General features: G+C 40.1%; 32 protein-coding genes (1 of these 32 only partly in view). 14 read left to right on the top strand and 18 right to left on the bottom strand.

Features of this window, described 5'->3' with window-relative positions:
- Nucleotides 1-425: 425 nt before the first annotated feature.
- Nucleotides 426-1,457 (top strand): adenosine deaminase, encoded by a 1,032-nt coding sequence (locus PL9631_RS24410; protein WP_083624480.1) that lies wholly within the window; start codon nt 426-428, stop codon nt 1,455-1,457.
- Nucleotides 1,458-1,524: 67 nt separating this feature from the next.
- Here the strand turns inward: PL9631_RS24410 and PL9631_RS24405 are convergent, their stop codons facing one another.
- Entirely contained in the window at nt 1,525-1,944 is a 420-nt protein-coding gene (locus PL9631_RS24405) for an ATP-binding protein (RefSeq protein ID WP_083624466.1), read from the bottom strand.
- Nucleotides 1,945-2,073: 129 nt separating this feature from the next.
- Entirely contained in the window at nt 2,074-2,235 is a 162-nt protein-coding gene (locus PL9631_RS24400) for a hypothetical protein (RefSeq protein ID WP_156090694.1), read from the bottom strand.
- A gap of 269 nt (nt 2,236-2,504) precedes the next feature.
- Here PL9631_RS24400 and PL9631_RS24395 point away from each other — a divergent pair, with 269 nt between their 5' ends.
- Nucleotides 2,505-3,641, top strand: coding sequence for a PP2C family protein-serine/threonine phosphatase (locus tag PL9631_RS24395; RefSeq protein WP_083624464.1), 1,137 nt, complete (start codon nt 2,505-2,507; stop codon nt 3,639-3,641).
- 139 nt (nt 3,642-3,780) lie between these two features.
- Here PL9631_RS24395 and PL9631_RS24390 read toward each other — a convergent pair whose 3' ends face one another.
- From PL9631_RS24390 to PL9631_RS24375, 4 genes are all read right to left on the bottom strand, one after another.
- Complete coding sequence (locus tag PL9631_RS24390) at nt 3,781-4,101, bottom strand: STAS domain-containing protein (RefSeq protein WP_083624462.1); 321 nt, start codon at nt 4,099-4,101, stop codon at nt 3,781-3,783.
- 101 nt (nt 4,102-4,202) lie between these two features.
- A complete protein-coding gene (locus PL9631_RS24385; RefSeq protein ID WP_083624461.1) occupies nt 4,203-4,841 on the bottom strand; it encodes a helix-turn-helix domain-containing protein in 639 nt (212 codons plus the stop codon).
- Nucleotides 4,842-4,882: 41 nt separating this feature from the next.
- A complete protein-coding gene (dps, locus tag PL9631_RS24380) occupies nt 4,883-5,389 on the bottom strand; it encodes a DNA starvation/stationary phase protection protein Dps (protein WP_083624459.1) in 507 nt (168 codons plus the stop codon).
- Nucleotides 5,390-5,494: 105 nt separating this feature from the next.
- Nucleotides 5,495-5,755 (bottom strand): ParB N-terminal domain-containing protein, encoded by a 261-nt coding sequence (locus PL9631_RS24375; protein WP_083624458.1) that lies wholly within the window; start codon nt 5,753-5,755, stop codon nt 5,495-5,497.
- Between the two features lie 234 nt (nt 5,756-5,989).
- On the opposite strand from PL9631_RS24375, the gene murI reads away from it, so the two are divergent.
- Together murI and sds are read left to right on the top strand one after the other, a co-directional pair.
- Nucleotides 5,990-6,820, top strand: a complete 831-nt coding sequence (gene murI / locus PL9631_RS24370) for a glutamate racemase (RefSeq protein WP_083624456.1) — start codon at nt 5,990-5,992, stop codon at nt 6,818-6,820.
- Between the two features lie 991 nt (nt 6,821-7,811).
- Nucleotides 7,812-8,783 (top strand): solanesyl diphosphate synthase, encoded by a 972-nt coding sequence (gene sds / locus PL9631_RS24365; RefSeq protein ID WP_083624454.1) that lies wholly within the window; start codon nt 7,812-7,814, stop codon nt 8,781-8,783.
- A gap of 69 nt (nt 8,784-8,852) precedes the next feature.
- Here sds and PL9631_RS24360 read toward each other — a convergent pair whose 3' ends face one another.
- Nucleotides 8,853-9,614, bottom strand: a complete 762-nt coding sequence (locus tag PL9631_RS24360; RefSeq protein WP_083624453.1) for a metal ABC transporter ATP-binding protein — start codon at nt 9,612-9,614, stop codon at nt 8,853-8,855.
- A gap of 90 nt (nt 9,615-9,704) precedes the next feature.
- On the opposite strand from PL9631_RS24360, the gene PL9631_RS24355 reads away from it, so the two are divergent.
- The gene (locus PL9631_RS24355; protein ID WP_231516848.1) at nt 9,705-10,676 is read left to right on the top strand and encodes a metal ABC transporter solute-binding protein, Zn/Mn family; all 972 of its coding nucleotides are present in this window, start codon (nt 9,705-9,707) and stop codon (nt 10,674-10,676) included.
- Nucleotides 10,677-10,756: 80 nt separating this feature from the next.
- Here the strand turns inward: PL9631_RS24355 and PL9631_RS24350 are convergent, their stop codons facing one another.
- The 3 genes from PL9631_RS24350 to PL9631_RS24340 all read right to left on the bottom strand — a co-directional run bounded on the left by PL9631_RS24350 (nt 10,757) and on the right by PL9631_RS24340 (nt 16,254).
- Complete coding sequence (locus tag PL9631_RS24350) at nt 10,757-12,715, bottom strand: CHASE2 domain-containing protein (RefSeq protein ID WP_083624449.1); 1,959 nt, start codon at nt 12,713-12,715, stop codon at nt 10,757-10,759.
- A gap of 16 nt (nt 12,716-12,731) precedes the next feature.
- The gene (locus tag PL9631_RS24345; protein WP_083624478.1) at nt 12,732-13,526 is read right to left on the bottom strand and encodes a DUF928 domain-containing protein; all 795 of its coding nucleotides are present in this window, start codon (nt 13,524-13,526) and stop codon (nt 12,732-12,734) included.
- 178 nt (nt 13,527-13,704) lie between these two features.
- The gene (locus PL9631_RS24340) at nt 13,705-16,254 is read right to left on the bottom strand and encodes a CHAT domain-containing protein (protein WP_231516847.1); all 2,550 of its coding nucleotides are present in this window, start codon (nt 16,252-16,254) and stop codon (nt 13,705-13,707) included.
- 108 nt (nt 16,255-16,362) lie between these two features.
- Here PL9631_RS24340 and PL9631_RS24335 point away from each other — a divergent pair, with 108 nt between their 5' ends.
- Nucleotides 16,363-17,349 (top strand): NAD-dependent epimerase, encoded by a 987-nt coding sequence (locus PL9631_RS24335; RefSeq protein WP_083624445.1) that lies wholly within the window; start codon nt 16,363-16,365, stop codon nt 17,347-17,349.
- A 197-nt stretch (nt 17,350-17,546) separates the two neighbouring features.
- Nucleotides 17,547-18,668, top strand: a complete 1,122-nt coding sequence (locus tag PL9631_RS24330) for a site-2 protease family protein (protein ID WP_083624443.1) — start codon at nt 17,547-17,549, stop codon at nt 18,666-18,668.
- Between the two features lie 377 nt (nt 18,669-19,045).
- On the opposite strand, the gene pyrR is transcribed toward PL9631_RS24330, so the two are convergent.
- From pyrR to PL9631_RS24315, 3 genes are all read right to left on the bottom strand, one after another.
- Complete coding sequence (gene pyrR, locus PL9631_RS24325; RefSeq protein WP_083624442.1) at nt 19,046-19,585, bottom strand: bifunctional pyr operon transcriptional regulator/uracil phosphoribosyltransferase PyrR; 540 nt, start codon at nt 19,583-19,585, stop codon at nt 19,046-19,048.
- 46 nt (nt 19,586-19,631) lie between these two features.
- Entirely contained in the window at nt 19,632-20,630 is a 999-nt protein-coding gene (gene cbiB / locus PL9631_RS24320; RefSeq protein WP_083624440.1) for an adenosylcobinamide-phosphate synthase CbiB, read from the bottom strand.
- 63 nt (nt 20,631-20,693) lie between these two features.
- The gene (locus tag PL9631_RS24315; RefSeq protein WP_083624439.1) at nt 20,694-21,137 is read right to left on the bottom strand and encodes an Rrf2 family transcriptional regulator; all 444 of its coding nucleotides are present in this window, start codon (nt 21,135-21,137) and stop codon (nt 20,694-20,696) included.
- Between the two features lie 467 nt (nt 21,138-21,604).
- On the opposite strand from PL9631_RS24315, the gene PL9631_RS24310 reads away from it, so the two are divergent.
- Nucleotides 21,605-22,006 (top strand): AbrB family transcriptional regulator, encoded by a 402-nt coding sequence (locus tag PL9631_RS24310; RefSeq protein WP_083624437.1) that lies wholly within the window; start codon nt 21,605-21,607, stop codon nt 22,004-22,006.
- 215 nt (nt 22,007-22,221) lie between these two features.
- On the top strand, nt 22,222-23,361 hold the full coding sequence (locus tag PL9631_RS24305; RefSeq protein WP_083624436.1) for a serine/threonine-protein kinase: 1,140 nt from the start codon (nt 22,222-22,224) through the stop codon (nt 23,359-23,361).
- Between the two features lie 27 nt (nt 23,362-23,388).
- Here the strand turns inward: PL9631_RS24305 and PL9631_RS24300 are convergent, their stop codons facing one another.
- From PL9631_RS24300 to PL9631_RS24290, 3 genes are all read right to left on the bottom strand, one after another.
- Complete coding sequence (locus PL9631_RS24300; RefSeq protein WP_083616166.1) at nt 23,389-24,471, bottom strand: IS630 family transposase; 1,083 nt, start codon at nt 24,469-24,471, stop codon at nt 23,389-23,391.
- Nucleotides 24,472-24,988: 517 nt separating this feature from the next.
- Nucleotides 24,989-25,861: a diguanylate cyclase domain-containing protein gene (locus PL9631_RS24295; RefSeq protein WP_197046495.1), complete on the bottom strand. Its 873-nt coding sequence runs from the start codon at nt 25,859-25,861 to the stop codon at nt 24,989-24,991.
- Nucleotides 25,862-25,950: 89 nt separating this feature from the next.
- Nucleotides 25,951-27,204, bottom strand: coding sequence for a bifunctional sterol desaturase/short chain dehydrogenase (locus tag PL9631_RS24290; protein WP_083624433.1), 1,254 nt, complete (start codon nt 27,202-27,204; stop codon nt 25,951-25,953).
- A 546-nt stretch (nt 27,205-27,750) separates the two neighbouring features.
- Here PL9631_RS24290 and PL9631_RS24285 point away from each other — a divergent pair.
- From PL9631_RS24285 to PL9631_RS24275, 3 genes are all read left to right on the top strand, one after another.
- The gene (locus tag PL9631_RS24285; RefSeq protein WP_083624476.1) at nt 27,751-28,419 is read left to right on the top strand and encodes a response regulator transcription factor; all 669 of its coding nucleotides are present in this window, start codon (nt 27,751-27,753) and stop codon (nt 28,417-28,419) included.
- 655 nt (nt 28,420-29,074) lie between these two features.
- Nucleotides 29,075-36,055, top strand: coding sequence for a hypothetical protein (locus PL9631_RS27560; RefSeq protein ID WP_156090693.1), 6,981 nt, complete (start codon nt 29,075-29,077; stop codon nt 36,053-36,055).
- 149 nt (nt 36,056-36,204) lie between these two features.
- Nucleotides 36,205-38,142: a sensor histidine kinase gene (locus PL9631_RS24275; protein WP_083624427.1), complete on the top strand. Its 1,938-nt coding sequence runs from the start codon at nt 36,205-36,207 to the stop codon at nt 38,140-38,142.
- Here the strand turns inward: PL9631_RS24275 and PL9631_RS24270 are convergent.
- The gene (locus PL9631_RS24270) at nt 38,139-38,663 is read right to left on the bottom strand and encodes an opioid growth factor receptor-related protein (RefSeq protein WP_083624425.1); all 525 of its coding nucleotides are present in this window, start codon (nt 38,661-38,663) and stop codon (nt 38,139-38,141) included. The two genes, PL9631_RS24275 and PL9631_RS24270, sit on opposite strands and share 4 nt — an antisense overlap.
- A 74-nt stretch (nt 38,664-38,737) precedes the next feature.
- A complete protein-coding gene (locus PL9631_RS24265) occupies nt 38,738-40,042 on the bottom strand; it encodes a glutamate-5-semialdehyde dehydrogenase (protein ID WP_083624423.1) in 1,305 nt (434 codons plus the stop codon).
- 263 nt (nt 40,043-40,305) lie between these two features.
- Between PL9631_RS24265 and PL9631_RS24260 the strand changes: the two genes are divergently transcribed.
- Together PL9631_RS24260 and PL9631_RS24255 are read left to right on the top strand one after the other, a co-directional pair.
- Nucleotides 40,306-41,439 (top strand): glycosyltransferase family 4 protein, encoded by a 1,134-nt coding sequence (locus PL9631_RS24260; RefSeq protein ID WP_083624421.1) that lies wholly within the window; start codon nt 40,306-40,308, stop codon nt 41,437-41,439.
- Between the two features lie 184 nt (nt 41,440-41,623).
- Nucleotides 41,624-41,720: the start of an adenylate/guanylate cyclase domain-containing protein gene (locus PL9631_RS24255; RefSeq protein ID WP_083624420.1), read on the top strand. Its footprint extends 2,468 nt past the window's final position; only the first 97 of its 2,565 coding nucleotides appear in the window; the start codon lies at nt 41,624-41,626; the stop codon falls past the right edge of the window.

The following is a 41,720-nucleotide window of genomic DNA, read 5'->3' as shown; positions in this document are numbered from 1 at the left end:
AATTTTCGAGGCTATCCAAGCCAGTAAGGGGTTTCAGCCTCTAAAATATGCAGTTTAAATGCACAACAGCTTAATGGGTAATGGGTAATAGGAGTAATACTTCTGGCTGTTTCATGTCAGTATTAAAATATTACAACCTATTTAGGAGTGCTATAGATGGTTTAAATTCTCAAAGGATTACAACCTGTTTAGAAGACTCGCTACATTTTTATCCAACGTTTTATTATAACAAAAAAAATAGGTTTTGGTTGATTATCCTAAAAAACAATAATCTTCATAAAAATACTAGCTTTGACCCCATATTTTTTTATGTCTGTGCTATCGTTGTTAGTCAATATCAGGATCGGTTTATATTGTTAGCCAAGAAACATTCAAACTGATCTGCGATAGTCCCGGTGTTAACCTTAATTTTAAGAGCCACTATTATGCCGTTACACGCCGAGTTACATCGCCATTTAGGGGGTTCAGTTGTACCGCGTATTCTGTGGCGGTATTTCCAACGTCATAACCCTCAGTTCACCCAAGGTTTTGCAGAATATGAACGGTTTGAAGATTTTTATACCAAACCCCGCAATACCTTAGATGAATATTTAGAACTGCATACCCTGGTTGAAAGTGTGCAGACCGTTGAAACCCTCCCCTATTTTATTTATCGGTTGATGCGGGGTGCTTATACTTTTGAAAATTTAGCCTATTTAGAATTACGTTATACCCCCTATTTACGAACTCCAGAACATCTAAGTCAGTCCCAAAGAATTGACTGTATGGCTGAAATTGTGGAAGTCGTCGGAAAAGCCAGTCAACTTAGTAATACTCCAATTATCACCAGCCAAATTTTATGTATGCACACCCGACTTCCCTTGGAAGTCAATCGAGCTATTATTGATTTAGCAGCCCAAATGCCCCAATATGTTTGTGCCATTGATATCGCCGGAGGGGATAATCATTATGGTCAACGGTTGGATGAATTTATCAATTTATACAAATATGCCCTATCCTTGGGCTTAAAAACCACCGGACATTTATATGAAACCCCGGAAGGTTGTTATCCTGAATTATTGCCCTATTTGATGCGAATTGGTCACGGAATTCAAATTCCCTTATTATATCCTGAATTATTACCGGAATTAGCCAGAAATAACCAATGTTTAGAAGTTTGTCCGACGACTTATATCAAAACCGGAACTCTCAAGGATATTCAGCAATTAAAAATTGTTTTTGAACGCTGTTTTGATGCCGGGGTTGATATTGCAATTTGTACCGATAACGCCGGATTACATAATGTTCGTTTACCCTTTGAATACGAAAATTTATTAACCCTCGATATTATAGAATTTGAACAATTAGAAGATTGTCAACAAGCGGCCTTCCGTCATGCCTTTGCCTGGCCCCATCAAAACCCGCCCACCCAAATTCTTCATGGATTATTGAAGCCTGAACCTATCAGTTATCAGTAGAGACGTGCCAATAGCCTTCGGCATCTCGCACGCCCGGGCGCGTCTGTACCCGTGATCAGTTATCAGTTTAAAATTGCTTAATAATTAATAGACAATTTCGTCCATCTTCACCGTGATCATAACTTAAATAGTCCGCAATATCGCGCATTAATTTTAAACCCCTTCCTCCTCCTGAATGGTGATCAATATCCATGGGAATATCCTTGATGTGTTTCATTAAATCAAAAGGACTTCCTAAATCCCAGATCCGAATTTCAACTTGTTCATCTAAAATTGTGACTTCTAAATCAATTTGCAAATCGGAAGAACATCCCTTGTGAGCATGACGAACAGCATTGGTAAATCCCTCGGCTAAAGCTAACTGACAGCGTAGCCAAACGGATTTAGGAATAAAGGACTGATACAGTTGATCAAACCAAGACAAAACCTTAGCTAGACTATCTAGGCTAGAGGGAACTTGAAGTGGAGTAGTTTGGGGTAATGGCAATGGTTTTAAACCCTCTTATTCAATCACAATAAGTTTGACTGACTCCCTAAATCTTCAAGAGTATTAGGGATGAAGAATCATTAGACTTCCACGGACTTTATGATCATACAACGGAAGTTAAAACCCAAGTTATCTAGGTTGAACCTGTACTTCAGCCTGGGATTGACGACCTATCTGGTTTAACTGAGCGATCGCCCGTTGAGTCTTCCTATACCTTACTGCATTTTTAGAAAGTTTTGTAGTTCGGTGGAACCGCAATTGTGCTAAATCAAGTAAAATGATTGTTTGCACACAGAGTACCCGCAATTGTGAAGTTGAAGCAAAATCAACCTATTCAGGAGTTAAAACGCCTTCCTTGGAAATTAAACTGACCTTCTATGGATCAAAACTAATATCAGCTTAAATTACTGCTCTAACATCACAGCGAATTAACTGAACATTATTATAAATTCCTTCAGTCTCAAATTCAGTCAAGCTTTCCATTAGACTATACTCAAAGAGCAAAGTCTTAACTTGGCCTTGATTACCCTCATCTGGTGTACCGACGTACCTCAACACTCATGTTTAAAATTCTGGTTATCGATGATGATGTTGCCATTTTAGAACTTCTTAAAAGAACGCTGAAGAAACAGGGTTATGATGTCAGCGTGGCTACCAATGGTGAAGAAGGCGTACAACAGGCTAAAGAACTATGTCCAGCATTAATTATTTGTGATTGGATCATGCCCAGACTCACGGGAATTGAGGTCTGTCGTCAAATTAAAGCTACCCCCGAATTATCAACAACACAGTTTTTTTTATTAACTTCTTTGGGTTCGGTTTCTGATCGGGTTACGGGGTTGGATGCGGGGGCTGATGATTTTATTTCTAAACCCATTGAAATGAATGAACTCTATGCTAGAGTTCGGGCAGGATTGAGATTACATCAATTGAGTCAAGATCTACAAACTCAAAAACAACGCATTGAAGCTGAACTCGCAGAAGCCGCGGAATATGTGCGATCGCTCCTGCCTGAACCCTTGACCGAACCAATCAGAATTGATACTAAATTTATTCCTTCTCGTCAATTAGGCGGTGACTCCTTTGATTATTATTGGCTGGATTCTGACCATTTATCCATTTATTTATTAGATACATCAGGACATGGATTAAAGGCGGCACTCCCTTCGGTTTCCGTGCTGAATTTACTCCGATCTAGGGCAATTCCTAATATTAATTATTATCAACCCAGTAACGTTTTAAAAGCCTTAAATACTACCTTTCAAATGACCTACCAAAATGATAAATACTTTACAATTTGGTATGGAGTTTATGATTTTTCAACTCGACAATTATTGTATTCTAGTGCCGGTCATCCCCCCGCTATTTTGTTGACTGGAAAAGATCCCAAAAATCTTAAAATTGAAATGTTAAAAACCCGGGGAATGCCCGTGGGAATGTTTTTAGAAGCTGAATATATAGATGCGACCCATAATATTGAAGAATTCAGTAATCTTTATATTTTTAGTGACGGAGTTTATGAAATCCAGCAACCGGAAAATACAATGTTAGGTTTAGATGGATTTGCTCAAATTTTAACCGAATACAATCATTTAGAATCCAACACTTTAGAAGCAGTATTAAACACGGTTAAAAAGTACAATGCCAATAATCCCTTTGATGATGATTTTTCCTTACTAAAAGTAAGTTTTGATTGATACTTGGTCAAGAATGATTACCCATGGGTTCTAACTAAAATGGATAATCGACTTGAGGGTGAAATTGGGAAACACCAATCTGCATCAATTCAGATCAACCCCCGTTTTCACCCCGCATTATTTAATCAATCGCATCAGGTTAGCTTTCAATCACTTCCAAAAATTTCTCTTGGTTTTCAAAAATCTCGAACACCCGATCCATGCTGGTCAGTTCAAATAAAATCCTAATTTGTTCATTAATAGAACAAACAAATAATCGACTTCCAGCCGATCTGACTGCTTTCAAAGCCAAGACCAATGCACCCAAGCCAGAACTATCCATAAATGTGACATCTTGGAAGTCAATTAATATGGTCTTGGCACCTTTTTCAACTAAAGCAACAATATCCTGCCGAAATTGACTCGCTTTAGTGCCATCTAAAATCCCGTTCGGTTTAAGAATTTTAACATCAGAACTCATAGTTTTTTAAGGGTTGAACCCTCCATAAGACTCGCTCGACTCCGTTAGTATAGCTTTGAGTTGAACTCCGTGCCAAATCCGTCCGTTTAACTTGAACACGCCTATACTCGACTAACCTTAGCCCGATAGAGAAGTTTGCTTCCTTGTCGGTATCCCGTATATCGCACCATCACCTGTTGTCCGGGGTGAGCCGTTCCCTCCAAAAGTTGATGAAGATGGGGATCATAGGCAACTTCTGCCCCGACGGGTGCGATCGCTTCTACTCCCCATTCTGCCATCAGTTGCTCGACCGGACTTACAAAACGTAATAATTTGACCGCCGGGAGTTGGGGATTTTCTTGAACCCGATGCACCACCGTTGGCCATTGCAACAGCCAGGACTCCAGGGTGTGCAGACTTTCTCGTCTCCATTCCTCCAGCAATACAGATCGTTGTTCTTCTATCTGGGTTTGTAAACGTTGATATTCCTGTTCTAAATTCCCTCCAGAGGCTTTTTCCTGATCAGGGACAGCACCCGGAGCAAACACGGATAGAAGTTCGGTCAGGGAAATCTTTAAACCTTGGCTAATTTTCAGCAAAATACCCACAGGGGTTTGCAGTGCAAGTCCCCGTCGCAGTCGAATAATCTGCAACGGGGAAACCCTGGCTTTTTGACTGAGTTCTTCTAGGCTAGAAACCCCTGCCCGTTGCATTAATTCCTGCAACTGGGGAGTATAATCGGGCAACGCAGATTCACTCATTTTAAGTTTGATTGAACGAGTTATCTACCATTGACGGCTCTTTAATTGCCTTGTAAATGGGATTCTAAGAACCACAAGCGCTGATCAATGGCGCGGGAAATTCCAGTATACAAATCGACTGTATCCGCGTCTCCTAATCCGCTTGTTTTATCAATGGCTTCTCGAACCATTTTGCCATAAGGAGCATAGCGATCGGCTAAAGCCACCACATAATCTTTATCATTAGCCAGATCCAAGGGAAATTCCGGTAAAATTGTATCGGCAACTGCCATCCGAGCCGTTCCCATGGCTGTCCCCCCCAAAGCCGTTGCCCGTTCGGCAATTAAATCCACATATCCTTCTAATTCCGTTGCCATTTCATCAAATAGTAAATGCAATTGATAGAAATTAATCCCTTTGACATTCCAGTGGGCTTGTTTGACTTGGGTTTTTAAGTCTAAGGTTGTGGCTAAACTGTGATTGAGAATATTGATTACTTCGGCGCGAGTTGTTTCGGGTAAATCAATCCGAGTTGCATAAATACGTTGTTTGCGGTTGGTTGTTACCATGATTGAAAAAGCTCCTTTAAGGGTTTTATTAGACGAATAAAAAATTGCAAAATACACAGGAAATTACTTGAACTATATCAGATTTTTTATCTCTCTAAATCTATCTCAAGCCAGATGTTTTTGCAGAATAGAACGGGGTGCTTGGCGCACATTACAACGAATGGTTTCTAACCCTAATTTTGTACAGGCTTCATATCGATGACACCCAGAAAACCCGTAATATTTCCCCTCTACTTCTAAAACATCAATCGGTTCTTGCAACCCAATTTCTCGAATCGATTGCATTAATAGTTCTACTTTAGCTTGATCAGTCTGCCGGGGCAGGGGACGACGAATCTGCCGGAGAGGAATTTCTTTAACCTGCATGGAGTCTATTCTCCTTGTTCTTGTCTTTTTATATCATACTCGTAATGACTTTGACTTGCAACAAATTGAGCTAACAAATTTAGCTGTTGGGTTTCCGGCATCGGTTATTGAATTGTGAGAAGTAATGCAGTAGGGTAGGTCGGGGCAAGGATACTTGGCTTCAAACCATCAATAGACTTGACAACTGAGCTATCCACCATCGATAACAGACAATCAAAGACAGATTTTTAACCCATGACAACGGACAATCGACAAAAAAGAATCGCAATATTTGATAGTGGTGTGGGGGGATTAACGGTTTTAAGGGAACTGTACCGCCAACTTCCGAATGAATCCGTTCTGTACTTTGGAGATACGGCGCACTTGCCCTATGGAACCCGTTCACAAGAGGAAATCTTACAGTTTGTCCGTCCGATTATTCTTTGGGCGATGCAACAGGACGCCAAAATGATTCTCATGGCCTGTAACACCAGTTCCGCCCTAGCCCTAGAAACAGTTCAAGATGAATTTGATATTCCTATCCTGGGACTCATTCTCCCGGGCGCGCAAGCAGCGGTGCGACAAGGAAAACGGATTGGAGTGATTGCCACCCCCGCCACGGCTGCCAGTAATGCCTACCGCCATGCGATTCAAGAAACCGATCCGTCGGTTCAAGTCTGGCAAGTGGGCTGTCCAGAATTTGTTCCCCTCATTGAACAAAACCGGATTCATGATCCTTATACCTATCAAGTGGCACGGGAATATTTAACCCCGTTAATTCAGCAGCAGATTGATACTCTAATTTATGGCTGTACCCATTATCCCCATTTAGCCCCGGTGTTGCGCTCAATTCTTCCGACTCAGGTTCAGTTAGTTGACCCGGCGGTTTCCTTAGTTAAAGCTGCCGCTAAGGAATTGGAACTGTTAGGAATGCGGAATACCCAGCCCCCCAAACCCACAAGGTTTTGTGTGAGTGGCTGCCCTCAACAGTTTGCAGATCTTTCGGTGCAGTGGTTGGGATTCACTCCCGCAGTAGAAGCCACCACCCTGCCCGCGATCGAACCCCTGATCGTCAGCAATCAGTAATCAGTGTAGAGGCGCGCTACTGGCACGTCTCTACCACTAATCTGATCCTCAAACCTAGGGGGTGAAGTCTTTTTTTCGACGGTTTTGTTGCGGTGTTGCGGTGTTCTCTGCTACAATCAGCGATTAGATAAATTTTGGGCTAAAAACTAGAGCCAAAAAACTGATTACTGTTTACCGATCACCGATTTAAGAGAGATATTTGTTGTATACTTAGCCAGGGCTAAAAGCAAATAAATCATTAAAACATAACCCGCGGCTAGAACCGGGATAATCAAAGGCATATCGTTATAAAGCATGATGATTCGGCCCGAAGATATAGGAGGAGGAGCACTAACAGAAGTTTAAAACCCGCTACATTAGGCCAACAGACGATCGCAACCGCCAACGCTCTTGTTACCCATAAACTAAAGATTTCTACGGGAAATTCTCATTCCCTGGGAATATTGCCCACACTGAAACCCAGCAAAAGACTCCCCAAACGAAGACCTAGGATTTTCTGATCAAACCCTAAATAGGGACTCCCTCACCGATGTCACGGACAGCCCATTGACTAGAACAAAGTCAGAAACTCGTCAAGAATCACCAACAGCTATCCTGAAGCCAATAGATTAATTAGGTGGCGATAGATTTTCTTGAACCCAGTCGCTAGACCCGTCGTCCTAATGTATAGAATCATTTAAACTCTTGTCCTTAAGATAGCATAAAAATTAGAGAATGGGGAGTATTCACAGAAATTTTTTTCAGGATCGGAGTGACTGACTTAGCTCGAAAAAGATAGCCGGGGCAAGCGGGGGTAAAAGGACTGAAAACGACGTTAATCAAGGGTTAACGGTGAGGACTTAAACCCTTAAATTTCGGAGGATTGCCCAGGGTAACGCCGGATTTTCGGCGGGAGATTTTCACCAAAATCCGATCCCCCGATCCGAAACAGATTAAAATTAGACTATAATATGTAAAATTTTGTTAACTCAACGCCTGAGTTGGCTAATCCATGACATCGCAAACTCTTCTATTTTCGCCAGTTGAAGCAGACCTGCGGCAGTTGACCGATAACTTAAAACAGCTTGTCGGTGCGCGACATCCAATTTTGTATGCTGCCGCAGAACACCTGTTTAGTGTCAAAGGGAAACGGGTACGTCCTGCGATTGTCCTGTTAATTTCCCGAATGACAACGCCCGATCAAAATATTAGCCTGAAGCACCGGAGGTTAGCAGAAATCACAGAAATGATCCATACCGCCAGTCTTGTCCATGATGATGTTGTGGACGATTCTGAAATGCGTCGGGGAGTTCCCACGGTTCATAGTTTATTTAATAACCGAGTTGCGGTATTAGCTGGAGACTTTCTCTTTGCCCAATCTTCTTGGTATTTAGCCAATTTGGATAACCTGGAAGTCGTGAAATTGTTGTCCCAGGTGATTATGAATTTAGCAGAAGGAGAAATTCAACAGGGTCTAAATCGGTTTGATACAGGGTTATCCATTGAAGCCTACCTAGAAAAAAGTTATTATAAAACGGCTTCTTTGATTGCGAATAGTTCCAAAGCGGCAGGTGTTTTGAGTGAAGTTTCTCAGCAACAGACCGAAGATTTATACAACTATGGTCGCCATCTAGGTTTAGCTTTTCAAATTGTCGATGATATTCTGGATTTTACGGGTTCAACCGAGGAATTAGGTAAACCCGCAGCATCCGATCTCAAAAGTGGAAATTTAACTGCACCCACTCTTTATGCTTTAGAAGAAAAACCCTACCTGGAAACTTTAATTGAGGGAGAATTTACCGATCAAGAAGATTTAGAACAGGCTTTGACCTTAATTAAAGATAGCTCAGGGATTCAACGCTCTCGGGAATTGGCTGCCCATCATGCCCAACAAGCGGTCAAGTATTTGGAATCTTTTCAAACTTGTGAATCTCGGTCGTGCTTAATCGGTTTAGCAGATTATGTTTTAAGTCGGTTGTATTAAGAGAAGTTGACAGTTAACTGATGATGGTTGACTGTTAACTGTAAAGCAGTTCTGGCATCCTAGAATCAATTAAGCTACATTTTCCGAAAAGAAAAATACCTTTCCGCCATAGGCTTGTTGTAGATAATCTTCTTTCAAAACCTGTTGACGATTTCCCATGGCAATTACTTCTTGATTGAGGAGAACCAAATCATCAAAATTAATAATGGATTCCCCCAAATCATGGTTAATCACAATTACAATTTTACCCGATTGGGCTAACTCTCGAAATAAACTAAAAATCACCGCTTCGGTTTTTTGATCAATCCCCACAAAAGGTTCATCAAAACAGAAAATTTCCGCTTCCTGGGCTAAAGATCGGGCTAAAAATACACGCTGTTGTTGACCGCCAGACAGTTGACCAATGGGACGATGTTTATATTCAACCATTCCCACCCTTTCTAACGCTTGGGTAGCGATGCGACGACTCACCCCCGAAAAAGGACGCAACCACCCGGTTTTCCGAACTCTCCCCATCATCACAATATCCCAAACCGTTGCCGGATAGTCCCAGTCAATTTGCGATCGCTGGGGAACATAGGCGACCCGTTGACGTTGCTGAGTCAGGGGTTTTCCCTCATAAACCACCGCACCTGTTTCCATCGGAATTAACCCTAACATTGCCTTCATCAAGGTACTTTTTCCCGCACCATTCGGCCCAATAATTCCCGTCAGTCGTCCGGGTTGGAGCGTTAAACAGACATCTCGCAATGCTTCTACCCCGCGATAGTTGACGCTAAGGTGCTCAAGGGTTAAGGCTGGGTTAAAATGGGGGAATTCGATAATGTTCATCGGCGTTCCTGTGTGTTTTTTAGGCGCGAGTTGGGGAGGATGATTTTTTATAGTCTATCATAAAAATGAAAATATTATGAAAACCCTATAATGATCTCACCAACCATGACTCAAAAAGCCTTTCCTATTCAGTTTTGGGGGATTTTTTTCGGGATTCTGTTAACCGGATTAAGCAGTTGTACTCAAGGAAAAACAGATGATTCTGTTGAGAGTAATCAACCGAAAGTTGTATCTACGAGTACCATTATTGCGGACTTAACCGAACAGATTGCTGGGGATGAAATTGAACATCTTGGAATTTTAAAACCGGGTACAGATCCCCATGTTTATGAACCTGTTCCTCAAAATAGTATTGCTTTGGAAAAAGCGGATTTAATTTTTTATAATGGTTATGATTTGGAACCGGGATTAATTAAGTTAATTAGGGCGGCGGGAACTCAGGGAAAAAAAGTAGCGGTGGGGGAAGTGGTTAAACCTTTGGATTTTGAATATAAAGGACAAAAACAACCCGATCCTCATGTTTGGGGAACGGCTAAAAATGCTATTTTAATGGCGAATAAAATTAGGGATGAGTTAATTATTTTGTCTCCTGAAGATCGGGATATTTTTACTAATAATGCTGCGAAATTAACCCAGGAGTTAACTAAATTAGATATTTGGATTCAAGAACAAATTGCCACAATTCCCCCTGAAAACCGAAAGTTAGTCACAACTCATGATGCGTTTCAATATTATGCCCATGGCTACGGATTAGAGATTATTGGGACATTAATTGGGATTAGTACGGAGGAACAACCGAGTGCGAAAACTGTTAAAACCTTAGCTAATTCGATTCAAAAAGCGGGAGTTCCAGCTATTTTTGCAGAAACTACTATTAACCCTCAATTAATTACAACGGTTGCCGAAGAATCGGGGGTTAAATTAGCTCCAGAGCAGTTATATTCTGATTCTATTGGCGCTCCGGGGAGTGAAGGCGAAACCTATATTAAAATGTTGGTTAAGAATACTAAAACGATTGTGGAAGCGTTGGGGGGGAAATCTACTCCTTTTAATCCCAATTAAAAGTTGGTTGTTGGGATGAGCACTTTTATAAAGATTGCGCTGAAGCGCAACAACGGGCAACAACGGGCAACAACAAAATTTTAATCATTTAGGACTTGATAAATATTAATTAACTGTTGACGTCCGTGTAATTGAACCCGACCGACATAACAAGTCGGAAACTTACCATCAATTTGTTGATGGGTTTCTTCGTTAATTAATATTCGACAGATTCCTTGATTATCAAACGATTTATCATAACTTTCTAAACGAGCGGCAATATTAACACTATCGCCTAAAGTTGTGTATTCCATTCTTTGAGAACTGCCCAAACTTCCGGTTACAACAATTCCGGTCGCAATGCCAATTCTCATAGAAATTATGGGTTGATTTTGTTGTTTCCATTGTTGATTAAGCGATCGCAATTTTTCCCCCATCGCTAAAGCACAGGATACCGCCGCCGTTGCATCTTGAGCAATTTCTTGATCAGAATTTCTAGGAATAGGAACCCCAAAAACGGCCATAACAGCATCTCCCATAAATTTATCCACAACTCCATCATGTTCAAACACAATATTAGCCATAGCATTCATATATTCATTTAACCAACCCATTAACAGGGCAGGTTCCATCTGTTCCGCAATGGTACTAAATCCTCTAATATCAGTAAATAGGACAGTAGCAGTCATTTTCTGTCCCATAATTTGACCTTTTTCTAATAAATCCTCTCGATTTTGCCAAATAGTTTCGGCAATTTTGGGATTCACATAACGTTGAAATAAAGTCATCACCATTTTCCGATCTTGACGTTCAACATTAGCAATATAAGCTGTTACTACCATTCCCGAACTCACTAATGCTAATAGAGGAGAAATTAAAGGAAGCCACCATCCACTTAAAAACGCTCCGTAGGAAATCAGAATTAAACCCCCAGTTGCCAAAATCAAACAATATACTGTCCAACGGGTTCCCCCATAAACCCAGCCTAAACTACTGCCTAAAGTTGACCAAACAAAGACCCAAAACCATTCCATTCGATCCGACCAAACATAAATTAAAGGTCGTCCATCTAAAGCACTACTAATAATTTTACTGGCAATATTGGCATGAATAATTACTCCGGGAGTGCGATCGCTAATACTAAATAAATTACTGGTATAGGGAGTAAAAAATAAATCATTTAAACTTTGAGCAAAGGGGCCAATTAATACAATTTTATCTCTAAAAAGATCTGGGGGAATTTGATTATTTAAAACCTCAGTTATCGAAATTTTATTAAAATTATCCTGCGATCCGCGATAATTTAATAGGATTTGATACCCCTTATCATCGGCGCGAACATAACCCCCATCATTTTCAGTAAATCGAATAAATTCGGCTTTTCCTAATTTTACCTGATGATTTTCCGTCATTTCTGGGGTCACTCCTTGAGCTTCTAAATACATTAGAGCAAGTCTCGCGCCCAAATTAAGAATAGTAGGACTGTCCGGTGGTTTTATTGATAATAATGCTCGGCGAATTTTGCCATCGGCATCTAAAATTAAATCCGCCGCCCCCACTTGATCTTTTTCTTTTAATGTAGGTGGAGGTTCAATAGATGCTCGATTTTGATCTTCAACAACCTTTTCTACACCGATTAAATTTGGAGTAGTTTTAAAAATATTAACTAAATCTTTATTCCCGGGTTCAACGGGTAAATTTCTATAGATATCTAAGCCAATGGAAACGGGGTTTTGTTGCTTGATTTTTTTAATTAATTTTGCTAAAATAGCATCAGGAATCGGCCATTGTCCGAGCTTTTTTAAATCCGGTTCGTCAATCGTAACAATCACAATTCGAGGGTCGGGAGCTTCCAGGGGTCGCCAACGGACAAATTGATCAAAAGTTGCCCAATCTAAAAGTTGTAAAAAACCCGTACTTTGCAAGGCAATGACTGAAGCGGTTATCACTGGACTTAACCATAAATAACGGAATAACTTCAGTCCTTGCCAAGAAACTCGTAGTCTTAAAGTATGAAGTCTGAAGGCGGTTTTTTTGGGTTTCATAACTTCATACTGCATGGGAGTTTAACCTTAATTAATTATCAAGGGCATTCACAAAGGGTTGATTAGCGATCGCTTCTAAACCCACGGATTCCAAAAGTTGTTTCCATTCCTGAGTTAAATTGGTATCAGTAGGTTGGGTTTGACGCAATTTTGCTAAGGTGGCTAAACTCTCAAACCAAATCCCATTTTCAGCATAAATTTTAGCCTGTTCTAAGGGTTTGGCTTGTTGTAGTTTTGCCGTTAAGCTGGCATCCGGTTCGGTTCTTTTGATTTCCCCCGTCACAAACACAACTTTAGGTTCGGTGTTTTTTTCCGCATTACAAATCAGCCCAAATGACCAACGATAGGTTTGACCCACTTTTAATCCGGGGGTGTCTTGGGGAAGTTGAATACTGACGATTCCCTGTTGATCAGAAATTGCTATATTGGTTTGGTAAATATCGTTGTTGTCTTGATCTTTGAGGCTAAAAGCCGCTTCAGTGGTGGGAATTTGAGGAACATAGAAAAAGAAGGTCGGAGTTGCCGCCATAGTCAACCCTTTAACATTCGTTTCCTTGCTATTCGCCGGGGTGGAAAAAGCCGGAACTAAAGCCATTAAGGGGGGGTTGACTCCCTGAGCAACGTTAGGACATTGACCGCGAGACCCTCCTCCGGCGGTGCGGGTAGGCATTCCTTCCCCGGCTGGGGGTTCAAAGGCCATGCTGATTTGGATGCCCTCAGAACTGTCTGGCTGGGCGATAACAGACAGTTGGGGAAGAAAAGCTCCTCCGACCAGGGTGAGGAGAGACAGGCTAATCCATTGTTGGTGCAAATGTTTCCGTGGCATAAAAGTATAAGTCTCCAAAGAATACCAATAAATGATGGAATTGGATTTAACGAGACGGGTCTGACATGAATCTGTCCCGGGTAACGCACCTAGTATTTTAATTTTATCAAAACCCCATCTGAAAATCAGGGTAGCAACCGCCCTGAAATCTTGAATCATTTAAGGTTAGAGTTATAATCTATTGCCAATTTCCCACCAAAACAAAGGGCGCCCAATAATAAGGATCTTGATATTGAGGCTGTTGTAACAGCTTTAACTGAGCTTGACGCAGGGCTTGGGCTTTAGTAACTTGGGGTTGTATTAATTCTTGATAGAATTGTGCCATCAAGGAGGCGGTGGATGTGTCGTTAACTTGCCATAGGGTCGCCAGGGTACTTCGCGCCCCCGAACGCACGGCTACCCCCGCTAAACCTAAAGCAGCCCGTTGATCTCCGGTGGCGGTTTCGCAAGCACTCAAAACCAATAATTCCACGGGGTTTTGTTCCCCGGGTTGGCGAGTGCGAAGCAGATTATCTAAATCTTTAACATTAATTCGACTTTCCCAAGTTAATAAAAATGTATCTTCGGCTTTAGAACTAAATTGTCCATGGGTCGCTAAATGTACGATCGGAAAGGCGGTTTTTTGAATTTGTTGTTGCACCGCGTCCCGGGTAAATTGTTGATTCAATAAAACTTTTGTGGGAATATTTTCTTGAATTTTTTGGATTTCTGAAGCCACCGCAGGGAGGGCGGAAAATCCTTGGCGGGCTTCACTGAGTCCGACGGTTAAGGTTTGTAGTTGATTCGGTTTGAGGGAGCGAGAAGCTAGAAGTTGTAAGCCCGGAGTTAGGGCTAAATTATAGGTTTCAACGAGATATTTTTTCCCATCATATAGGGCTGCCATGGGGATATTCCGCAGGGAACCATCTAATACAAAAACTAAGGTTTTAATCGAATTATTTTTGAGATCAGGTTCGGCTGCACGAATCAGCAAATCATAAACCTGTTGGGATAATTGTAAACGCTCTTTGGTGGAAAAAATGGGTTGAAATGAGAGCCGTAATTTACGCACTGTATTTTCCACTTGTGCTTGAGGAATGGGGGTAGAATAGTATTTTAAAGGTTGATCAGGGATTGAGATAATTACTTCTAAACGATTGGCTAAAATAATTGGATATATTACGGCGGCTTGCGAATCTATTTGATCAATTTGTTGGGGTTTAATTTCTTGATCTAAACAGGCTTCTTGGAAGAAGTTATCTAGTTCTGCAAGTTGTAAGGATTCTATCAGTTCTCTGGCGGTTTTTAAGTTTTCTTGAGTGGGAGATTGTAAGATTAAATCCACTAATTCCCGATAGACGGGTTCCACACTTTCTCGAAAGGAAAACTGCACATTTTGGTCAATGGCTACTAGGTCTTTTCTCAGGGATTTTAGGCTATTAACGGCTTCTGTATAGGCAGCGATCGCTCGTTCTTTTTGATTTTGTTGTTTGAGGAGTCTTCCTAACTGCCATTGCCATTGATAGGCGATATCGGAGGCATTAATTGATTGGGCAATTAATAAGGCTTTTTCGGTTAATTTTTGGGCTTCTAGGGGTTGTTGATTTTGTTCATAAAATTTTCCTAAACTTCCTAATGCGTAGGATTCTGCTCGCAAATCTTGTAAATTTTTAGCATCTTGAATAGCATTATTTAACAAGGTGATAACTTCCGAAAAATTAGCATCTGATTTTGTTTCGGCTTTAAGTAAATAATTGGTAAAATTAACCTGAGCATAAATTAAACTACGACTTACAGGAACTTGAGGAAGAAAAGATTTAATTTGATCAGATAAACTTTCTGCTTCTGTTTGTTTATTTAAGTCAATTAGCAAACTATATTGATTAATTAAGGCTGAGATTTTTCCCAAATCATCCGGGGCGGTTTTCGCGGAATTTTGATAATATTCTAAAGCCAAATCTAAATTATTCTGAATTCGATTAATATTAGCCAAACTCAAATAAATTTTACTTAATAATTGAGAATCATTTAAGGTTTTAGCCAATTCCAAACTTTGTTGTAAAACTATTTGAGAATTTGTTAAATCTCCGACCTGTTTTAAGGTATTTCCTAAACTTAATAAAGCCGTTGCTTTAATTAAAGAATCCGGTTGAGATTTTAGATTTTCGTTGACTTCTGTTAAGGTTTTTAAAGATTGTCGATAAAGTCCTAAAGTCTGTAAAGCAATGGATTGATTAATTTGATTCGTAATTTTCCCTAACCAATTTCCTGCTTGATCATAGAGTTTAAAAGATTGTTTCCAGGTTTTAATTGCCTGTTCGGGCTGTCCTTTTGTCAGTTGTAATTGTCCTTGAATCTCTAAAATTTGAGCCAGAATCAAAGGTTTTTTAGGAAAAGATGAATCATTAATTAATTCCAAACTTGACCCTAGGGTATTTTCGGCTTTTTCCCATTGTCCTAATTGTTGAAAGACCAAAGAGAGATTACTTAAAGCGATCGCTTGATTTACCCAATCTCCGGCTTGAGAAAAACCTAAAATTGCCCGTTCTAAAATTTCAGCGGCTTGAGCATATTGTCCTTGAGTATAATATTGTTTGCCTTGTTGAAATAAAGCCGTTGCATCAATGGTATTATTTTGAACAATAGTCTGATATGCCAGAGGTTGATAATTGCCAAAAGTTAGGGTAAAATTATTAAATAATAAAACGGGAAAAATCCCCAAACCCATTAAATATTGATTTAACATCATTATCCTCTGTCTATATTCTTGATTCTCTGCTATACTACAATAATTCATTAGTTTTAACAGGATCGGTTGTAGTTTTCCTTGTCACTATTAGAATTTATAGGGGGAAAAATGGCTAATTTATTAGTAACCGGTGTAGCGGGATTCATTGGATTTCACCTGTGTCAACGTTTGTTAGATCGAGGAGACACCATCATCGGAATTGATAATCTGAATGATTATTATGATGTTTCTCTCAAACAAGCCCGTTTAGAACAATTAACCCCCCGAGAAGGATTTTCCTTTCAACAACTCGATTTAGCCGACCGCGAAGGCATGAATCAGTTATTTTCCCAGGGAAATTTTGAACGAGTTGCCCATCTTGCCGCCCAAGCTGGGGTGCGATATTCCTTAAAAAATCCCTACGCCTATCTTGATAGTAACCTAGTGGGTTTTCTCAATATTTTAGAAGGCTGTCGCCACTCCCAAATCCAACATTTAGTATATGCGTCTTCGAGTTCGGTTTATGGCGCCAATAAGAAAATCCCCTTTTCAGTAGAAGATAATGTAGATTACCCGGTTAGTTTATATGCGGTAACCAAAAAAGCTAATGAATTAATCGCCCATAGCTATAGCCATTTATACAATATTCCCACAACAGGATTGCGATTTTTTACCGTTTATGGGCCTTGGGGTCGTCCTGATATGGCGATGTTTATTTTTACAAAAGCCATTCTCGAAGAAAAACCCATTGATGTTTTTAATTATGGCAAAATGCAACGGGATTTTACCTATATTGATGATATCGTAGAAGGAGTCATTAGAACCTTAGATAGAATTCCCCAATCCGGTGAAAACCCTAATACAACTGCACCCTATAAAGTGTATAATATTGGTAATAATCAACCGATTGAATTGTTACATTTGATTGAAGTCTTAGAAACAACATTGGGTAAAACTGCCATTAAAAACTTTATGCCAATTCAACCCGGAGATGTCCCGAGAACTTATGCGGATGTCGATGCTTTAATTCAAGATGTAGACTTTCAGCCCAATACTTCTATTGAAGTTGGAGTCCAACGCTTTGTAGAATGGTATCGCTCCTATTATCAAGTTTAGAAACGGTGTTTTTATGGTAAAATAGGCAACCATCAAAACTATTTTTTTTGATTGCTAACAGAGGAAAACCGTACTTAATAGGTTGGTATATACGACCTAGATTGGATTGCCGAGTTTATTTACAATTCGTTACAATAGGTTTATGAAATACCAGAGGTTGAATCTACTTCTGGATAATTAATTAAGAGGTAGCCAACATGAATGGCTCTATTCGCGTCGGTAATTTATTCGGTATCCCATTTTATATTAACCTTTCTTGGTTTCTGATTCTGGGATTAATGACCCTCAGTTATGGGGGAAATTTGGGCTCTCAATTTCCACAATTAGGTTTAGGACTGTCATTATTTCTCGGATTAATAGCCGCATTACTCCTATTTGCTTCGGTTTTAGCCCATGAATTAGGACATAGTTTCGTTGCGATTAAACAAGGAATTCAAGTTAAATCTATTACGTTATTTTTGTTTGGTGGATTAGCGGGTTTAGACCAAGAAGCGAAAACACCCGCCGGGGCTTTTTGGATTGCCATTGCCGGGCCGCTAGTGAGTTTATTGTTATTTTTGGGGTTGCATTTTATCGGCTCCTATATCCTAGTAACAGGGGCATTATCGGCTTTAGTAGATCTCTTAGCCTATGTTAATTTAGCCTTAGCAATCTTTAATTTAATTCCTGGTTTACCCCTTGATGGCGGGAATATTCTCAAGGCTTTGGTTTGGAAAATTACCGGGAATCAATATCAGGGCACTGTCTTTGCCAGTCGGGCGGGTCAAGGATTAGGTTTAATGGGAATTGGATTAGGATTTTTACCCCTATTCCTATCTGGGGGCTCTCCTAATTTCTGGACAATTTTAATTGGGTGGTTTGTATTTAGTAATGCTGGGGTTTTAGCTAAGGATGCAACTCTGCGGAATAAATTATCGGGTTTGACCGCCGAAGATGCCTTAGTAACTCAAAATTCCGTGGTTTCTCAAGACATTTCATTAAGAACTTTTGTCAATGATTATATTATTGGCAAACCCGCAATTCCACAATTTTTAGTTACCAATGAAGCCGGAAAATTAGTCGGTCAAATTAGCGGAGATGACCTCAAACCTATTCCGACCGCCCAATGGCCGTTAACTCAGATTCAAACCGTAATGAAACCCGTAGAGTTTACAACCATCATTGATGCTAAACAATCCCTCTTAGAAGTGGTAAATTTGTTAGAACAACAACAGTTAAATGAAGTTCCTGTTATTCGGAATGGGGTGTTAGTGGGATTCATTGAAAAAGCATCAATTCGCCGTTTACTAGATAAACCGTTGCAAGCTACTCCCGCTTAAAATCCGTGGGTTCTCCCTAATTATATAGCAATCCTATTTGAGTTGTGTTCAAAATTCTTGATCAAAAGGGAACAGGGAACAGGGAACAGGGAATAGGGAATAGGGAATAGGGAATAGGGAATAGGGAATAGGGAACACCGGATAATACTTTTGACTGTTTTATATCAGTATTAAAATGTTACAGCCTCGGCACGGATTGCTATAATTTTAAAAAATAAAAAAAAGTGATTTATTTTTGATTAAACCAAAAAAAGATCACTTTTTTTATCTTTTTTACCCCCAACTTTGAAAACACCCTGGGGGGTTTAGGGGGTCGAATATTGGATATGATCAGAACTTATCAACGATAATCAACTTTGTTATAAAACAAATTATATCTAAGAAATAGGAGACAGTAATTCCACCGCATCCCGTCCATCGAGATCTTCTAAATAGACCTTCACCTGTTCTTCCTTAGCGGTGGGGAGTTTTTTGCCCGTAAAATCAGGATGAATCGGCAGTTGGCGATGGCCGCGATCAACCAGAACCGCTAACCCAATGGTTTCAGGACGTCCATAATCGATCACAGCGTTGAGAGCCGCCCGAATTGTTCTGCCTTTATAAATCACATCATCAACTAAAACCACGGTTTTCCCGCTCAAGTCAAAGGGAATCTTAGTTTTTTCCGGGGTTCGCATTCCTACCTGATCTAAATCATCTCGATAAAACGTAATATCTAAGGCCCCCACCGGAACCCGCACCTGTTCTAAAACTTCAATTTGGTGAGCCAAAAGTTCTGCTAACAGAACCCCACGGGTATAAATTCCGAGTAAAACTAAATGATCTAAATTCCCATATTTTTCCACAATTTGGGAAGCAATCCGGGTAACGGTTCGCCGGATTTCAGCCGCAGATAGAATTTCAACAACTTTTGTCATTTTAGATGAAAAATTAACAATCTTGAGTTTTTCCAGCGCTCGGGGATTAGTTCGCCCAGTTGAAAAGGATAAATCCCCCCGTAAATAATCCTAACGTGATTAAAAAACTGTATCGAGTTAGTTGTAATGCTTTTTTAATGGTAGTAGATGTAATCGGTTGTTGGGGATCTCCCAAGAAAGGTTTGTGTTTAATCACCCCCCGATAGGAATTTTCTCCCCCCAGTTGTACCCCCAAGGCGGCTGCATAAGCGCATTCACTCCATCCCGCATTGGGACTCGGATCAAAAATTGCATCCCGTTGACAAATGGTTAAAACATAACCAGGTTTTCCTGATAATATGGCGATCGTGATCACCGTTAATCGACAGGGAAGCCAGGTTAAAACATCCTCTAATTTGGCACTAAACCATCCGATATCCCCATAGGGAGCTTCTCGATAACCCACCATAGAATCAAGGGTACTAGCGGCTTTGTAGGCAAAAGTAAGAGGGACACTACCAACCCCCGGCAGTACCGCACCAATTAGGGCATAAAACAAGGGGGCCATCACACCATCGGTAGCATTTTCTGTGACGGTTTCTAAAACTGCTCTAAGGATTTCTGACTCCGATAGGGTTTCCGTATCTCGACCTACATAACGACTTAATCGTTGACGAGCGGTGACTAAATCTCCTTGATCAATCCAATAAAGAACATCCTCGGCAGAATCCCTTAAACTTCTACCCGCAAAGCAACTAGCCAAGAGAATACTTTCTACGGCAAGGCTCAAAATTTCAGGCCCGGAAAATCTCATAACTAGCCCCTGTATCCCATCTCTAATTAACGCCACGGTCAAGGCGCTCCCCCATACCACAATTAGGGTCAGAAATACCCCGGCCACCCGCAGAATTCTTGGTTGATTAAAGTATTTAAAGAAAATTTGAGTATAGTAAGTGATTACCCACCCCATCACCTGCACGGGATGTAACCAATTTTGGGGATCTCCAATCAGATAATCAGCTACGGCCGCAATCAATAAAATGATCAGGGAATTAAAATCGGTCATGGACAATAGATAAATAGAAAAGGACAATCAATCTTGAACTCAACTTCTGGGGTTCAAAATGACCTAAACCACAAAACTTGTTTCTTCCCCCTGGGCAGCTTGCAAACTGCGAGCATCATAATAGAGATCTTCGAGGGAAATCCCATAGAGTGCCTCTTTCAGCTTTTGGTGTAACCGATTCCACAGGGTAAAAGTTACCCAGTCTTCTGCTTGTTCAATATCCGCTTGATGGCGGGGTAAAGGTTCAATAGTTTCTCCCACTGCTTCTAATATCTGTCCCAGGGAGATTTGGGCTGGAGATTTTGCCAATTGATAGCCTCCTTGAGCGCCTCGAACTGATTCAACTAACCCCGATCGTCGCATCTCGATCAGGAGTTTTTCCAGATAGGGTGCAGGAATATTTTGGCGTCGTGCGATCGCATTTACAGAAGTCGGCCCGTTTCCCCGTTGTAAGGATAGATCAAGCAAGGCTTTCACGCTATAGTGTCCCCGTGTCGTTAACTTCATTCTGGGTAATAAAATAGATAACTTGGCAATGGAGTTTGAAAGGGTAAAGATGGTCTTGAGGTGATTCTACCAAGTTGAGCATACCTAAACGAAATTCCCCCCAACTCTAACCCCTACCGCTACAAGATCCCCCCTCAAGAGTTGAGTCTGGAGTTGATAACTTCTCATCAGTCTGGGCAGGAGAGTTTTGGTTTTAAACGGGGGTTTGAGTTGATGCAATAGGGATTCATACTATTCCTGACAAGCTGATAACTGAACGTGATCATCAGTTGTTGATGTCCCATCCTTCCACTCAACTCCTTGACTGGAATTAGATCCAATAAAAAATTTAAAAAATAGGTGAATAATTTCGTTAATTAGTGTAATATAGTTTCTCAAGCAAGGATCTAGCTAAACAATCTGGGTGTCCTATCACCCACCCACGATAAAAGTCAAGACCTTTTGTAAAAAATTTACAGGAACAGTTAATGAGTAAAAAGAAAAGTTCTGACCCCCAACCTCAACCTCTGACCGGAGAAGCTTTACTCGAGAAAGTCAAAGGACTTGAACATCTGAGCAAAGAAGAAAAAGCTAGAGAATGTGGTTACTTCACCCTGACTAAGAATAATGTTGAGCGTGTCAACATGATGAAATTCCTCAATGCTCTAATTGACGCTGAGGGAATTGAGTTAGATGGCAAACAACAAGGAAACGGACGGGGTGGACGCTCTGCGAGTTATAGAATTAGTGTGCAATCAAATGGAAACTTGTTGATTGGTGCAGCCTATACAAAACAAATGGATTTAACGGCTGGCGATGAGTTTGAAATTTCCCTCGGACGTAAGCATATTCACCTCAAACAAGTTGAAGCTGGAGACGACGAAGAATAATCCCAGGGATATTGTTTTTAACTAAATCCTGAGACTAAATTTCATATATAAACTTTAGACTGGCAATGGCTATTTTTGAGTCGCTGCCAGCTATTGTTGTTTTAAAATAACCACAAAGGCACTAAGACACAAAGAAACAGAAAAAGATAATCAAGGGGCGATTACAGATGGGATGGAACACCTTACAATGGGATTAGAATGCTAGAAGTGTTTCCATGGCCTACTGTTTGAATCCCCAATGTGCTAAACCCTATAATCCCGCTCAAAGTCAATTTTGTTTAACCTGTGGGAATCAACTGCGGTTAAAAGATCGATATCAAGCTATAGATATCATTGGACAAGGGGGATTTGGTAAAACATTTTTAGCCGTGGATGAGGATAAACCTTCTAAGCCGCGCTGTGTCATTAAACAGTTTTTTCCCCAATCTCAAGATCCTGATACCTGGCAAAAAGCATCGGAATTATTTGCACAGGAGGCAATTAGGTTAGATGAATTAGGGAAATATTCTCACATTCCTGAGCTTTTAGCTTATATTACGATTAATCAACAACAATATTTAGTCCAAGAATTCATCGAAGGGGAAAATTTAGCAAAAATTTTAGTGCAGGAGGGAGCATTTAATCAAACTCAGATTCAATATCTTTTAATCTGTTTACTTCCTCTATTAGATTTTATCCATCAGAAAAATGTAATTCACAGGGATATTAAACCCGCTAATATTATTCGTCGTCCTAACGGAAAGTTTGTTTTAGTCGATTTTGGTTCGGCTAAATTTACCCAAAAAACCGCATTTACCGTCACCGGAACAATTATCGGCACTTCTGATTATATTGCCCCCGAACAGGCAAAAGGAAAGGGTATTTTTGCCAGTGATATTTATAGTTTGGGCGTGACTTGTCTGCATTTATTAACCCAAGTGGAACCGATAGATTTATTTGATGATGAGGAGGGTATCTGGGTTTGGCGAGAACATTTAAAACATCCAGTCAGTGAGGAATTAGGGTTAGTTTTGGATAAAATGATTGAAAGTGCCATTAAACGACGCTATCAGTCAGCCAGGGATATTTTAACAGATTTAAACAATTCTTTATCTAATTTGGGTGAAGAATTAGCAGGTGATAATTTAGAGATATTAGAAAGCGAGACGCTTGCACTACCTTTGACAAATCAAGCTCAAAAGTGGCAATGTGTTAAAACATTAATTGCTCATAATTGGGTAATTTATGGGGTTGCTATTACTCCTGATGGTAAAAATATTGTGAGTTGTAGTGAAGACCAAACCATAAAAATTTGGAATTTAGAAACAGGAGAATTAGAGAAAACATTAATAGGACATATAAGTAGGTGGTCATAAATAAAGTCAATAATAGAAAAAGATTGTTTAGGATAATTCTTGAGAGTTACTCAGGGAATTAAATCGCAAGCGATCGCAGGTACAATCATTTCTTTCGTTTCTATCTTCAATGGCTTGAATCACAGCTTGGCTCAAATCATATTCATCTTCAAACATTCTTCCCGCCAGTTCATGAGTTTTTAATTGATGCCATTCTGGTTCGATTTCATTCAATTCAGGGCTATAAGCAGACAGGAAGAAAAATTCTAATTTTTTGTCTTGCCACTCCCTTTCTTTTTCTTGTATTTTTTGACTTTTATGGACACTGTAGTTATCTTGAATCAGTACGGTAATTTGTCGAGTATTTTGAAAATGCTTTTCAGCTTTTTCCGCTTGCCAATCTATAAATTTTATGTAATTCTCACTTGTAATTCCTGACAAACTTAAACCGTACTCAAAACTTTTTCCTTTTTCTAATACTCCAATTACATTCAATCTTTTTCCTCGCTTTTTCGTCTGGTTTATTTGTTTCTGCTTCCCCTTTTTTACATAGGTGTAACTCACAGGACTCCATAAACAAAAACCTGCCTCATCTAAATATTTTAATCTGACCAAACCCTCTTCTTCATAACGCTTTAACGTCTCCAAATCTCTTTTCTTGCTCGCTGTTTTTTCGGGATTCTGTTTTTTCTTTAAACTGGCTTTTGTTCTTTTCCAGCGCCAGTCTTTTTTTTTTAAGATTTTTCTAATTCTTTCTGCGCTTAGTGCGATCGCTCTCTCTCGCAGAAGTTTTTCCGACAGTTGACGGCTATTATAAGTTCTTTCATCTGACTCTATACAAGTTTCTAAATATTCTATATCTTCTTCTTTCCACCTCCGTTTTCTTCCCGAACGAGGAGCATCAAATAATCCTTCTTTTTCTTGATTTATCCATCGAGTTATTGTTTTTCTTACCATGGCTTCTGAACACCTTAAAGTCTGGGCTATTTTTGAGACCATCCATCCTCCATCACTAAACATTAATATATCTATTCTCTGCCTTGTTCTTTTCGGAACTTTCTCTTGCTGATACAGAGTTAGTAGCTCTTGTTTTTCTTCTTCTGTTAGTTGAATTCTTAACCTCAGTGGCATGACTATTCCTCTGATATTTCTTCATTTCTTATTTTAACTCTATTTATGACCACCTACTTATTACTTTTTTAGTCATGAATCTCTCTGTGATTCTTAGACAGATTTTGGGGTCAATTTTTTTATTCCATTACTTTTTTCAAGTCATTGATTATGACAAGTTATCTCTTAACTCATTACCTCGAAAAAAACTTATCTGACCTTCTGACTTCATTAGCTAGTTAATCATTCGTTTCCTTTTCTGTTACTTTTTCAGCAAGCCCTATATAAATGAAGCTCATGAAGTCTTGTATGGATCTACTTGTTTTAGTGTTGATAATCCTTTTCTTTTTTATTTCAAAGATTGGTAATAATTGTGCTCGCCTCAATTATCTATCTTCTAAAAAGTTTGCTGAATAAGATCGCTGTTCAATTTCATATCATTGACATCAATAATCTTATGGGTAATTCGTTGTTGCGCTTAAGCGCATCTTAAAGAGCCCTAAAGGGCTTACTACGGGGGGAGTTGGGTGTTATTCCCTCAAAGATAAACACAACGTTCTCCTGTGATTTTAGCTTGTTGTAGGGCTTGATTCGTTCGTTGAATACAAGCACGATAATGTTCATTGGGTTGCGCTTGAGTATATCCAATATAAATAGAACACCCAGATGGGTCATTCTCCGAGGATTCTTCCTGAGTAACCAGACGGTCTAAAATCCGATTGAGTGCTATTTTTGTTCCGGGTAATTCCGAAAAAATAGCCAACAAAAACTCATCATTATTCCAATGGGCCACCCAATCACTTTCTCGTAAAATTTGTTGTAATTGCTGGATTAAATTTAGAATTTCCGGGGACGGAGTTGCTAAAAAATCCGGGTCTTCAGTTAACGTGCTATCTTCAACACTAATTAAAGCCACACACAGGGACAAATGATGACGGGTTGCAATACTTAAACATTGGCGAAGATGGGTTTCTGCGGTTTCTCGTTCCAGAACAATTTGTAGAGAGTCTTCCTGACGCGATAGAATAATATTTTCCAGGTCTAAGATTTTTTGTTCACTCTGTTGAATCCCCGATTGAATCGCTTTGTAAAGTTGATTAATTTCATAATAATTGCTAGGAGGAAGTGTTAAGTTTTCCCCTTGGTAAAAATATAAATTTAGGGTTTTGGTTGCAGTTGAGATAGATTGTTTAATTGATGTAATTTGTTCGTATAATAACCCAATACTTACAATTGTACCGAGTAAAATAATAGCAAAAATATCTCCTCTCCACCCGGATCGAGAATAAAGCAGATAAAAAATTAAAGGAAGACTAACCGCTAAAATTCCGATAGCCAGAAGTCTATTTTTATAAAAGTTTATTTTCCCCCGAATCTTGAACTTTTTGATTAGTCTAAAACTTTTGTTCATGGGAGTATCAATAGAAATTCCTGTAATCATCTAACAAGCGAGGGTATTTTCTGGAAAATTCCCCCACAAATCCCAGCACTCCTTAACTTCTAATCACGATTGAGAACAGCCGTGGTTATATCAGCAGGTTTACGACTAAACAGTTTGAAGTAAGTAGAAACCCAAAATTCTTTGATCGGGAAAGCAATAAAAGTCAAAGGATTAATCGTAACAATAATATTGCGAACATCTCCTTGAGCCTGTTTAATCACTTGTTTAGCAACCCAGTTAGAAGACATCACCCCAATCGGGTTTAAGTTACTTTTGAATGGCCCTAAAATCAATTTACGAATCACGCAGGGTGCATCCAAACGACGCAGAGTAATTAAATCGCCTAAAGTTCGTTTACTCAGTTCGTAGAGGGGGCTTAACGCTGGCCCAACTTCCGCTTCCGATGTATTCACCCAAACTTCTTTTTTAGCAATATCAGCGTTAGTTTTAACGGTACTCAGGAACAATTCTAATAGACGCCAACCGGAAAAAGTATTCACCTGATATGATTGAGCGATCGCATCTTCCGTTCTCATTCCCTGAACATTAATCCCATGATTAATAATTAAAATATCTACTTTTTGCAGTAACTCCCCTAATTGTTGTTCCTGCCCCACCTGCCAAGTTACGGTTTTAATCGGGATCGTTTCCCCCTCAACCGTTAAGCTCAAAGCTTGCTCACCGGAGGTCAGAGCTAGAACTTTTGCCCCTTGAGCATGGAGATGAAATAAAAGAGCTTGTCCGAGGGTTCCCGATGCCCCGGTTACGGCCACGGTTTTCCCTTTCAATGAAAGTGCCGTTCCCATGATTTTATCTAATAGGGTAAGGGTTCCACAAAAATAGGCATTTTGATTATCAAAATGGTGCCGCCAATGGTAGGTTCGATTCACCATCCAAGGGGCAGGAGGACTAGAAAACTCCCCCGGAGTATGGGTTAAATCCGTCAATTGATCGGCCTTGGGAATTCCCAAACCTCGGGCAATGGCTGAGAATAGAAAACTAAGGGTATAAAGACAACCGAGAAGGGCAAATCCCTGGTTTTCTGGGGTGTAAATATGGGCGATCGCCAAAAATACAAAACTAAAGCTTAACATCACCCCCGCTTCGGGGACATCATTATACCAATGGGCTTGGCGATAAATTTCCTCACTCACGGGAGTTAAATCGGGGCGGAATACCCGATGATGCCAATTGTGCAAACGAATTAAGGGCGGGAAAATATGAGCCGCGACATGGTAGAGATCCCTTACCATTTCTGCTCCGACGATAGAACCGACTCCCCAAGCTAAATTTCCGATCCAAACCGTTACCATGTCTAATCCCACATATCTTTAATTAATTTGCAAGTTTCCTGCCCACAATTGGCAAGACTCGACTCCAATTGTAGTCAAATTTGGTTCTAATTTTATGGGTGGCAACCCAAATTATGGATTTTTGAGCCATTTTATCAAAAGTGGGAGCCAGAAGACCCGCACCATAAGCCAAGCGTTGGTGTCGGGAGGATGTCAAATTCTAATTGATCTGTGCTTGGGCGGAAGTCCTCCAAGGTTTGAGAAAGTTCATAAGTTCGTTTTCCCACTAATAAAATTAAGTATTGATTATTGATGGTTATTTTTGATTAGCAATAACTTTAAAATACTATTTAGTTTTCAATTATTCTGGTAGAATTATAGTCTTTGCTGAATGCGATCGCTAATCTGGTTTTGTAATTGGCTGGCTCGTTTATTAATCGCTCCGTGCCGATTTCGTCAAGACAACGGATATCTACTCATTATACAATGAATATCACCCCGGAAAAATCCTGGGTAGAACTTAGGGGCTTTAAACCCATTCTTTCTGTAACTATTAGGTATGACCGCATGAGTCGAATTCTCATTGCTGAAGATGAACCCCGAATTGCCGCCTTTTTGGAAAAGGGACTGCGAGCTAATGGATTTACGACAACCTTAGCTTGTAATGGACGAGAAGCCTTAGCACAAGTCCTCGCCCATGAGTTTGACTTGTTAATTCTCGACCTAGGACTGCCCGATCAAGATGGGTTTCAAGTTTTAGAGCAATTACGGGGTCAAGGCGAACAAATTCCGATTATTATATTGACCGCCCGAGACGATATTACAGATAAAGTGGCGGGGTTAGAAGGAGGTGCAGATGATTATGTCACCAAACCCTTCCGATTTGCCGAACTTTTGGCCCGGGTTCGCGCCCGTTTACGGCATCATCCCGCATCGGGGAATAAAGAAGATAAGGCTTTAACCTTTGGTTCAGTAACACTGGATTTATACACCCGTCAAGCCTGTTTGGGAGAAACACCCATTGCCCTATCGGCTAAGGAATTTCAACTTTTAGAAACCTTCTTACGCCATCCGGGTCAAGTGCTCAGTCGGGAACAACTATTGGATCAGGTTTGGGGATATGACTATGATCCAGGATCAAATATTGTGGATGTTTATGTCGGTTATCTGCGGAAGAAGTTGGGGAGTGAACGGATCGAAACCTTACGCGGTATGGGGTATCGTCTGGTCGCTTAAAAATTCCGGGAACTTCCAGTCTCAGCCAAACGTCTACAGTCACAAGGCTTTTAGAACGTGGGATTCAGACTAATTCAGTATTTAAGGTCAAATGTCAAGTTAACGGTAGAGACCGGGGCATAGGGAATAGAGAATATTAAACAATTGAGTTATTTTGATGCAGTTGGGCTAATTAATGTCCCACTACTTAGACCGATTACGTCTATAGATTCGGTTATTAAAGGTATTTTTTAAAACTGTTAATAATTGCCTTAACAGAGGGCATACTTAAATTAGGTGTGTGGGGAATCATAATAGAGTAAATCAGGATTATACTTGAGGTTGATCATGTTTTTTTGACCCTAATTATTGCCAGGGTTAAAAAACAAACTTGTGATTTTTGTTTAGAAAAAAATCCACCTAAAGCAATAAAAATGGTGGTGGTTTTTTGTGCTTAAAGTCAAAAAAATTAATCATAAAACTCTAAAATTAAGATTTTTCTCACCCAGGCTTAATAACTGTCTTAAATCCATGTTTTAGAGTCAATGTATGCAGAAGAATACCCTCAAAACCGAATCCCAGTTTAACCTTTTATTTATGTTCAGTTTGATGGTTTCGGAATGGGTCTGCAAGACAACCGTTTTTGTGTCGTAGATATTAGAAGGGCGAAAAGACTATGAATGACCTGAATAAATTTTCAAAAGAATTAGACAAATTGGGCGACAAACTTGGCAAATTAGCCACTAAACCCGATAAATTCTTCAAGAAACTAGATAAGCTCTTTGATGAAAAGACCTATTTGAAACTCAACCCCGATGTGAAACAGGCTATTGAAGCCAACTCACTAACAGCAAAAGAACACTTTCTGCTGTATGGAATTTATGAAAATCGGGAATTTAGCAATTTATTTAGTGTTCGTGAATACTTAAAACTGAATGTAGACATCAAGTTTGCCGTTGAGCAAGAAGGTTTAAGTGTTGCTGAACAATTTCTTGATTTTGGACAGAGTGAAAACCGTCAATGGAGTTTCTTATTTAATATTGAGGACTACCTAAAGCTTAATTCTGATGTTAAGCAAGCTGTTCAAGCCGGTCTTACCAGTGCTACTGAACATTTCTTTGAAGTTGGAATTGATGAAAAACGAGAGTTTAGTTTTGCTTTCAAACTTCAAGATTACTTAACCCAGAATCCCGATGTTGCAGCCGAGGCAGAAACGGGTTTAGTCAATCCAATTTTACACTTTTTTAATCTCGGTCAATTTGAAAATCGGGAATGCAATAAATCGTTCCTGGATGTCAAGTATTATTTGCAAGCAAACCCAGATATTAAAGAAGCTGTTCAGACTGGTAAAATTAGTGCATTCGCTCATTTTTTCCAATTTGGTCTAGGAGAAAACCGTCCGTTTAATCCCAATATTTCTGTCACTCAGATTCTACAACAATTTAACGTTAGTAGTCTCTCAGTCATTAGTATTGAGCAACTCCAGCAGTTTATTCAGGTATCGCTATTAGCGCCCGCACCTGTACCCAGTCCCGCACCCACACCCGCACCCACACCCGCACCCGAAGGAAGTGGCTCGACTCCCATTCACATTGTTTTCAATGAAAGTGAGGGTTCTACAAACAATACTCCAGCACCCACACCCACACCCACCGCAACACCCACACCAACCCAGACACCCGCACCAACCGCGACACCAACGGCTGAAGCAACACCACCCGTTCCCACACCGGAAACAACTCCAGCACCAACGGTTGAACCAACACCCGTTCCCACGCCGGAACCCACGGTTGAACCGACACCCGTTCCCACACCCGAACCGACTTCTGAACTTCCCCCTGAGTTGTTCAATTTTGACTATATTAAAGTCACCTATGAGGTTCAACTGAAAGCGGGTTTAAATGTTGAAGATCTCAGCACCGTTACAGATCTTCAGATCATCAATTTCCTCAACCAAAATGGCTTAGAACTGGGGATTAATACCTCGGTGTATGTAGATATTAAGAGTTACCTACAAGCCTACAGTCAACAACTACTAAGTTTCTATCAAGTTGCCTCTGTTTCCGAACTGACCTTTGTACAAATTCTCAACTATATTAGTGAGGAAGGTTTAGAGGCGGGAAACAGTCCCTCTGTGTTCATCGATTTTGATTTTGTCAAGAAAAATCATGGCAAAAAACTAGAGAAATTCTTCGAGAAAACTCTTGACAAAATCAGCAACAAAGACATTTTAAAATACCTTGACAAAGAAGGACTTAAAGGCGGAGATCAACTCTCAGGTTGCATCGACTTTAATTTCATTCGGTCAACATACAGCGCTGAACTGATTGCTAAATTTGGACTGAGCTTAGAAGTCATTAGTAATCAACAAATCTTTGAGTTTATTAACAGTCAAGAAGGGTCGGAGATTATTGTTAATCCCTCCCCCACGGTTAATATTAACTTCGTCAAAGTTGTTTACACCCAAGAGATTGCGGCTTACTTCAATATTTCCATTGAACAAGTCCTAACTCTATCTAATATTCAGATTCTCCAGTTCATTAATAACCTTCCCCCCGAAGAAACGATCGACACCTCTTGGACAGTTTCTTTAAACTATTTAGAGGGGCTATATGGTGCGGAATTAGTCGCTCAGTTAGGCGATAATCCATCCGTTGAACAAATTCTGGAATTCATTGAAGAACAAGGAATCAAAAACGGCAATACCGTTTCTCCCTTCCTCAGTTTGGATTATGTGAAACAGTTGAATCTCGATAAAATTATTGAGAAATACAATATCACACAAACCAATGAAATTGGCAGTGACGATCTTCTCGAAAGTGTCAATGTAGATTACCTAATTGACGTTGAATACTCTCGCGTTAAATACGCCACTCAGTTAGCCGCTTACTTTGAAATTTCTGAAGAAGAAGTTGCTAACTTGACCGATGACAAAATCAAGGTTTACGTCCTAGGAATTGGTAAGGATCTGGGATTAACCGGAAATGCTATTGACTTTAAGAAAGTCGAGAAACTTCTGGAAAAAGAACTCAAAGACTTCTTTAAGGTCAAAGATGTTAAAGACTTAACCCATGGACAAATTAATGGGTTCCTATCGGGTGAAGGCAAAAAACTCGGACTGCTTCAACAAATTTCTCAAGTCGTGGATGTCGAATACTATAAAGAAATTTATGGTACTGTCCTCACCGCTCAATTTGGAGAAGATGTCTCAGCCGAAGATATTGTTGAGTTCTTGTTTGGTGATGGATCTCCGGTGATTGATGTGGAATTCTGCCTAGATAAATATGCAGATGAACTCACCGAATATGCCGATAGTTTAGGGAAAAATCCCCAAAAATTAACCCTAGACGATCTGAAAAAATACTTCTTCAGCAATGAGAAGTTTGATGCAGCAAAGAGCCTAGTCACTTTCGATTTAACAGCGTTCAGTGCCCAATATTCATCACAGTTAGTTTCGTTTTATAACGTTACTTCCATCACAGAAATTACCCAAACCCAAGTCTATCAGTTCATTACCCAAGGAGCTTACAAATTAAATCTCAATCTTTCTGAATTTATCTCAGAAGATGGATTGGCATTCTACAAACAAGAATACGCCGAAAAAATTGCGACTGAATATGGTGTTGAAGTCAGCGTTGTGCAAGAACTCGATGCCAATGTTTTACTCGATATCGTCTTTGGTGGCTGGTCTGATGATCTCGATTCTGACTACTTCCGCGTGAAATTTGTTGGAGATGTTCAGGCGGTATTCGGTGTAGCAACAATTGCCGAAGTGACCGACTTACAAATTCTCCAATACCTGCATGAACAGGAAACCGTTGATGTCAAGACAATCAACTGGTTTGATACCAGTGAATATGTCAAGAAATACGGTAAAGAACTCGAAGTTGCTCTGAAAGATTGTCACCCCGTTAAAGACATTGGTGAACTGTCCAGTGAGCAAATTATCAAGTTTGCCTTTAGCCCTGAAGCTAAAGCCTTCAGTACAGAAGGATTGATTGATTTAGAGTACGTTACTGACACCTTCGGTGCGGCAATTGTCGGTGGGGATCAAGTGACGGAAAAATGGGTCAGTCAATATATCAGTGTTGATGCGGGATATGTTGAGTCTCAAATCAGTGATTTAATTGAAGCGGGAACCGTTACCTTAGAAGAAATTAATCAAGTTCTAGGAACGACCGTTACCAGCGTTGATTTGTTGAGCAAAAAACAACTAATCGACTTAATTAATAACACTGAATTCAAGACCGCTTTAGGCGAGGGTGTTGAAATTAAACTGTTCCAAGATGCTCCGAATTTGGATTACATCAAAGAAACTTTTGCTCCCGCTTTAGCAGAAGTTTTAGGGGTGAATGTTGCCTCACTCACGGGTGATACAACCAAGGTTGTTTCTAACGAGCAAGTTTTGACCTATCTGGTTGAAAATAAAGCCGCAGATATCGCAGCATTTGCTGGAGTAACTGAAGCTGAAGTTACACCGGAATTAGCACAACAATGGTTGAGTGAAGCTAATCTGATTACGTTGGATGATGATGGTGGTACAACCGATGATGGTGGTACAACTGATGATGCTACAGCCATTGAAATCGATTTAGCTTACGGTCGTTATCAACTAGAACAGTTGGTTACGGACGAAAAACTCACCCTCGATACAGTTAATCAATTCTTAACCACACCGATTGAGTCTTTAGAAACAATTACCGACGAAAATATAACGGAATTGTTACTCAATGAAGAATTCCAAACCGCATTAGGTGAGGACAGTATTGAGTTAGTTCAACCTGCAACTTTAGATCTGAATTTCTTAAGTTTTCAATATCAGACTGAACTGTCAGCAGAATACGGTTTACCTGCGGGTACTCAATTCACAGAACAACAAATTAAGGATTATTTCAGTACCGCAAATGCTGAAGAAATTATTGCCGCAGGTGTGAGTGTTGAACAATATATCCAACAACTGACGGTGAAAGAAGTTGCAGCACCAGTTACACCAACTGATCCAACAACTGATCCAACAACCGATCCAACAACCGATCCAACAACTGATCCGACAACTGATCCGACAACTGATCCGACAACTGATCCGACAACTGATCCGACAACTGATCCGACAACCGACATTGATCCAGAATATGTGAAATTCCAAATCCAAGATTTATTGGATGGGGATGTGATCACTTTGGAAGATGTTAATGGAGTTCTGACTACTGATGTTCTGGCGTTGGATACGTTAACCAATGAACAAATCCAAGAATTAGTGGTTAACGAAACCTTTAACACCAAACTGGGTGAAGATAACGCTCTGAAACTCACACAAGCTGAAGGCTTAGATTATGACTATATTCGTAGCGTTTACGGTCAGGAATTAGCGGATGCTTATGCGGTTTCAGTCGATGATGTTTTAGCGGGAGATGTGGTCGCACTCACAGACGAACAAATCCTCGCTGCCTTTACAGAAAAACTGTCAACGGTTGATGTGGGATATGTCAGTTATCAACTGGAAGAATGGATTACTGATACAACCTTAAGTTTGGATCAAGTTAAACAATTCTTAGGCACTGAAGACGCGACTTTCACCAACATTGAAGACTTAACGAATACCCAAATTATTCAGTTAGTCTATAGTTCTGAATTCAAGGCACTGTTACAAACCAATAATCAAACCTTGGAACTGTCTCCTGTGGATTATGAACAGTACATTCAGGACAATACCGATGCTTTGACTGTCGCCTATCCCGATGTCACCAATATCGCAGATTTAACTCTCGAACAAGTCAAACAGTTTATGTATGACGCAGGAGTTAAACAGGGTATTAAGCTCGATAAATATCTGGCTTTTGATTATCTGGAAACCACCTATGCCAGTGCCATCAGCAGTGTTGAAATCGATGATCAAGTGGTGTTGAATTGGCTGAAAGATGACTTCAATCAACTGGATGTCAACTATCTCCGTTATCAATTTGAACAGTTAAGCGTTGAGCAACAAACCCAGGTGTTGAGTGCATTAGAAATCGAGAAAGATGTTAATTCTCTGACGGATAAAGACATCATTTCGATTACCTTGAGCAATGCTTATAAAGAAGTCGGAAGCATTGAACTGACCGCTATTGATGTTGATGCTTACCGGGAACAGTACGCCCAACAGCTTACTGATTACTACTTCCCAACCGATGATGACGTTGCAACCGATGATGACGATGCAACCAACGATGACGGCACAACCGACGATGACGATGCAACCGATGATGACGATGCAACCGATGATGACGTTGCAACCGATGACGGTACAACCGATAACGGTACAACCGATGACGGTACAACCGATGACGGCACAACCGATGACGGTGCAACCGATGACGGTGCAACCGATGACGATGCAACCGACGATGACGGTACAACCGACGATGACGGCACAACCGATGATGGTGCAACCGATGACGGTACAACCGATGATGGCGGAACTGCTACACCCGACGATGATATCGATGATGGTGATACTGGAAACGGTAATCTAGTTGATCAAATCAGCGACAAAGATGTGATTAAGTTCGCCTTCAGTGAGGGAATCAAAAAAGGAATCAATCCTCTGGAACTCGTTGATAATGAATATCTGAAAACAGCTTTCCAAGCTGAACTAGCTATCCATTACAATGTTGAAGTTTCGGCCGTTGCTCAACTCGATGATTCCTTGGTGGCTGACTATGTTTACGGTGGGATTTTCGCGGCAGAAATTGACTACAAATTCTATAGTCAAACCTACAAAACCGAGTTAGAAACCACCTTCAGCAAAACCGTTGAACAACTCACCGATACCGAGATCCTGCAACACGCTTTAGACGTAACTATTCCGCAAGGAAAAGCGATCGCCCCTGTGGATGTTGATGGATTTGTCAAGGAATACAAAAAAGAACTGTCTGAGATTTTTGGTATCGAACCCAAGGAACTCAAAAAACTTGATAAAGCCTTCCTCAAAGACTTTATCTTTGAACAAGCTTCTTCCTACGATTTAGATGGGAAAAAATACACCAATCTCGACTACTATGTGAATCAAGGCGGGGAAGAATTGTTAGACAATTACCGTGTGGAAAATGTCTACAATCTCGAACCTAAAAAAGTCTTTGATTATGCGATGGAAAACCCGGAAGAAGTTTCCAGCACGGCCCCAACGATTGACTTGGTTTGGTATCAAGAACAATATGCCGATGATATTGCGACCAATCAAGCCAAAATCGATACCAATGGAGACTCCGAAATTAGCAACGATGAATTGTCTGTCTATGCAACCGGAGAAGGTTTAATTAAAGGGAATAAAACCTCAGAATGGTTGAAAGATTTCGACGCATACGTTGCTGATCCTCAAGTGCAAGAAGATGTCTTAACCTACTACAATATTGAGTCGGTTGATGCACTTACAAACCCTCAAATTGTTACCTATATGGTCGGCAAAGGGTTGTTAGATGGTCATAAACCGTTCAGCGATGAATTCTTAACCAATAATCCTGAACTGGACTTTGAAACCTTCAAACAAGCCAATACTCAAGCCTTAGTTCAATATACGGGTCTGAGCATTGAACAGGTGACATCTGTTAATGTCTTTTCCTATCAAGCGACTGTAGGTTTTTTCAACCCAACCACCACGAATGATGGTTTAGCTTAATCTGAAAGATTAACTCCCACCCCCTCCGGTGAACCCAGGGGGGGTTTTTTGTTGGGTTGAATTTTGAGAATAACGATAGCTTATAATGATCATAAAACTATTTAATTTAATATTTTTCCCCATCCCCTTGACTTCAACTCCCAACAATTATGAAAATCTATGCTCGACTTCCCTTAAGCCAAAAAATTATTCTTCCATTTTTGATTGTATTTGTGAGCGTTTTAATTGTTGGAGTGATGATTATTGGTTCCTGGTTTACGCAGAGTTTAGAAACCAATATTCAAGAGGATATGAAAGTGGCAACTCCTTGGGTTAGCCGAGAGTTTGGCGAACAAATTGATTTATTGCTGATGGAAAATCGCAAGCTCTCCAATTTGGCAACCTTAAAAACAGCTTTGCAAACAGGCAATTATAACTGGATTTATGAACAGGTTGCACCCTTAAAAGAAGAATTAGAACTAGATTGGTTAAAGATTCTTGATGCTCAAAATAGAATTATTATTGATTTAAGATCTGAACCCATAGAATTTTCAAAAATTGATCACAAGATAGACATTAATCATGGTATTAATGAATTGCCTCTTTCTGATTTAGTAAATATCAAGGATTTATCTCTAGGGTTAATCATCACAACCTCTCTGATTAAATCCGACAATGGTGTACTAGGAGCTATTGTTTTAGGTCGGTTAGTGACACCGGAATTGCTGGAGGTATTCAAGGAGGGAATGAATATCGATCTGGTAGCTTGGAATTCCGAATTTAAAATGATTGCTTCTACTTTACCTGGAGTTACCCAGGTCAATTGGGAGCCTCCAAAAATTAATCAATCCCCTAAAAATATTATGATTAAAAATCAGAGTTATTTAGCTAAAACTGTTGGTTTAGGCGGAAAAAATCAAAATGCTTTACTGATTACAATATTATATTCTACAACAACGCTTGAAGAAGGAAAGAAATTGCTTTGGATAGAATTATTACAATTATTATTTGCTAGTGTATTAGTCGTCACGATTACAGGATTTTTAATTGCTCGTGCAATTAGCCATTCCTTGAAAAATTTTATCCATGTTACTCAAAAATTAGCGGCTCAAGATTTAACGGTAAGAGTTCCCATTAATAGTTCTGATGAGCTAGGGAAGGTGGGTATAGCATTTAATAAAATGGCGGAACAGTTAGCCGAACGTGAATACTTACTCCAAGACCAATTAGACCAACTTTCACAAGCACTTTCTGAATTGAAGCGCACCCAATCCCAATTAATTCAATCGGAAAAAATGTCAAGTTTAGGTCAGTTAGTGGCGGGAGTTGCTCATGAAATTAATAATCCTGTGAGTTTCATTTATGGGAATATTGAATATGTCAAACAATATACCACAGATTTACTAAAATTAATCAGAATTTATCAAGAAGTTTATCCTGATCATCCCCAGGAAATTGTTAAAGTTCTTGAAGATATTGATTTAGATTTTATTATTAAAGATTTACCTAATTTAGTCAAGTCAATTCAAAGCGGTGCTGATCGAATTCATAAAATTGTTTTATCATTAAGAAATTTCTCCCGTTTAGATGAATCAGAACTTAAAACAGTTGATATTCATGAGGGGATTGAAAATAGTTTGATTCTTTTAAATCATCGGTTCAATTCTAAAATGGAAGTCATCAAAAATTATAGTAATTTACCCAAAATTGAATGTTATGTTGCCTCTTTAAATCAAGTGTTTATGGCAATTTTAACAAATGCAATTGATGCGATCGAAGAAGCCAATATTGATAATAGTAAAAATCCCAGAATTATTATTAATACGGAAATGAATGACAGTGATCATATTAGAATCAGAATTAGAGATAATGGCCATGGAATTCCTGATCATATTCAAGAGCGAATTTTTGATCCTTTTTTTACGACTAAACCCATTGGAAAAGGGACGGGTTTAAGTTTAGCGATCGCCTATCAAATTATCCAAAAACATCAAGCTGAAATTCAAGTGCATTCTTCTGAAAATAAAGGTACAGAATTTATCATCATTTTACCCATAAAATATACTCCCACTGATATTATCTCTCCTTTCAAGTTCTCAAATCCCTAAGCATTTTTCCAATAACTATAGGTTTCTGACCCAATTTTATCCTTTTCTTCTTGATAAATTTCATCTAAACACTGAAATAATGCTTTAGCCTCATTTTCTAGTCCTAATAGTCTTAAACTGGTTAAAATTCTAGTCAAGCGTAAATAGTTATGATCTCGCCAACCAATCCAATTTTTTTTTCTTTGTTTATAGTTTTCACCTTTAATAATTTTTATCCATTGAGAGGGCTGAGATTCTAATTTTAATCCATAAAAATTTAACATTAATAATAGAGATTGACCTAACCTTTGTTGTAATTCTGGAGTATTTATAAAGGTTTCAATAACAGAGGGATTTAAGGTGGGCGCATTTCGATTAAAATTGCTTTTTTCCACCATGGGAAATAACCATTGAATGTAATCATGGGTATATTCCAAACGATCATGTCCCCATTGCCAAATATCTTCGATTTTCCGTCCTTCAGTATCAGGAGATAAACCCAAATAAAACCGAACAAGAATGTCTTGATTGTTGGAATTCATAACAAGTGATTTCTCAAGATTAGCCAAGGATAAAAACCCCTGGCTAGTAGTATAACTTATTACCGATTACGATATTATAAATCTCGATGGGTAAAAGATTTAGCGTTACTTCCAGAATAGGTTTCTACAATATGCCCATCCCCTACCGCTTGATATTTATAAGTAACTAACCCTTCCAAACCAACGGGGCCACGGGGGGGCATTTGTTGGGTACTAATTCCCACTTCTGCGCCGAAACCATAGCGAAATCCATCGGCGAAACGAGTGGAACAATTATGGAAAACTCCCGCCGCATCGACTTGATTTAAAAAGATCTTGGCCGTGGTTTGATCTTCCGTTATAATAGCATCGGTATGACCGGAACCATAGGTATTGATATGGGCGATCGCTTCTTCTAAACTCTCAACAATTTTAATTGATAAGATTAAATCGCTATATTCCGTTGACCAATCTTCCGCCGTTGCTGGCTGAATATTAACAATTTTTAGGGTTTTCGCATCCCCGCGCAATTCAACATTTTTAGCTTGTAAAGCCGTCACTGCTTCTAATAAAAACCCAGCGGCAATATCTTGATGAACTAATAGGGTTTCGACCGCATTACAAGCGGCAGGATATTGGGTTTTGGCATCAACTGTAATGGCGATCGCTTTTTTTATATCCGCCAATTTATCAATATAAACATGACAAATTCCCTCCGCATGACCTAATACGGGAATCCGAGTATTATCCTGAACAAACTTCACAAAAGCATTAGAACCCCGGGGAATAATTAAATCCACATAATCATCTAATCGTAATAATTCTAAAATTTCCTCACGGGTGGTTAAAAGTTGAACTGCATCGGGATGAATCGCCGTTTGGGATAATCCTTGACGAATGGCTTTAACCAAAACTTGACAAGAATTAATCGCCTCTTTTCCGCCTTTTAAAATCACCCCATTTCCCGATTTAATTGCCAAGGCAGAAATTTGAATCACCGCTTCTGGCCGAGCCTCAAAAATCACCCCTAAAACCCCTAATGGGCAGGTAATTCTTTTTAGAATTAAACCCTGATCTAATTCTCGATGAATTTGCACCACGCCCACCGGATCAGGCAATTTAGCAACATCTCTTAATCCGGCAATGGTACTTTTTAATTTAGTCCCATCAAATTTGAGGCGATTATATAAAGGTTTAGCAATTCCTTCAGCTTCGGCGGCACGACAATCGGCTTCATTTGCAGTAATAATTTCCGACGCAGCCGCTTCTAAAGCCTGAGCAACGGCTTCAATGGCTTGATTTTTTTCTGCTGTTGATAATATCCCTAATTTCTGTGCTGCTACACGAGTTTTTGCAGCAAGTTCCACTAAAGGAATAGAACGGGTTTCCGAGACTGTCATTGTTAAAATTTAACCCCAAATTAGTCAAAAATTACTATTTTTTTATCATACAGTCATCAGTGTAGAGACGTGCCAATAGCCTACGGCATCGCTGCGCTCGGGCGCGTCTCTCTAGCAGTGCTCAGTCTATTACCCATAACCCTGTTACTGAGCGAAGTCGAAGTATTACCCATTCGTAATTCGTAATTCGTAATTCTTAACAGCGATCGCAAATTCTGAGATGATGGGGAAGCTCGGACTATTGATATCAGTGTATAGCTTGTATGCGAATTGCTCTTTTCACTGAGACTTTTTTGCCCAAAATTGATGGGATCGTGACCCGGCTGTGTCATACGGTGGAACAGTTACAACGGTTAGGAGATCAGGTTTTGGTGATTTCTCCGGCCGGGGGACTCACGGACTATAAAGGCGCTAGAATCTATGGCGTAGAAGGGGTTCCCCTGCCCCTATACCCCGAATTAAAACTCGGTATTCCCCATCCCGGTATCGGTGTGGAATTAGAAAAATTTCGGCCCGATCTGATTCACGTTGCCAATCCAGCGATTTTAGGGCTAGGAGGATTATATTATGCCAAAAAGTTAAATATTCCTTTAGTTGCATCCTACCATACCCATCTTCCCCAATATTTGCACCATTATGGTCTAGGAATGTTGGAGGAGGTGCTCTGGAGTATGTTAAGGGCTGCCCATAACCAAGCCCAATTGAATCTTTGTACCTCAACAGTAATGGTACAAGAACTCGATAATCATGGGATTGAAAGGCTGGACTTATGGCAAAGGGGAGTCGATACGGAGATGTTTCAACCTTCTTTGGCTACTGTGGAAATGCGCGATCGCTTAAGCCAGGGACACCCGGACTGCAATCTATTACTCTACGTCGGTCGTTTAGGAGCAGAAAAAGAAATTGAACAAATTAAACCCGTTTTAGAAACCCTTCCTAATGCCCGTTTAGCCCTGGTGGGCGATGGCCCCAATCGTCAAGCCCTAGAAGCCCATTTTCAGGGAACTCCCACCCATTTTGTGGGTTACTTGCGGGGAAAAGACCTAGCTGCGGCCTACGCCTCGGCCGATGCCTTTATTTTCCCCTCCCGCACCGAAACCCTGGGATTAGTGCTATTAGAAGCCATGGCCGCCGGAACTCCCGTAGTCGCCGCCCGGTCTGGGGGGATTCCTGATATTGTCACCGATGGTGTTAATGGCTATTTATTCGATCCACGTCAGGAAAATGGAGCTATTATCGCGACTCAAAGGTTATTTGCCAACCCCCAAGAACGGGAAACCCTACGCCAAAATGCCCGTTTAGAAGCCGAACGTTGGGGATGGGCGGCCGCGACGCAACAACTGCGCTCCTACTATGAAGAAATTCTAAGCCGTTACTCCCTGCCCTCGGTTGCTTAGTATGGGGGAGAAACTTTAGACCCGGTGACAAGGATGGCGACTATCACCATCCCTTGTCTGTTATCATCTAGTCAATATCTAAGTCTCTCCTAGTTGGGAAGGTTTTTCTTCGAGCAAACCCAGTTAACTTCCTCTAATCAGAGTTTTTCGGTTTTCCATCCCTCACCCAAACTATCCCCTTCCCATGACTTTTTCTAATGCTGGTAGCATCTTAGCTACGCTGACACAAGTGGATCGTATGGGCCTATTGGCGGCGCGTGTTAAGAATCTGCCAATTGGGG

It is taken from the genome of Planktothrix paucivesiculata PCC 9631 (genome assembly GCF_900009265.2).
Lineage (GTDB): Bacteria > Cyanobacteriota > Cyanobacteriia > Cyanobacteriales > Microcoleaceae > Planktothrix > Planktothrix paucivesiculata.
Note: the sequence above shows the minus strand (reverse complement) of the source record. Positions and strands in the feature narration are given on the sequence as shown.

Bases quoted from the DNA above. Each gene is read 5' to 3' on its own strand.
- PL9631_RS24310 (WP_083624437.1), top strand. From the start codon at position 21,605: ATGAGTAAAAAGAAAAGTTCTGACCCCCAACCTCAACCTCTGACCGGA.
- PL9631_RS24390 (WP_083624462.1), bottom strand. From the start codon at position 4,101: ATGAGTTCTGATGTTAAAATTCTTAAACCGAACGGGATTTTAGATGGC.
- PL9631_RS24355 (WP_231516848.1), top strand. From the start codon at position 9,705: ATGATCTCACCAACCATGACTCAAAAAGCCTTTCCTATTCAGTTTTGG.
- PL9631_RS24345 (WP_083624478.1), bottom strand. From the start codon at position 13,526: ATGCCACGGAAACATTTGCACCAACAATGGATTAGCCTGTCTCTCCTC.
- murI (WP_083624456.1), top strand. From the start codon at position 5,990: ATGACAACGGACAATCGACAAAAAAGAATCGCAATATTTGATAGTGGT.
- PL9631_RS24285 (WP_083624476.1), top strand. From the start codon at position 27,751: ATGAGTCGAATTCTCATTGCTGAAGATGAACCCCGAATTGCCGCCTTT.
- pyrR (WP_083624442.1), bottom strand. From the start codon at position 19,585: ATGACAAAAGTTGTTGAAATTCTATCTGCGGCTGAAATCCGGCGAACC.
- PL9631_RS24305 (WP_083624436.1), top strand. From the start codon at position 22,222: ATGGCCTACTGTTTGAATCCCCAATGTGCTAAACCCTATAATCCCGCT.
- PL9631_RS24360 (WP_083624453.1), bottom strand. From the start codon at position 9,614: ATGAACATTATCGAATTCCCCCATTTTAACCCAGCCTTAACCCTTGAG.
- PL9631_RS24295 (WP_197046495.1), bottom strand. From the start codon at position 25,861: ATGAACAAAAGTTTTAGACTAATCAAAAAGTTCAAGATTCGGGGGAAA.
- PL9631_RS24340 (WP_231516847.1), bottom strand. From the start codon at position 16,254: ATGATGTTAAATCAATATTTAATGGGTTTGGGGATTTTTCCCGTTTTA.
- cbiB (WP_083624440.1), bottom strand. From the start codon at position 20,630: ATGACCGATTTTAATTCCCTGATCATTTTATTGATTGCGGCCGTAGCT.
- PL9631_RS24395 (WP_083624464.1), top strand. From the start codon at position 2,505: ATGTTTAAAATTCTGGTTATCGATGATGATGTTGCCATTTTAGAACTT.
- PL9631_RS24300 (WP_083616166.1), bottom strand. From the start codon at position 24,471: ATGCCACTGAGGTTAAGAATTCAACTAACAGAAGAAGAAAAACAAGAG.
- PL9631_RS24335 (WP_083624445.1), top strand. From the start codon at position 16,363: ATGGCTAATTTATTAGTAACCGGTGTAGCGGGATTCATTGGATTTCAC.
- PL9631_RS24315 (WP_083624439.1), bottom strand. From the start codon at position 21,137: ATGAAGTTAACGACACGGGGACACTATAGCGTGAAAGCCTTGCTTGAT.
- PL9631_RS24275 (WP_083624427.1), top strand. From the start codon at position 36,205: ATGAAAATCTATGCTCGACTTCCCTTAAGCCAAAAAATTATTCTTCCA.
- PL9631_RS24350 (WP_083624449.1), bottom strand. From the start codon at position 12,715: ATGCAGTATGAAGTTATGAAACCCAAAAAAACCGCCTTCAGACTTCAT.
- PL9631_RS24260 (WP_083624421.1), top strand. From the start codon at position 40,306: ATGCGAATTGCTCTTTTCACTGAGACTTTTTTGCCCAAAATTGATGGG.
- PL9631_RS24385 (WP_083624461.1), bottom strand. From the start codon at position 4,841: ATGAGTGAATCTGCGTTGCCCGATTATACTCCCCAGTTGCAGGAATTA.
- PL9631_RS24410 (WP_083624480.1), top strand. From the start codon at position 426: ATGCCGTTACACGCCGAGTTACATCGCCATTTAGGGGGTTCAGTTGTA.
- PL9631_RS24270 (WP_083624425.1), bottom strand. From the start codon at position 38,663: ATGAATTCCAACAATCAAGACATTCTTGTTCGGTTTTATTTGGGTTTA.
- dps (WP_083624459.1), bottom strand. From the start codon at position 5,389: ATGGTAACAACCAACCGCAAACAACGTATTTATGCAACTCGGATTGAT.
- PL9631_RS24265 (WP_083624423.1), bottom strand. From the start codon at position 40,042: ATGACAGTCTCGGAAACCCGTTCTATTCCTTTAGTGGAACTTGCTGCA.
- PL9631_RS24290 (WP_083624433.1), bottom strand. From the start codon at position 27,204: ATGGTAACGGTTTGGATCGGAAATTTAGCTTGGGGAGTCGGTTCTATC.
- sds (WP_083624454.1), top strand. From the start codon at position 7,812: ATGACATCGCAAACTCTTCTATTTTCGCCAGTTGAAGCAGACCTGCGG.
- PL9631_RS27560 (WP_156090693.1), top strand. From the start codon at position 29,075: ATGAATGACCTGAATAAATTTTCAAAAGAATTAGACAAATTGGGCGAC.
- PL9631_RS24375 (WP_083624458.1), bottom strand. From the start codon at position 5,755: ATGCAGGTTAAAGAAATTCCTCTCCGGCAGATTCGTCGTCCCCTGCCC.
- PL9631_RS24330 (WP_083624443.1), top strand. From the start codon at position 17,547: ATGAATGGCTCTATTCGCGTCGGTAATTTATTCGGTATCCCATTTTAT.